This is a genomic window from Furfurilactobacillus sp. W61-4 (genome assembly GCF_057545565.1).
Map to the genome: position 1 here is coordinate 172,334 of NZ_BAAJNZ010000004.1, position 57,671 is coordinate 230,004.

At 44.5% G+C, this 57,671-nt stretch carries 53 protein-coding genes and 1 tRNA gene (1 of these 54 cut by a window edge); 13 read left to right on the forward strand and 41 right to left on the reverse strand.

What is annotated here, in order from left to right; translation table 11 throughout:
• Nucleotides 1–654: 654 nt before the first annotated feature.
• Nucleotides 655–990 (forward strand): hypothetical protein, encoded by a 336-nt coding sequence (locus AC27FN_RS06550; RefSeq protein ID WP_487167209.1) that lies wholly within the window; start codon nucleotides 655–657, stop codon nucleotides 988–990.
• Between the two features lie 310 nt (nucleotides 991–1,300).
• Here AC27FN_RS06550 and AC27FN_RS06555 read toward each other — a convergent pair whose 3' ends face one another.
• The 7 genes from AC27FN_RS06555 to murB form a co-directional block, all read right to left on the reverse strand.
• Nucleotides 1,301–2,008, reverse strand: a complete 708-nt coding sequence (locus AC27FN_RS06555) for a glucosamine-6-phosphate deaminase (protein ID WP_487167210.1) — start codon at nucleotides 2,006–2,008, stop codon at nucleotides 1,301–1,303.
• Nucleotides 2,009–2,219: 211 nt separating this feature from the next.
• Nucleotides 2,220–4,037 carry a glutamine--fructose-6-phosphate transaminase (isomerizing) gene (gene glmS / locus AC27FN_RS06560; protein WP_487167211.1) on the reverse strand — a complete coding sequence of 606 codons (1,818 nt, stop codon included), beginning with the start codon at nucleotides 4,035–4,037 and terminating at the stop codon, nucleotides 2,220–2,222.
• 263 nt (nucleotides 4,038–4,300) lie between these two features.
• A complete protein-coding gene (glmM, locus tag AC27FN_RS06565) occupies nucleotides 4,301–5,653 on the reverse strand; it encodes a phosphoglucosamine mutase (protein ID WP_487167212.1) in 1,353 nt (450 codons plus the stop codon).
• A 28-nt stretch (nucleotides 5,654–5,681) separates the two neighbouring features.
• The gene (locus tag AC27FN_RS06570) at nucleotides 5,682–6,794 is read right to left on the reverse strand and encodes a CdaR family protein (protein ID WP_487167213.1); all 1,113 of its coding nucleotides are present in this window, start codon (nucleotides 6,792–6,794) and stop codon (nucleotides 5,682–5,684) included.
• Nucleotides 6,791–7,630, reverse strand: coding sequence for a diadenylate cyclase CdaA (gene cdaA / locus AC27FN_RS06575; protein WP_487167214.1), 840 nt, complete (start codon nucleotides 7,628–7,630; stop codon nucleotides 6,791–6,793). The genes AC27FN_RS06570 and cdaA overlap by 4 nt, the downstream gene beginning before the upstream one ends.
• A gap of 101 nt (nucleotides 7,631–7,731) precedes the next feature.
• Complete coding sequence (locus AC27FN_RS06580; protein ID WP_487167215.1) at nucleotides 7,732–9,876, reverse strand: cation:proton antiporter; 2,145 nt, start codon at nucleotides 9,874–9,876, stop codon at nucleotides 7,732–7,734.
• An 88-nt stretch (nucleotides 9,877–9,964) separates the two neighbouring features.
• Nucleotides 9,965–10,891: a UDP-N-acetylmuramate dehydrogenase gene (gene murB / locus AC27FN_RS06585; protein WP_487167216.1), complete on the reverse strand. Its 927-nt coding sequence runs from the start codon at nucleotides 10,889–10,891 to the stop codon at nucleotides 9,965–9,967.
• 137 nt (nucleotides 10,892–11,028) lie between these two features.
• Here murB and AC27FN_RS06590 point away from each other — a divergent pair, with 137 nt between their 5' ends.
• Together AC27FN_RS06590 and AC27FN_RS06595 are read left to right on the forward strand one after the other, a co-directional pair.
• Nucleotides 11,029–11,790, forward strand: coding sequence for an exodeoxyribonuclease III (locus AC27FN_RS06590; protein ID WP_487167217.1), 762 nt, complete (start codon nucleotides 11,029–11,031; stop codon nucleotides 11,788–11,790).
• A 129-nt stretch (nucleotides 11,791–11,919) separates the two neighbouring features.
• A complete protein-coding gene (locus AC27FN_RS06595) occupies nucleotides 11,920–12,453 on the forward strand; it encodes a 3'-5' exonuclease (RefSeq protein ID WP_487167218.1) in 534 nt (177 codons plus the stop codon).
• A 56-nt stretch (nucleotides 12,454–12,509) separates the two neighbouring features.
• On the opposite strand, the gene AC27FN_RS06600 is transcribed toward AC27FN_RS06595, so the two are convergent.
• The 4 genes from AC27FN_RS06600 to AC27FN_RS06615 form a co-directional block, all read right to left on the reverse strand.
• The gene (locus tag AC27FN_RS06600) at nucleotides 12,510–13,034 is read right to left on the reverse strand and encodes a GNAT family N-acetyltransferase (protein ID WP_487167219.1); all 525 of its coding nucleotides are present in this window, start codon (nucleotides 13,032–13,034) and stop codon (nucleotides 12,510–12,512) included.
• Nucleotides 13,027–13,500 carry a tRNA (adenosine(37)-N6)-threonylcarbamoyltransferase complex ATPase subunit type 1 TsaE gene (gene tsaE / locus AC27FN_RS06605; RefSeq protein ID WP_487167220.1) on the reverse strand — a complete coding sequence of 158 codons (474 nt, stop codon included), beginning with the start codon at nucleotides 13,498–13,500 and terminating at the stop codon, nucleotides 13,027–13,029. The genes AC27FN_RS06600 and tsaE overlap by 8 nt, the downstream gene beginning before the upstream one ends.
• A 101-nt stretch (nucleotides 13,501–13,601) precedes the next feature.
• A complete protein-coding gene (gene pta / locus AC27FN_RS06610) occupies nucleotides 13,602–14,579 on the reverse strand; it encodes a phosphate acetyltransferase (RefSeq protein ID WP_487167221.1) in 978 nt (325 codons plus the stop codon).
• Nucleotides 14,580–14,620: 41 nt separating this feature from the next.
• Nucleotides 14,621–15,325 carry a uracil-DNA glycosylase gene (locus AC27FN_RS06615; protein WP_487167222.1) on the reverse strand — a complete coding sequence of 235 codons (705 nt, stop codon included), beginning with the start codon at nucleotides 15,323–15,325 and terminating at the stop codon, nucleotides 14,621–14,623.
• A gap of 132 nt (nucleotides 15,326–15,457) precedes the next feature.
• On the opposite strand from AC27FN_RS06615, the gene AC27FN_RS06620 reads away from it, so the two are divergent.
• The 3 genes from AC27FN_RS06620 (at nucleotide 15,458) to AC27FN_RS06630 (ending at nucleotide 18,231) form a co-directional block, all read left to right on the forward strand.
• Entirely contained in the window at nucleotides 15,458–16,039 is a 582-nt protein-coding gene (locus AC27FN_RS06620) for an LURP-one-related/scramblase family protein (protein WP_487167223.1), read from the forward strand.
• A 377-nt stretch (nucleotides 16,040–16,416) separates the two neighbouring features.
• The gene (apf, locus tag AC27FN_RS06625) at nucleotides 16,417–17,046 is read left to right on the forward strand and encodes an aggregation-promoting factor (protein WP_487167224.1); all 630 of its coding nucleotides are present in this window, start codon (nucleotides 16,417–16,419) and stop codon (nucleotides 17,044–17,046) included.
• Between the two features lie 324 nt (nucleotides 17,047–17,370).
• Nucleotides 17,371–18,231 (forward strand): SDR family oxidoreductase, encoded by an 861-nt coding sequence (locus AC27FN_RS06630; protein WP_487167225.1) that lies wholly within the window; start codon nucleotides 17,371–17,373, stop codon nucleotides 18,229–18,231.
• A gap of 39 nt (nucleotides 18,232–18,270) precedes the next feature.
• On the opposite strand, the gene AC27FN_RS06635 is transcribed toward AC27FN_RS06630, so the two are convergent.
• Together AC27FN_RS06635 and AC27FN_RS06640 are read right to left on the reverse strand one after the other, a co-directional pair.
• Nucleotides 18,271–18,912, reverse strand: a complete 642-nt coding sequence (locus AC27FN_RS06635; protein ID WP_487167226.1) for a hypothetical protein — start codon at nucleotides 18,910–18,912, stop codon at nucleotides 18,271–18,273.
• Between the two features lie 216 nt (nucleotides 18,913–19,128).
• Nucleotides 19,129–19,485 (reverse strand): hypothetical protein, encoded by a 357-nt coding sequence (locus AC27FN_RS06640; protein WP_487167227.1) that lies wholly within the window; start codon nucleotides 19,483–19,485, stop codon nucleotides 19,129–19,131.
• Between the two features lie 227 nt (nucleotides 19,486–19,712).
• Here AC27FN_RS06640 and AC27FN_RS06645 point away from each other — a divergent pair, with 227 nt between their 5' ends.
• Nucleotides 19,713–19,835: a transposase gene (locus AC27FN_RS06645; protein WP_487167228.1), complete on the forward strand. Its 123-nt coding sequence runs from the start codon at nucleotides 19,713–19,715 to the stop codon at nucleotides 19,833–19,835.
• Between the two features lie 121 nt (nucleotides 19,836–19,956).
• Here the strand turns inward: AC27FN_RS06645 and smpB are convergent, their stop codons facing one another.
• The 18 genes from smpB to AC27FN_RS06735 all read right to left on the reverse strand — a co-directional run bounded on the left by smpB (nucleotide 19,957) and on the right by AC27FN_RS06735 (nucleotide 39,821).
• Nucleotides 19,957–20,427 carry an SsrA-binding protein SmpB gene (gene smpB / locus AC27FN_RS06650; RefSeq protein ID WP_487167229.1) on the reverse strand — a complete coding sequence of 157 codons (471 nt, stop codon included), beginning with the start codon at nucleotides 20,425–20,427 and terminating at the stop codon, nucleotides 19,957–19,959.
• Between the two features lie 31 nt (nucleotides 20,428–20,458).
• The gene (rnr, locus tag AC27FN_RS06655; RefSeq protein ID WP_487167230.1) at nucleotides 20,459–22,828 is read right to left on the reverse strand and encodes a ribonuclease R; all 2,370 of its coding nucleotides are present in this window, start codon (nucleotides 22,826–22,828) and stop codon (nucleotides 20,459–20,461) included.
• 41 nt (nucleotides 22,829–22,869) lie between these two features.
• Complete coding sequence (locus AC27FN_RS06660) at nucleotides 22,870–23,634, reverse strand: alpha/beta hydrolase (RefSeq protein ID WP_487167231.1); 765 nt, start codon at nucleotides 23,632–23,634, stop codon at nucleotides 22,870–22,872.
• Nucleotides 23,635–23,779: 145 nt separating this feature from the next.
• Complete coding sequence (gene secG / locus AC27FN_RS06665; RefSeq protein ID WP_407883856.1) at nucleotides 23,780–24,022, reverse strand: preprotein translocase subunit SecG; 243 nt, start codon at nucleotides 24,020–24,022, stop codon at nucleotides 23,780–23,782.
• A gap of 266 nt (nucleotides 24,023–24,288) precedes the next feature.
• Entirely contained in the window at nucleotides 24,289–25,863 is a 1,575-nt protein-coding gene (locus tag AC27FN_RS06670) for a ClC family H(+)/Cl(-) exchange transporter (RefSeq protein ID WP_487167232.1), read from the reverse strand.
• Between the two features lie 21 nt (nucleotides 25,864–25,884).
• Entirely contained in the window at nucleotides 25,885–26,547 is a 663-nt protein-coding gene (locus AC27FN_RS06675) for a TetR/AcrR family transcriptional regulator (RefSeq protein WP_487167233.1), read from the reverse strand.
• 218 nt (nucleotides 26,548–26,765) lie between these two features.
• Nucleotides 26,766–28,085, reverse strand: a complete 1,320-nt coding sequence (gene eno / locus AC27FN_RS06680; protein ID WP_487167234.1) for a phosphopyruvate hydratase — start codon at nucleotides 28,083–28,085, stop codon at nucleotides 26,766–26,768.
• Nucleotides 28,086–28,175: 90 nt separating this feature from the next.
• Nucleotides 28,176–28,937 (reverse strand): triose-phosphate isomerase, encoded by a 762-nt coding sequence (gene tpiA, locus AC27FN_RS06685; protein WP_487167235.1) that lies wholly within the window; start codon nucleotides 28,935–28,937, stop codon nucleotides 28,176–28,178.
• 253 nt (nucleotides 28,938–29,190) lie between these two features.
• Nucleotides 29,191–30,390: a phosphoglycerate kinase gene (locus AC27FN_RS06690; RefSeq protein WP_407883866.1), complete on the reverse strand. Its 1,200-nt coding sequence runs from the start codon at nucleotides 30,388–30,390 to the stop codon at nucleotides 29,191–29,193.
• Between the two features lie 195 nt (nucleotides 30,391–30,585).
• A complete protein-coding gene (gene gap / locus AC27FN_RS06695; RefSeq protein ID WP_487167236.1) occupies nucleotides 30,586–31,602 on the reverse strand; it encodes a type I glyceraldehyde-3-phosphate dehydrogenase in 1,017 nt (338 codons plus the stop codon).
• A 163-nt stretch (nucleotides 31,603–31,765) separates the two neighbouring features.
• Nucleotides 31,766–32,266 carry a phosphatidylglycerophosphatase A family protein gene (locus tag AC27FN_RS06700; RefSeq protein WP_487167237.1) on the reverse strand — a complete coding sequence of 167 codons (501 nt, stop codon included), beginning with the start codon at nucleotides 32,264–32,266 and terminating at the stop codon, nucleotides 31,766–31,768.
• A 211-nt stretch (nucleotides 32,267–32,477) separates the two neighbouring features.
• The gene (locus tag AC27FN_RS06705; protein ID WP_487167238.1) at nucleotides 32,478–33,470 is read right to left on the reverse strand and encodes a LacI family DNA-binding transcriptional regulator; all 993 of its coding nucleotides are present in this window, start codon (nucleotides 33,468–33,470) and stop codon (nucleotides 32,478–32,480) included.
• Nucleotide 33,471: 1 nt separating this feature from the next.
• A complete protein-coding gene (locus tag AC27FN_RS06710; RefSeq protein WP_487167239.1) occupies nucleotides 33,472–34,944 on the reverse strand; it encodes a UDP-glucose--hexose-1-phosphate uridylyltransferase in 1,473 nt (490 codons plus the stop codon).
• A gap of 20 nt (nucleotides 34,945–34,964) precedes the next feature.
• Nucleotides 34,965–36,137, reverse strand: a complete 1,173-nt coding sequence (locus AC27FN_RS06715; RefSeq protein WP_487167240.1) for a galactokinase — start codon at nucleotides 36,135–36,137, stop codon at nucleotides 34,965–34,967.
• Nucleotides 36,138–36,155: 18 nt separating this feature from the next.
• A complete protein-coding gene (locus tag AC27FN_RS06720) occupies nucleotides 36,156–37,589 on the reverse strand; it encodes a glycoside-pentoside-hexuronide (GPH):cation symporter (protein ID WP_487167241.1) in 1,434 nt (477 codons plus the stop codon).
• Nucleotides 37,590–37,663: 74 nt separating this feature from the next.
• Entirely contained in the window at nucleotides 37,664–37,909 is a 246-nt protein-coding gene (locus AC27FN_RS06725; protein WP_487167242.1) for a hypothetical protein, read from the reverse strand.
• Nucleotides 37,910–38,336: 427 nt separating this feature from the next.
• On the reverse strand, nucleotides 38,337–39,392 hold the full coding sequence (locus AC27FN_RS06730; RefSeq protein ID WP_487167243.1) for an aldose epimerase family protein: 1,056 nt from the start codon (nucleotides 39,390–39,392) through the stop codon (nucleotides 38,337–38,339).
• 357 nt (nucleotides 39,393–39,749) lie between these two features.
• A tRNA-Arg gene (locus AC27FN_RS06735) sits at nucleotides 39,750–39,821 on the reverse strand.
• A 167-nt stretch (nucleotides 39,822–39,988) separates the two neighbouring features.
• Here AC27FN_RS06735 and AC27FN_RS06740 point away from each other — a divergent pair.
• Both AC27FN_RS06740 and pnuC read left to right on the forward strand, forming a co-directional pair.
• Nucleotides 39,989–40,210 (forward strand): hypothetical protein, encoded by a 222-nt coding sequence (locus AC27FN_RS06740; RefSeq protein WP_487167244.1) that lies wholly within the window; start codon nucleotides 39,989–39,991, stop codon nucleotides 40,208–40,210.
• A gap of 340 nt (nucleotides 40,211–40,550) precedes the next feature.
• Nucleotides 40,551–41,309 carry a nicotinamide riboside transporter PnuC gene (gene pnuC / locus AC27FN_RS06745; protein ID WP_487167308.1) on the forward strand — a complete coding sequence of 253 codons (759 nt, stop codon included), beginning with the start codon at nucleotides 40,551–40,553 and terminating at the stop codon, nucleotides 41,307–41,309.
• Between the two features lie 117 nt (nucleotides 41,310–41,426).
• On the opposite strand, the gene AC27FN_RS06750 is transcribed toward pnuC, so the two are convergent.
• Nucleotides 41,427–43,742, reverse strand: coding sequence for a glycoside hydrolase family 65 protein (locus tag AC27FN_RS06750; protein WP_487167245.1), 2,316 nt, complete (start codon nucleotides 43,740–43,742; stop codon nucleotides 41,427–41,429).
• 292 nt (nucleotides 43,743–44,034) lie between these two features.
• Here AC27FN_RS06750 and AC27FN_RS06755 point away from each other — a divergent pair, with 292 nt between their 5' ends.
• A complete protein-coding gene (locus tag AC27FN_RS06755; protein WP_487167246.1) occupies nucleotides 44,035–44,493 on the forward strand; it encodes a Fur family transcriptional regulator in 459 nt (152 codons plus the stop codon).
• Between the two features lie 193 nt (nucleotides 44,494–44,686).
• Here AC27FN_RS06755 and AC27FN_RS06760 read toward each other — a convergent pair whose 3' ends face one another.
• The 5 genes from AC27FN_RS06760 to AC27FN_RS06780 form a co-directional block, all read right to left on the reverse strand.
• Nucleotides 44,687–46,027: an MFS transporter gene (locus AC27FN_RS06760; RefSeq protein WP_487167309.1), complete on the reverse strand. Its 1,341-nt coding sequence runs from the start codon at nucleotides 46,025–46,027 to the stop codon at nucleotides 44,687–44,689.
• Between the two features lie 197 nt (nucleotides 46,028–46,224).
• Nucleotides 46,225–47,688 (reverse strand): multicopper oxidase family protein, encoded by a 1,464-nt coding sequence (locus AC27FN_RS06765; RefSeq protein WP_487167247.1) that lies wholly within the window; start codon nucleotides 47,686–47,688, stop codon nucleotides 46,225–46,227.
• Nucleotides 47,688–47,876 (reverse strand): hypothetical protein, encoded by a 189-nt coding sequence (locus tag AC27FN_RS06770; RefSeq protein ID WP_487167248.1) that lies wholly within the window; start codon nucleotides 47,874–47,876, stop codon nucleotides 47,688–47,690. The genes AC27FN_RS06765 and AC27FN_RS06770 overlap by 1 nt, the downstream gene beginning before the upstream one ends.
• Nucleotides 47,877–48,062: 186 nt before the next feature.
• Nucleotides 48,063–49,277, reverse strand: a complete 1,215-nt coding sequence (locus AC27FN_RS06775) for a YhgE/Pip domain-containing protein (protein ID WP_487167249.1) — start codon at nucleotides 49,275–49,277, stop codon at nucleotides 48,063–48,065.
• Nucleotides 49,278–49,540: 263 nt separating this feature from the next.
• Nucleotides 49,541–49,693, reverse strand: a complete 153-nt coding sequence (locus AC27FN_RS06780; protein ID WP_407883897.1) for a hypothetical protein — start codon at nucleotides 49,691–49,693, stop codon at nucleotides 49,541–49,543.
• A gap of 304 nt (nucleotides 49,694–49,997) precedes the next feature.
• On the opposite strand from AC27FN_RS06780, the gene AC27FN_RS06785 reads away from it, so the two are divergent.
• Nucleotides 49,998–50,951, forward strand: coding sequence for an aldo/keto reductase (locus AC27FN_RS06785; RefSeq protein WP_487167250.1), 954 nt, complete (start codon nucleotides 49,998–50,000; stop codon nucleotides 50,949–50,951).
• A gap of 89 nt (nucleotides 50,952–51,040) precedes the next feature.
• Here AC27FN_RS06785 and nhaC read toward each other — a convergent pair whose 3' ends face one another.
• Both nhaC and AC27FN_RS06795 read right to left on the reverse strand, forming a co-directional pair.
• Nucleotides 51,041–52,471 carry a Na+/H+ antiporter NhaC gene (gene nhaC / locus AC27FN_RS06790; RefSeq protein ID WP_487167251.1) on the reverse strand — a complete coding sequence of 477 codons (1,431 nt, stop codon included), beginning with the start codon at nucleotides 52,469–52,471 and terminating at the stop codon, nucleotides 51,041–51,043.
• A 730-nt stretch (nucleotides 52,472–53,201) separates the two neighbouring features.
• Entirely contained in the window at nucleotides 53,202–54,119 is a 918-nt protein-coding gene (locus AC27FN_RS06795) for a UbiA family prenyltransferase (RefSeq protein ID WP_487167252.1), read from the reverse strand.
• A 190-nt stretch (nucleotides 54,120–54,309) separates the two neighbouring features.
• On the opposite strand from AC27FN_RS06795, the gene clpP reads away from it, so the two are divergent.
• A complete protein-coding gene (gene clpP, locus AC27FN_RS06800; protein WP_487167253.1) occupies nucleotides 54,310–54,903 on the forward strand; it encodes an ATP-dependent Clp endopeptidase proteolytic subunit ClpP in 594 nt (197 codons plus the stop codon).
• Between the two features lie 214 nt (nucleotides 54,904–55,117).
• Here clpP and AC27FN_RS06805 read toward each other — a convergent pair whose 3' ends face one another.
• Nucleotides 55,118–55,693, reverse strand: a complete 576-nt coding sequence (locus AC27FN_RS06805) for a TetR/AcrR family transcriptional regulator (RefSeq protein ID WP_487167254.1) — start codon at nucleotides 55,691–55,693, stop codon at nucleotides 55,118–55,120.
• Between the two features lie 118 nt (nucleotides 55,694–55,811).
• Between AC27FN_RS06805 and AC27FN_RS06810 the strand changes: the two genes are divergently transcribed.
• Nucleotides 55,812–56,723: an SDR family oxidoreductase gene (locus AC27FN_RS06810; RefSeq protein WP_487167255.1), complete on the forward strand. Its 912-nt coding sequence runs from the start codon at nucleotides 55,812–55,814 to the stop codon at nucleotides 56,721–56,723.
• A gap of 107 nt (nucleotides 56,724–56,830) precedes the next feature.
• On the opposite strand, the gene whiA is transcribed toward AC27FN_RS06810, so the two are convergent.
• Nucleotides 56,831–57,671, reverse strand: partial view of a DNA-binding protein WhiA gene (gene whiA, locus AC27FN_RS06815; RefSeq protein WP_487167256.1) — the 3' portion only. 104 nt of this gene lie beyond the right edge of the window; only the last 841 of its 945 coding nucleotides appear in the window; its start codon lies beyond the right edge, outside the window; its stop codon occupies nucleotides 56,831–56,833.

Here is a 57,671-nt window from a genome sequence, read left to right on the forward strand (position 1 = left end):
TTGTAATCGTTTACACTCGCGAAGCGCACATTTCGATCGCACTTACACCAGCGCTGTTCATTTAAAAATTAACTAGTTAAACAAACTTTCAACCAATCGACTGTAGTTCAATAAAATTGGCATCAAGCTTAAGGTAGGTAGCGTTCAAAGAATAAAAAAGGTGTATTCCATCTAGTGATCGAACGTTAATTGGCAGAAAACAATCTAACCACACCGGGGGAATCATGCACAACTTTGAAAGATAAGTGAGTGAACCGAAAAGTAGCCCAACCTGGATGTAACTGCCATCGGTTCAGCAGGCCCACGGCGTTCCAGCCGAATGCCCGGGAAGTTCAGCATTGGTCGTCCGTGAATCACACTCTCAAGGTTTTGCCGATCACTAGGCTAAGTGACACCCCTCCTAAAAGTTGACGCCAAGCTTAATAAAATAAGCATTGACAGCGCTTACATTTTTCGCTACACTGCTGTTGTAAGGTATTTAGTAATTACCTTCTAATCAATTCTCTTTCTCTCTTATGCCGGCCACCATCGCGAGATGGTGGTTTTTGTTTTGCCCCCAATCGGCTGCCGTTTACGTTAACGATTTAAAATAAACCGCGCATCTTTACCGATTCATGGCATAATATTGGTAGGTAAAAAATGGGAGGTTTCAAAATGGCAACTACACCAACGCCGCTGGCAGAACCCGGGCACGAATCACTGGATATGATTGAAGAAATCACCCGCGTGGATGGTTCCAAATATATGGAAATTGGAAATATGGTTCATAATGGCCGAGCAGAGTTTGCAGCCGAACATCATTTCATCAAAGAAGTTCGCATTCTCAAACTAAACATCCCTGAATCAGCCAACGTTATTAAATACGAAGACTACGTTAACCATCATTTTTTAATGCAAGGCTGGGATATGGATCACTGGGAAGAATGGACCAAAACCGACGCTGCACAGGCGCTGGTGGATGCAATTCTAAAAGAGAACCAAGTCAGCTAACTCATGCCACCAAAAAAGGAACCGACGGGCATCGGTTCCCTTTAAGGGCCATTTAGGTTAGAAATATCATTGATGATATTTCATTCCAAAGCATCATTGGGGTGAATGCTTTGGAAGAGGAAGTAATAAATGGTAGTTTTAAAATATCATGAATTATAAAAAAAGTCTATTTGTTTTTTAATCATTTTTTCATATGAAGCTCATTATTCGGTCCAATCCCGTGTGATAAATGGCGCCCATAGATGTTGTTTCGAATCCAAATGGAGCGCGAGAGACCAGCTAAGGTTGGCCTCTCGCGCTCTTTCATCTATTACTTGTTTAATTTGGATGCTGCTGCTTCGTCAATGATGACAATAACATTATCATGGTTCTGCAAAGCACTGGCTGGCAAGTCCGTTGTCACTGGACCTTCAACCATGCCCTTAACGGCATCAGCTTTTTCTGCGCCATAAGCTTCTAACAAAATTTGTTTGTCTTTCAAGATGGAGCCAATGCCCATTGAGTAAGCATACTTCGGCACTTCTTCTTCATTGTCAAAGAAGCGAGCATTAGCCTCAATGGTTGATTCCGTCAATTTGACTTCATGCGTTGTTGAATCAAACGGCGTGCCTGGTTCATTAAACCCGATATGCCCATTGCGACCTAATCCTAAGATACCTAAATCAATCGGATTGTCAGCGATAACTTGGTCATAACGTTTCGTTTCAGCAGCTGCGTCTTTGTTCAGACCATCGGGCAAATACGACTGTGCAAAGGGTTTCTTATTAAAGAAATGTTCGTGCATGAAATAGTTGTAGCTCTGTGGATGATCTGGTCCTAAGCCAACATATTCATCAAGGTTAACTGAGGTCAATTGACTAAAATCTAAGTCTGAACTCGTAATTTCATCATATGTGGACACTGGCGTACTGCCCGTTGCCAAGCCAAATACTTTAGCACCATTCTCAAGTGCATCTTTAAACACTTGGAACCCTTGCTTACCGCCCTCAACTGCATCCTTCACCACAATTACTTTCATGTTGAATCTCCTTATCATTTATTGGTATAGTCCAATTATAACAGGATTCCTAACTTTTACAAGGATCAAAAACATCACGTGACAAGGCACCGTTTCGTCACATCCCAATGACAAATGATCCCATTCAGCTTTCCACCAGTGCACAAGCGCGTGAATCAAAATGTGTGCAATAAAAAAACGTTCCTGACTGACAGGAACGTTTTTATTTAGCTTATTGGACAGTCACACTTTTCGCAAGGTTACGTGGCTTATCAACGTCCAGACCCTTCAGCAAACTAGTGTAATACGAGATTAGTTGAGCTGGGATAATGGTCAACAGTGGCGCCAGTGTTTCATCCACATCCTCTAAGATAATATCATCGTGGACATTGGCCAAGGACTTAGAAACAATCGTCATAATATGACTACCACGAGCAGCGGTTTCGGCCAAATTACTACGAGTGAGACCAGCCGTCTTAGACTGCGTAATCAAGCCAATCACAGGCGTACCGGCTTCGATGAGGGCAATCGGGCCATGTTTTAATTCCCCAGCCGCGACCCCTTCTGAATGGATATAGGTAATTTCTTTCAACTTCAATGAAGCCTCAAGCGAAACGGCGTAGTCAATGCCACGGCCGATATAAAACGCATCATGTTGATCAACAAAGTTATCTTGGGCAATTTTCTCAAAAACTTCTTTTTGATCGACCAGTGCTTGAATGCCATTTGCTACTAATCCAAGTTGATTAGCTAACTCGAATTGACTAGCCGCGTTGATCCCGTTTGCTTCGCCTAATGCTTTAGCAACAATGGCTTCGACTGCGATCTGCGCCGTATAGGCCTTTGTCGATGCCACAGCAATTTCAGGACCAGCCTCCAGTAACATCGTATATGTCGCTTCTCGTGATAACGTTGAATTCTGAACATTGGTGATGGTTAAACTATGATAGCCAGCTTCACCAATATTTGTTAGAACTTCCCGTGAGTCTGCGGTCTCACCACTTTGACTGAGAAAAATAAAAAATGGGTTGGCTGATAAAATTGGTGTATTGTAGGCAAACTCGGATGCCACATGAGCCTCCGTAGGAACTTTAGCCAATCGTTCAAAGAGTCGTTCCCCGACTAACCCAGCATGATAACTAGTCCCAGCAGCGATAATATACAAACGATCCGCTGCTTTTAAATCAGCTAGTAAATCTGTATCAAGATCAATCTCACCCGCGTCATCAAAGTAAGTTTGAACTAACTTGCGCATCACTGCCGGTTGGTCATCAATTTCCTTCAACATGTAATGCGGATAAGTGCCCTTGTCTGCTTCGCTAGCATCCATATTCACGTGGAAAGGTAAGCGCGTGATATGATGCCCTTCTTCATCCTCAATATCTACTTTGTCTGGCGTCAAAATCATAATCTCGCCATCCTGCATTTCGATAAAGTCATGGGTGTAATTCAGCATGGCAATCGCATCGGAGCAGACAACGTTAAAGCCATTGCCAACGCCAACAAGTAGTGGGCTCTTGTTCTTAGCTACAAATAACGTATTCGGTTGTTCACGATCCATCAAAAGAAAACCATATGCGGAATCTCCAACCAAGTACAAAACCTTACGAAACGCTTCTAACGTGGTCAAGTTATCATGCAAAACGAAGTAATCGATCAACTGCACAACGACTTCTGTGTCTGTTTCGCTTTTAAATTCAACATCAGCCAAATATTTGGTCTTCAATTCCAAATAATTTTCAATGACCCCGTTATGGACGAGATAAAAACGGTCATCAGCCGAAATTTGTGGATGGGCATTCGCAATACTTGGTTGTCCATGGGTAGCCCAGCGGGTGTGCGCAATGCCAGTTGTACCTTGAACTTCTGGCGTCAATGCGTTGGCCAGATCCGCAACCCGGCCTTTTTCCTTGACCAAAAAGTCGTGACCGCTCTGATCGTTAACATAAATACCGGCCGAATCATAGCCACGATATTCCAAACGACGCAAGCCTTCCATCAACATTGCGACCGCATTTTCGTTTCCGGTAACTCCAACAATTCCACACATAGCGTTCTCCTACTCTCGTCAATTGGTATAGACACAAAAACAATTCTTTTTGTTTTTGAAAACAAATCAATACTACTGTTTTAACATCATCTCGTCAACAGTTATTATTATTGGTCTATACGAATAAGAGGTCATCTAGGCGCCTTATCTTGCCTGTAAAAAAGGGCCGCTCAGTTCTGAGCGGCCCTTTTTAAACGCTAATGCTTAGTTTCTACGAAAAAATGTCTTATTCTCACTAATTTCGGCGAGGCATTCTGACGATGTTATTCGATACCCTCTTGCTCGCGGACAACATCGGCAATTTCGTCAACATACCCATCCACAGCTGTCTGCGTCGGTGCTTCGGCCATGACCCGCAGCAATGGTTCTGTCCCACTTGGGCGTACCAATACACGCCCGTCGCCAGCCATTTTAGCTTCAACCTTATCGATAGCGGCCTGAATTTCAGGATTATCCAATGCTGCTTTTTTATCGCGAACTTTTACGTTAACCAGTTTTTGCGGATATTTAGTCACTTCGCTCGCCAATTCAGAAAGCTTCTTACCGGTGACTTTAACGATATACATCAACTGTAAGGCGGTTAACATACCATCGCCGGTCGTGTTGAAATCTAAGAAGACAACATGCCCAGACTGCTCGCCACCCACGTTGTAGCCATCCTTAAGCATTTCTTCAACCACGTAGCGATCGCCCACCTGCGTCTGAACACTATGCATGCCATTGGCCTCTAGTGCTTTGTACAAACCGATGTTACTCATCACCGTGGTCACAACTGTATCTTTTTTCAAACGCCCGTGCTCACTCATGTACTTACCACAGATGTACATGATTTTGTCACCATCAACCACTGCTCCATTTTCATCGACTGCGATACAACGATCTCCGTCGCCGTCAAAGGCTACCCCGAGCTCTGCGCCTTGTTCCACGACGAACTTTTGTAACGCTTCAGGGTGAGTTGAACCAACCCCATCGTTAATGTTTAAACCATTAGGTGAAGTTGCCATCGTATCAAAATCAGCATCCACGTCAGCAAATAAGCGTGACACTAATTTACTTGTTGCCCCATTGGCGGCGTCGACGGCAATGTGTAAGCCGGACAACTCGTCAGGAATCGTCTGCCCAAGAAACTGTGTATATTTAGCGACACCTTCTTGATAATCCTCGACGGTCCCTAATCCATCCGCGGACGGCCGTGGCAATTCATCCACTGGTGCATCCAACAAGGCCTCAATCTCTTCTTCCATCGCATCCGACAATTTGAAACCATCATTACCAAAGAATTTGATCCCATTATCAGCTACTGGATTATGCGAAGCAGTGATCATAACGCCTGCATCAGCCTGTTGAACACGCACAAGGTAAGCCACACCGGGGGTCGTAATAACCCCTAGTTTTAAGACCTCAATTCCCACCGACAATAAACCGGCAACCAACGCTTCTTCTAACATTTGTCCAGAGATCCGCGTGTCGTGAGCCACGAGCACTTGGGGTTGACGATCACCTTCGGCGTGTTGGGTCAAAACGTATCCGCCAGCTCGGCCCAAACGAAACGCTAGTTCAGGGCTCAAATCCTGGTTGGCAATCCCACGTACACCATCTGTTCCAAAATACTTCATCTTAAAAATTCCTCATTTCAATATTGACTTATGACCCACTTGCAGCACTGCTAGATCCACTGGTTGTTCCATCACTGGCAGATGAAGACGTCGCACTCGATTCACCAGTGGATGTCGTACTAGACGTGCCACCCTGCGCGCCCGCATCGGTGCTGACTGCCGTCACCTTAATCGTAACAGCAGCACTGGTGATTGAATAGCTACGAAGTCCAGCGGCACTCGGAGTTAAATTAACTTGTTGCTTCGACGTGCCCAAAGGTAGTCCAGACACATCAACAGGAATCGTAATCGTGTCCTTGAGTTTGTCGATTGCAGACTTGGTACCATAGACAACTAGACTGTCCACATCTCCTGACAAGTCATAATTTCGATCACCAGCACCATTAACTGCACTATACTTAACCGTTACCTTTTTCGAGCTCTCATCAGAAGTAATTGGAATCTTCACGGTAGTTGTGGCAGGCGTAATAACCACGTTAACGGTCCGCCCGTTGCTATCCTGTGCCTCCAATTGGGCGGTAACATTTAACGTAGACGTACTGTTCTTAGTCAGGTTAACTGGGGCAACGACCTGTGCCACTTGCTCAACTTGATCACTGGCACCCGTAACGGTTACTTTAGTCACAGAACTGGAAGGGGTGCCAATCTGGTAACCACTTGCTAAATTGCTGGCATCATATTTGACGTGAACCGGCAACGTTACCGTGGCACGACGCGCAATCGTCACGTTGATATTTTGTGGTTGAATTTGATAAGTTAATTCCTTATTCAAACCGGTCGCAACCAATTTCACTTTATGTTTGCCCATTGATAAACCGCGCAAATTTGCGTTAATCGTGAAATTCTGGGTATTAGTGGTGGCTGTCACTAAGGCCGCCGGACCGGTTACTTTAACCTTAACGCGTTCCGGGTACCCCGTGACAAAATACTTATTAGAATTAACATTGAGCTGAAGCGGAACCGAAATCGTTGCCGTCTTAGTTGATGTGAGTGAAGAGATCCGGCTCCCATTGGTTGGACGCGCTAAACGCGTGTCATTAGCAGCAGTATTCGTGACATAAATCACCATTAAAATCGCGAGTATCAGCGCCATCAGCCGATAAAACCAGGCGCTGTTCAAGAACCGATTAAAAGGTTTCATTGCCGGCCACCCCCTCGAAATAATCGATTAACTGCATCTAAGAACCAATTATGGCGTTCCGGTTCAGCAGGAATCAATTGTTTGCGCAGGTAATTTAAATAGTCCTCTTGTGACAAGTTGCGCATCATTTCGTTGTTTCGTGTAAACATTACTTCACCGGTCTCTTCAGAAACCACGATGGTTAACGCATCAGTCACCTCACTAATGCCGACCGCCGCTCGATGACGTGTCCCTAATTCTTTAGGAATTAGGTTGCTGTCAGACAATGGCAAGTAAGCCGTGGCAGAAGCAATCCGATTATCCTTAATAATCACCGCCCCATCATGCAGCGGCGTGTTTGGGATAAAAATATTAATAAGCAATTCACCCGTCACATCTGCATCCAAATCAATACCAGTCTCGATGTATTCCTCCAGACCGGTTTCCATTTGAATCGCAATCAACGCGCCAATTCGCCGTTTACTCATGTATTGAATGGCTTTATCTAACGATTCAATTAAATTCTCTTCATCATCGTAAACAGTTCGCCCGCGTTGAATAAACGATCCGCGGCCTAGACGTTCGAGTCCTTGCCGAATCTCAGGTTGGAAAACGATAACTAAGGCAATGACACCCCAATTAATCACTTGATCCATTACCCAAGAAACTGTCTCTAAGCCTAAATACCAACTCGCGATTTTAATGACAATAATCACTAAAATGCCACGAAATAGCATCACAGCACGAGTCCCTCGTAATAACATGATGAGTTCATAGATCACAAACCAAATCACCAATACATCAAGCAACCGGGCTGCGTTACCCCAGGTGATCCAACTAATGGGATCGAATACCATAGCGATCCTCCTATACTTAACAAATCTCAGCCATACCGCCAGAAATATAGCAGTACAACTTATTCAGGCTACATTATAGCAGATTTAGTGATTCCACACGACTAGTCTACCGGACGGTTAGCTTCCGTTTGCAGGTCTTCCCCCAGCATCAAAACATTTTCTGAATAGTTGACATACTGGCGCAAATTTGCAGCCATAATCGCGTTGATGCGACCGGCCTCCAGAAGTTCGGAAACAGCCGTTCGTTCCGCCGCCAGAGCCTTAACTCGTAACGCCTGGCGAGCTAAATCATATTGCTCTTGTTGAGCAATTTTAGTGGCCGTACTGGATTTGCGCCGTTCAATTCGGTAACGATAATGAACAATCAAGTGGTAGACACTTTGTCGTTGTTGCACATTTTTCTTATGATGATCTTGCTTAAAAAAACGCGATAGCTGACGAATAGCGGCCTTCGCCGTTTCCGTTTCAATCAAGACTTGTTGGGCACGAAAACCGGCCATATCATTACCAGTCAATAAAATTGTCAGTCGACGAATCCCGTGACGAATTAGTTGACGTGCAGTCCGCCACGCCGGGAGTGGTTCATGGCGTTGGCGCGCGTCAGCGTTCAATAGTCGCCGATTAATTTGCCGTTGATAATATCGATAAATCCAACCACCGGTACGACCAGCCTCTCGTAGCGCATTTAATTGAGCCAATTCGCCACGCAAGGCCACTCGGCGAATTTCCACCTCAAATTCAACCATTTTCGCGACTTCAGTTGACGGCTTGGTTCGTAATTCAAAGCGACGAATAATAAATTGATAATCCAGCATCAGATCATAAGCAGCGCGTTGATTTTCCGGTCGCCGTTGAACTTCAATCGCTGCGACAGCGGTCTTGGCAAGATATGTTTTTGCTTCATCCAGACTCAACAAGCTTCGCTCTGTGGCGTTGCGGTCATCAGTGCCGACCATTTCCTCTAGCAAATCCACCTGGCTCCCCCGGGTGACCAGTAAAGCACCATGCCGGCTTAGCAAAGGCAGCGTCACCGCTGCTACCACTAAACTCACCACGATAACGCCGGCAGCAACGAATAGAATAAGTGAACGTTCAGGAAACGGTGCGCCGCCAGCAACCGTTATCGGAATGGTCAGTACGCCAGCCAAGGTGATTGCACCGCGCACACCGGTCAGACCAGAAATAACAGCAGTTTTCAACGTCACCGGTGGTACGTTGCGTTCCCGCCGACTGAACCGTCGTACCCCCGCATACAGATAAATCCAAAGCACCCGCGTTAAAAATAAGATCGCCCAAGCTAATACCACGTACCCGACTGCGCCAAGGGTTCCTGTCGCCGGATCAGCAATTGTCGCCTTAGTGGCGCTCGGTAGCTCGTCACCCAAAATAATAAATACAATTCCATTTAGAACATACACGATAATATCCCAGGTTCGTTCCACTAGTAAACGCTGTTCAGGGACATCTTCAACCAATCGGCTTTCATTCAAATGAGCTAAAACACCGGCAGTTACCACTGCAATCACGCCAGACGCGTGGATCATCTCGGCACCAATGTAGACAACAAACGGACTCACGAGTTGCAAAACCGTATTAAAGACCGGATCATTAATCCCCGATCGCCGTAACGTTTCGCGTAACATTTGCAAAAGAGTCATGCCAGCAAAACCAACTAAGAAGCCGACTAAACTGGTGTATAGGAAGTCCCCAGTAGCGGTCCAGATTGAAAATGTGCCCGTCACTGCAGCTGCTAAAGCATATTTGAAGCCAATCAGACCACTGGCATCGTTAATCAAGCTTTCACCACTCACTAGGTGAATAATTGCTGGTGGCAAGCTGACTTGTTCAGCAATCGAAGTCACTGCCACGGGGTCGGTTGGTGACAAAATGGCTGCTAAAGCGAACCCCACCGCCAGTGGTAACCCAGGAATTAACAAGTGAAATAGCCAACCACCAAAAATAGTGGTCAAAAAGACGAGTAAAACGGCATTCGCCAAAATTGGTCCGCGTAATGTCCATAACTCACTTTTAGGAAACCGCCGCCCATCATTAAAGAGCAATGGCGCAATAAAGAGTAGTAAGAACCAATCTGTTTCCAAGGGGATGGTAATATGAAAGATCACCGACCACAGGAGACCTAACACGACTTGAATTAAGCTAACGGGGATGTTTTCTAAAAAATGATCTAAGACATTCGATAATAAAACCAGTAAGACTAAAACGATGACGGCTTCAATAATATTCATGTTAGCATCCCCTTCTGAACTTGCCTTTTCATGTTAAAGAAACTGGCGTGGCTCCGGTCAATTTCCCGTCATCCACGCCAGTTTCAGGCTACTTACGTCCGGCGACATCTTCACCAATAATCCGGACTTCTGTTTCTAAGTGCACACCAAATTTGGCCGCCACTGTCTCTTGAACGTGCTTAATCACCGCCAAATAATCACTGGCGGTCGCGTGACCAACATTAATAATAAACCCAGCATGTTTTTTGGAGACTTGCGCTCCACCAAAGGTATATCCACGTAAGTCCGCATCCGTGATCAATTTGCCGGCGAAATAACCCGTCGGTCGCTTAAACACCGAACCACAAGACGGATATTCTAGCGGTTGTTTGGCCGCTCGTCGTTCATTTAGATCATCCATCAGCGCACGAATCTGCGTGTCTTTGCCTGGAGCAAGTGTGAATGTCGCACTAATGACGATGTCTCCAGTCTCTTGAACCAAACTATGCCGGTAGCCAAAGTCCATCTGCTCGTTTGAATAGGTTTTGAAATCCCCATCACGGGTGATGACTTCGACTTCGCTCACGACATCCTTAACTTCGCCACCGTAAGCGCCGGCATTCATAAAGACCCCACCGCCCACACTGCCCGGAATACCAGCAGCAAATTCCAGTCCGGTTAAACTGGCTTCATAAGCTGCCTCCGTCGCATCAATGAGTCGGGCACCAGCATCTGCTTTAACTTGTTGACCAACGACACTGATCGTTTTCATGGCCGTTAAAATAACGACCAGGCCCCGAATACCACCATCCTTAACAATCAAATTGCTAGCATTGCCAATAATGGTCAGTGGTAATGCTGTGGTCCGAGCAAAGGTGACCAAAGCCGCCACTTGTTCGCGAGTTTGCGGAAAGGCCAGCCAATCTGCTGGTCCACCTGTTTTTGTATTCGTAAAATGACTCAATGATTCATTTTCCATGATGTCAAAATCTGTAAAGATTGACTGCAATTCCACTTTTTGCATGTTCTCACCCATTTAATTAACTCCTACATAAATGCCGTTCTTTTATTTTACCACGAAATTCATCAGCACCGTGATCTGGGTGATGAAAGACTTTTTCAAACCGCTTATGTTAGAATCAAGGCAATTAAATGCAAAGGACGACCATTAAAATGAAATTTATTTCGTGGAACATAAACGGTCTGCGGGCTATTTTAAAGCGCGGCTTAGAACAAACCTTACTTGATCTTGACGCGGACGCAATTTGTTTACAAGAAACCAAATTACAAGCCGGCCAAGCAACCGTCACACTGCCCGGTTACCATCAATTCTGGAATTATTCTGAACGTCCAGGGTACGCAGGCACCGCCATTTTCACTAAACATGAACCGTTGCAGGTGACTTATGGCCTAAACGAGCCCGAATTCGATCATGAAGGTCGGGTAATTACGCTCGAATACCAAAATTACTATTTAATCACTAGCTATACACCCAATTCTGGGCAAGAGCTAAAACGATTAGATTTTCGAAATGATTGGGATCAGGTCTTTCGAGAATATGTAAAACGACTCGCCACGAATAAGCCGGTCATTTTTTGCGGTGATTTAAACGTCGCCCATGAAGAAATCGATTTGAAGAACCCAAAGACTAATCATCATCGAGCCGGGTTCACAGATACAGAACGAACCAACTTCACAACGCTGCTAGCATCCGGCTTTACCGACAGCTTTCGTCATTTCTATCCAGACGCAACTGGACAATATTCCTGGTGGAGTTATCGGTTCAATGCGCGTCGGAATAATGCGGGGTGGCGAATTGACTATTTTGTCGTCTCTAATCCACTGATGCCCCAAATTCAGGATGCTAAAATTCTCAGTGATGTCCTAGGCTCTGATCATTGTCCGGTTGAATTGGATACTGATGAACTTGTCTAACCGGCTCATCACGATTCTTGTTTGGACTAATTAACGCACACCTTTTTCACTTTACTTTTTGAACTGCTCGGCCTAGACTAGGCCCATTCGTTTTCTTGAACAATCAGCCATACTATGGAGGATGCAGCCGTGAACTTTGTCGCAATGGATTTTGAAACAGCTAGCGCTCAGCGGCATAGTGCCTGTTCATTGGCGCTAACTGTTGTTCGCCACAATCAAGTGGTGGATGAATTTTATACCTTAATTAAGCCTGACACTGAATTTTCGTGGCGCAATGTTCAAATTCATGGGATACACGAGCGTGACGTCGCCGATGCACCAACTTTTCCGGAGGTTTGGCCACATATCAATCAGTTTTACACGAATAATCAACTGGTTGTGGCACACAATGCCCCTTTTGATAATGGTGTTTTGAAAAGTACGCTGGCTCATTATGAACTCGCGCCGACCCACTATTTAACACTAGATACCGTCAAAACAAGTCGCCGCTTTTTCCCCGACTTTCCTAACCACCGACTCAACACTGTTAGCGAGCGACTCAACATTGAACTGGATCACCATCACAATGCCTTAGACGATAGCCTAGCTTGTGCTAATATTCTAATCTACCAAGATCAACACTTTGGTGCCTCGGCCATCAAACCCTTTATGAAACTACTTTAAGCCGCATCAAAAAACCACCCGCAATTGCTGGGTGGTTTTTTGATTTAATCGCTTCGTCATTCCTTAGGTTGATGGACATGATGGATCGTTAAGCGCATTGTCTGTGCCGGAACAGCTTTCCCAATCGCATTTTGCACGCTGACTGATTCGCTTACTTGAAAGCCTAAGTTGCGATAAAGCCGCTTAGCATAAGTGTTTTCCAGTTGCACGGTGAGCACAATTTCAGCTAGTTGACTAGCCGTTTTGGCCCAATACAGCATTTCTTCCATTAACGCGGAACCGAGGCCTTCATTCCAAAAGGCTTTTAATACAGCCACGCCGATTTCTCCCCGCTCATCGTCAATGGCAACAATGCTACCGATCCCGATCAGCTGGCCGCCATAATCGGCAACCATGAGATGGTTTTTGGGCGAGGCCATCATGAGCGCAATTTGTTGCGCCTCTTCGGTCACATTCAAATGACCTAATTGTGGATCGGCGGTAAACGTTGTTGATTCATGCTGTAGTGTAGTCAACAAAGCTAAAAGTGCAGCAGCATCACTTTCAGTTGCGGGGCGAATATCAACGGTTGCTTCACTCATGATTTAAATCCTCCAACTGTTCAACAAGTTTTTGATAATGGTCACCCTGTGAAATGAAATTCAGTCGCCGAGTGTCTTCGTTGGCCGCTACCCGACGTAACTGAATCATTAGATAATTAGCTGGGAGCTGATCTTCCACAAATTGAGACCATTCAATGACACTTACACCGTCACCGGTAAAATACTCCTCCAGACCTAATTCACCACCACCACCGGCTTCAAGTCGATAGACATCCATATGATAAAGAGGCAAGCGGCCTTCCTGATACTCACGAATAATGGTAAATGTGGGACTTTTGATTGGTCGCTTGATCCCTAATCCCAAGGCTAGTCCCTTGGTGAAGGTCGTCTTTCCCGTGCCAAGATCACCATCTAGCAAGATGACATCCCCACTAGTCACCAATGAACCAACTTCGCGACCGAGGTCTTGGGTTTGTTCTGCTGTTGTTGTCGTTAATGAAAACATCTTACGCTCTCCTACTACCTAAATATTAAACCCTCTAAAAACAAACAGACAACCGTCCGCCACTGGGTGGAACAAGGTCGTCTGCCTCTGTTTACCTAAATTTATTTAACCGATTGAGCGGCTGTGATAATGGCAACTTTGTAAACATCCTCTTCGTTAGCGCCTCGAGATAAGTCAGAAACTGGCTTATTCAAGCCTTGTAGAATAGGTCCAATCGCCTCAAATCCACCAAAGCGTTGCGCAATCTTATAGCCGATATTCCCGGATTGCAACTCTGGGAAGACAAACACTGTTGCGTGGCCAGCCACCTTGGAACCAGGTGCCTTAGCTGCACCAACGCTGGGGACAAAGGCCGCGTCAAATTGCAGCTCACCGTCAAGGGCCAAGTCCGGTTGTTGTTCATTGGCTAGCTTCGTGGCTTCTTGAACCTTCGTCACCATCTCCCCTTTAGCGGAGCCTTTAGTGGAGAAACTCAGCATAGCAACTTTAGGATCAATATCAAACACTTGCGCCGTTTGAGCAGATTCTAACGCAACTTCGGCCATCCCGGCAGCATCTAATTCAATGTTGATGGCACAGTCAGCGAATAGGTAACGTTCGTCGCCCTTTTGCATCACAAAAGCACCGGAAATTCGTTTGACCCCTGGTTTAGTCTTGATGATTTGTAAAGCTGGGCGAACCGTATCTCCCGTTGGATGAACTGCCCCAGAAACCATCCCATCGGCTTGATCCATGTAAACGAGCATTGTGCCAAAGTAGTTGACGTCTTTCAACCACTCAGCTAATTGATCACGGGTATTCTTGCCAGCCCGGCGCTCTTCCAATGCATCCAGCATTAAGCTTAACTTATCACTTGGATATGTCTCTGGATCAATGATCAAAACATCATTCGTGCTTAAACCTGCCGTTGCGGCTGCTTGTTCAATAGCATCTGCATGTCCCAATAGAATCGGCTTTAAAAGACCATCCTTAGCTAGGCGAACTGCAGCACCTAAGATGCGGGGATCTTCCCCTTCAGGAAAAACAATCGTCTTATCTTGACCACTAATTTTGTTCTTCAAACTATCAAATAAATCCATCGTGCGTTCCTCCAATATAATAAGTGTGAGTTTTCTCTAGCTTATGCCTCATTGAGATCCGCCATTGAAACCGAAGTTGGTAATTGCCAATCAATGGGTTGTTCACCCATCGCAATTAACGCTTCATTGGTTTTCGAAAACGGCTTCGAACCGAAAAAGCCACGGTGAGCTGACAATGGGCTAGGATGTGGTGATTGCAAGACAATGTTACGACTTGTATCAATCAGCTTGATCTTATCACGTGCTGCCCGTCCCCAAAGAATAAAGACCACTGGACGCTCACGCTCTGATAATTTTTTGATCGCCGCATCGGACAATTGCTCCCACCCCTTACCGGCATGAGAGAAGGCAACACCGTCTCGAACCGTCAAAACAGAGTTCAGTAACAAAACACCTTGTTGGGCCCAGGCTTTCAGAAAGCCGTGATTCACCGGTTTGATGCCCAAATCACTGTCGAGCTCTTTATAAATATTTTGCAGCGATGGCGGTACTTGCACACCCGGCATCACAGCAAAGCTCAAACCAAAAGCTTGTTTTGGCCCATGATAGGGATCCTGGCCTAAAATAACGACTTTAACTTCATTAAAAGGCGTCCATTCAAAGGCAGTAAAGATATGATTCATATCAGGGTAAATTGTTTGGGTCTGGTATTCGTGTTTTAAAAAGCGATGGAGCTCTTGATAGTAGGCTTGTTCAAATTCTGGCTGCAAGACCTGCCACCAATCGTTATGAATAAACGGTTTCATACTTGGCACCTCGGGTTTCATTGTAGCAGACTCATCCAACAAAATAAATTGGATCGTTACCTTTTTGAAAGCGAATTCATTGAACCACGTGGTACAATACAGCTATGCTCACGTAACTGGTCAAAGGAGGCTATGATGCGCCAATTATTTATTCGTCAAACACCGGGCTTACTTAATGGCGTACGACCGGTCTTAGATCATCAACATCAGCCAGTTTACCTCTTGTCTGGTCAGTTTGGCTGGTCACGGGCTCAAATGATCGCCTCAACGCCGGCCGGAAAAATCTTGGCCGAAGCAAAACAGCTTTCACTAGGTGTGATGCCCAAGTTTGCGTTACTTTATAACAACAAGGAAGTTGGCGCTGTTAGTCGATCGCTTGGTTTTTGGCGAGAAGTCGTCTATATTCGCGGCCTCAACTGGGTGGTAATGGGCAATTTGGTAGCTGGCAAGTACAAGATCTATCATGGCACCCATGTCGTCGCAACGATGAGTACTCTCACAGGTACCGATGGCGACTACCAACAGGTCAGTGTTACAAATCATTCTGCGGAACCTGTCTGTTTATTAATCGCTGCCATTATGGATCGCTGGGCCAAACAAAAGTCACGTCGGCTTAACCATCAGCGCGCGAATCGGTTAGCTAGGGAACCAAAATTATTGGGACCCGAATGTCACAAATTACCGACTTCGTTAAGAAAAAATCAATCATTATGATTCGATCGTTCAGCGGGTTAAATCGCCTTTTACCCCTGGATGGTCGTTTTTTTTATGTCCAAATGCCTTTGTAGCAAGCTTTAGCCCACTTCATTTGCTGTTGAAAGCCCCTCCATTGCCGTCAGCGTCGAATTAATTGAGCATTGAAACTATTTTCGTCCCAACAATATTACGAAATGTTGCAAAAACTGAATTTTATGACAAACCAACCCGTTTTTGTAATGTCCACGGTATTGGTATGTTATTTACACCCTGTATAGTAAGCATCGTTGTTTAGAGGAAGACAACAGCTCAACTCATTAGTATGACGTCGAGTTCCCTTAGCCCGCTGCTTTGAGCAACGGTGCCACACAGAAAATAGGAGTGAAAATTTCTACATGACATTCAAACAAATCTTAGTTTCAACTTTAAGTGCCGGTGCTTTATTGGCTGCTGGCACAATTGCTGCCAACGCGGACACTAACGTAACGGTTCAAAGCGGTGACACGGTTTCTGAATTGGCAACAGCTAATGGCTCAACGATCGATGCGATCGTGAACGCTAACCAATTGACTAATGGTGGTAATTTAATCTACGTTGGCCAAACATTGGTTATCCCTGATGGCAACACAACTGCAACTGCTGCGCCAGCAACGACAAGTGCGTCAACGACAGCCGCGCCGGTTGCTCAGGCAACAACGCCGGCTGCACCTGCTGCTACCAGTCAAGCTCAAACTCAGCCAACTGCCACAGTAACTCCCGCACCAGCTACAACTGCATCAACAACGACCCCTGCCGCTAGTTCTTCTGATGAAGCAGCCAAGGCCTACATTGCAGCCGGTGAATCAGGCGGTTCCTACACGGCAACAAATGGTCAATACATTGGTAAATACCAATTAACTTCTAGTTACTTGCACGGTGACTACTCCGCTGCTAACCAAGAAGCAGTCGCCACCCAATATGCTATCTCACGTTACGGCTCTTGGACGGCCGCCGCTGCCTACTGGTCAGCACACCATTCATGGTAAGGTAAACTTTAATCGGTGACGATTAATTTTAAAATAGGTACAAAAAAAGAGAGCGGGACATAAGTCACTTTGCACAGTGACTTATGTCCCGCTCTCTTTTTGGCGAGTTAGATTAGAAAGAGAATTTAGATTTTGAGTTTATCCGAGCTTTTAATAGTCACTACCCTCTTTATTTTTTTGATTATTCACAAAAAAAGGGGCAGTTGTTTACTTTAACTAAAGTACACTTACTTTTAGTAAACCGCGATTAATTCACCCAGCAATTTACAAAGTTGAATATTATATGATTAAGCCAAAATGAAATTAACTTGGAGGATATTGTATATGAAATATTTTATTACTGGAGCAACAGGACACTTAGGTCGCGTAATTACTAATGAGTTGAGTCAATATGTTGACAATGAAAGCATACGTTTAGGAGTCCATACGGAGAGCAAAGCCCAATCTTTAAAGGATCAGGGTTGCGAAGTAGTACCAATCGATTTCTTCAAGCAGGACACTCTTTTATCAGCTTTTAGAGATGTTGATTTTCTGATTTACGTTGCTAGCAAGAGTCTTGATAGTTTTAGTCGGGTACAAGAACTGGAAAATGTTATTAAGGCTGCTGAAAGCAGTAAGGTAAAACATATTCTGTCGATGGGTTTTATTGCTGATCAGGCTAACAATCCGTTTGATTTAAGCGCATTTTATGGGTATTTACCGCGCCGCTTAGCTAGTTCATCGATATCATACAACATTTTACGGAATGCTTTATACGCAGATCCGTTGATTCCATACTTGCCAGAGCTGATTGAACGAAAGAATGTGATATATCCGGTCGGGGATCAGGCAATTAGTTTTGTGAGTTTGCAAGATAGTGCAGAAGCATTTGTGAGGGTAGCAACAACACCTGAATTACAAGTATCCGGTCGGATTTATACTTTAACGCAGGATCAGAACTATACAATGAAGCAGTTAGCCAATATTTTAAGTGAAGTTTCTGGTAAACCAATTGGTTATCGTCCAGTTAGTTTGGAAGAATTTGAAAACATTTACAACGAAGGTAATGCGGGGCATATGCTAAGTTCATTATATGCTGGTGGTTCATTGGGATTGTTGAATGAGATAAGTCTGGACTTTAAGCTAATTATGGGACATAGCGCAACAAACATGCATGATTTTTTGACAGATCATTGGAATAAATAATTTAAAGCGAAAAAGGTTTTGAGCAGACGAATTATCATGTCATGTTTCAAAACCTTTTTTCTTATACTTGAAGACCGGCCGATTATTTTCTTTCCATGCGATTTCTAAGTTAAATACTCGTCGAAATATAACTTGATATCCCTTCCAAATACCAAAAGCCGTCAAGAAAATTACGGCAAAAATGATCAATGATAAAAAATCATTGACTGAGTTAAGTGTCGTAAATAAACTTAGTGAACTAATTATAAAAACACTCAAGATTGCTGCACATGTCATTGAAAATATTAAACGAAGACTTTTTTCTTTTCTTGTAAGATTTCTTCTTCGAATGAGATACTCTTGATCATTCTTTACAAATTCAGGAAATTGCATCCGCCCTCCACGACCATCTGACACTGTTTTCCCTTCTGGTGTCGAATGATAACCTAATTTAAACGCAAGATAATACCCTACCTCAGTTAAAATCTGCCAAATAATAAAAGCAAACAGAAAACAGACTGTATATGTGCAAGAAACAGCAACATACACCCACCACAGGATAAACTGAAAAAGACACCATAAAAATACTACAAACTTAAATTTCCGCTGACTCATTACATAGTCATCATTCGAATGATTTTTAAATTCACGCTGATTACGTTTCTGAATTCCACCTAGCTTTCCGCTCTTCATCTTCTTCATTGCTGCGCTCATCATTCTCATAATTAACCGCCTTTCTTGGCACGTGAGTTCAGGTACCTTCCAAGTAAGGGTGTGCGCTGTCTGTGGAAACTTGTAGTTGGCTTGGGCAACTTCCCCTAGGCAAGAAAAAAAGGCGTCTCCGTCTTTTTCATTCTTGTCAGCAGGACTGCCTACTCGGCAAGAGCAAGCGTGGCACGCTTGACCGAATTAAAAATATTAATCAAAATATATTTTTAAAATGCTTTTAAGGTTTTCTTTTTGGCCTTTATAACCAATCACGAATGGTGAAATAAAAAAATTTAATGCATCCGAATCTATAGGCTTAATACTTAACTTATATCCGAAAAATTTCTTTTTCATATCCAATGTTTCTATATGCTCTTTTTCTAGCTGGTAAATTTCTTCACTTAAGTCCCCCCAAAATGCTACAGGCAATAGGAAAATACCTTTATCACAAAAGGAAATAATAAAGTATGAGTTTTCAACGGTCCCCCATACAAAGTAAGTGTTACTATCAAGTAAATTATTAGTATTCAAAAAATCTCTAATGTCATTCTGTTTTAATAGCTTCATTTATATCTTCCCTCAGTTGTTCTACAACTACTAAACAACTTTTACCTGAAGCATTGCCCTCAAATTAAAGCGCCTTACGACATAATCTTGAGGGTACTAGTTGGTAGGGGATCTTAGTCCGTATAAAGATTGTCGAAAAATATGATTTTTAAACGAAATAATAATTTAGGCCCATAGTATTCTACAAATATAATATCGAGAAAGTATAGTTACCCCTTCACATTTTTATGCTCGTTTATTTTAAGGGGGGTCAGGGAATTAACCGCAAAATTAAATCATTAAAGAATCACTGTTATGGTTTTAGAAACTTGAGTCACTTCTTCGTACGCATTCAACTACTTTGTGAGTAAAGAAAAAGACGCTCCGGGGAGCGTCTTTTTCTTAAATATTGAACGACCAACACGATTTGACATTGAGCCAAAATTCATCGAATCTTACCGGATCTAATCTTAGATTAGTTTTGGTACTTCGTTACTGACGACGGGCCAACTCACGATCAATTTCTCGTTGCTGATCCCGTTGTTTTAGCGTCTGGCGCTTATCATATTCCCGTTTTCCCTGAGCAACACCAATCAATACCTTCGCGTAGCCGTGTTTAATGTACACTCGTAGGGGCACAATGGTCCGCCCTTTTTGGGCCACGGCTGCGAGTAACTTTTTAATCTCTTGTTTATGCAACAATAAGCGTCGCATTCGCAGTGGATCATGGTTAAACCGGTTACCTTGAGTAAACTCGGCAATATTAACATTCATCAAGTACGCTTGCCCATTTTTGATGGATACGAAGCCATCACCAATCGTAATTCGCGCTGCACGCACTGATTTAATTTCTGTCCCAGTTAGTTCGATTCCCGCCTCGTAGGTTTCTAAAATGGTGTAGTCATGGCGGGCTTTTCGATTATTTGCCAATGCATCATTGCCAGCAGACTTTCTTTTAGCCATTTTTACACCTACCTTTCAGATTCAAAGACGCTTACTTTTTATGATCACTGTGAAAATTTGTCTTGCCGCTACGACCGGCACGATTGCGGTTGCTTTGATAGTGATTAACTTTTTTCACGCCATTTTTTTCGTCCCGTGATGAATTATTGTGGAAATTCCGATTACCGCGGTTATTGCCACCATTTCGACGGCCACCATTACCGCGATTATCATGGGGCACCCGAATATCCGTTGTCGGCGCTGTTCGTGGATCGACAATCGTGAAGTCGACTGCAGCGGCATCTTTGTCCACTTTTTCCAAATGAACTTTAATTGGTTGGCCAATTTGGAAAATATGGTGGTGTCGTTCACCGATTAAGGCAAGATGACTTTCATCAAAGCCATAGAAGTCATCTTTCATGTTAGAAATATGGACAAGTCCTTCGACTGTATTGGGCAATTCCACAAACATGCCAAATTTCAGTACGGAACTAACCACCGCATCGAAATCTTCACCCACATGATCCGCCATATATTCAGCTTTCTTCATGTCATCTGTTGCCCGCTCGGTATCAATTGAGCGCCGTTCCCGCTCAGAGGTATCTTTAGCAATCTGGAGCAATTCGTCTGCATAGTGGGCCTTGGCCTCATCAGATGTCCCCTGGGCTGCATACCAGCGAATCATCCGGTGAACCATATCATCAGGGTACCGACGAATTGGTGATGTGAAATGTGTGTAATATTCAGCGCCTAAACCAAAGTGACCCAGCGGTTCATCTGAGTACTTGGCCTGCTTCATTGAGCGCAACATCATAGTTTGCACCATCTGTTCTTCAGGCGTACCAGCAACATCTTTCAAGACACTTTGAAGCATTTTGGGCTTCAGATTGTTAGGATCTCCCTTGACGTTAATACCAAAAACATTCAGCAAGTCAAAGAAACTCTTTACTCGATCACCATCTGGCGTTTCGTGAACACGATACAAGAATGGGACATGTAGCCGATCATAGTGCTCAGCAACCGTCTCATTAGCAGCTAACATGAACGATTCGATCATCCGCTCTGCCAATCCACGGTCACGAAGTTCAATATCAATTGGATGACCACTCTCATCAACGATAATTTTGGCTTCTGGTGCATCAAAATCAATGGCTCCTCGTTGATGGCGTTTCTTCACCAGGGCCTTGTGCAACTCAGCCATGTCTTCAAACATGCCGACTAGATCATCATACCGGGCCATCGTTTTTGCGTCATGAGCCTCTAAAATTTTATTAACTGCTTTATAGGTCATCCGCGCATGGCTACGCATCAAACTAGGATAAATTTTATGATTAACAACCTTCCCAGTTGGGTCAATCTCCATATCACAGGTCATGGACAGGCGTTCAACACCTTCATTTAGCGAGCAGATCCCGTTAGATAGGCGTTTAGGCAACATTGGAATCACTCGATCCGTTAAATAGACCGATGTTCCCCGCTTATAAGCCTCTTGGTCCAAAGCCGATCCTTCTTTGACATAGTAGCTCACATCGGCGATTGAAACGCCTAGATGGTAGTTACCATTGTCCAGCTTCCAGACAACCACCGCATCGTCCAAATCCTTACTTTCGATACTATCAATTGTCACTAAAGGCTGGTCGGTAATGTCAACGCGTCCAACCTTATCTGCCTCTTGAACAGTATCTGGAATCGCATTAGCTTCATCTAATACTTGTTGTGGAAACTCTGACGGCACATCATGCGCATAAACAATTTGTAAAATGTCAATACCAGGCTCATCCGCATTCCCAATCACTTTTGTCGCTACACCAGTAAGTAATTGTGGATTCAGATCACTCGGATAGGCGGTGACGTCAGCCGTCACAACTTCACCATCAACTGGATGAATGCCACCATCAGTCACATCGAATGAAAATGATACCAGTTTTTTATCTTTTAAAAGCACTTCACCAATGACACTTGGTCGTTTGGCATCTCGCTTTGATCGAAACTCACCCACAATCTGCGTGTAGTGATGTTCGGTAATCTTTGTAACTTCCCCTTCTGGCCCACGATCAGAACCCTTGTCAGCTGGGCGTAAAATTTTAATTTCCACCGTGTCGCCAGTCATCGCGTGCTTCGTATGATCCGGATTAATGTAAGCATCGGGTAATTCTTCGCCATAGCTGACAAAGCCAAAGCCCTTGTCATTACCATGAAAGGTGCCGACCAATTGCGCTTCTGGTTTTACCAGTGCCCATTTACCATCATCTGTCACCCGTACTCGTCCCGCCCGTTCAAGACTGGCTAGGGCCTGCACAGAGAGTGTGAATTCTTTTTCTGGCTGTTTTAAAGCGGTGCCAATTTCCGCAGCAGTAAACGTCCGATCCTGATGTCGATCCAAAAACGTTAAAATCTGCTCCTGTAAATTTTGATCTGCCATAGTTACCTCATTTTTCTTATGCATCAAGCATGTGATTTGTTCTAATTAAATAAATTTTTCAAAAACGTTTCAACATCGTCTTGTAATTGGTGATGTGCTTGATTAACGGTTAAGACATGACCGGCCCCTGGGTAAACGTGGAAGGAGACTTGTTTACCCAGCTTAATCATCGCGTCATAAAATGCTGCTCCGCTACGTGCATCGATCATCTCGTCAGTATCCCCTTGACCGATAAAAAAAGGTCGCTTGATCTGATCAAGATGTGGGTCCACTTCATCACGAACAAAAGCTTCGATCTCAGCCAGCTGCTGCGGATTGTGCTGAGCTAGCCAATCCAAATTCGCTTGTTTTTTTGTCTCATCTAGCGGTTCACGATCATAAATTTTTCGACTCAATTCAATAAAACTCTGGGGTACATTCGTTTCACCAACCCGGATCACTGGTGAAGCAAATGTTCCGCCGCCCACTAATTGATCATCCATTTCCAATAGCCGGGTAGCAAATAAGCCGCCCATGGATAAACCAAATACTGCAATCTGCTGATAGCCCATTGTCCGCAATCGCTGCACGGCTGTCTTAGCATCAGCTAACCATTGCGGCACACTGCCTTGCGTCAAAATATCTTTCGGCTCTAATGTGCCATGTCCGGAGAAGATTGGTGCGTAAACCGTATAGCCGGCTCGTGCTAAGCCACGTCCCAATAGCCCCATGTCATTACTGCTGCCTGAATAGGCATGCAGTAATAAAACTGCGTGAGGCCCTGCTTCAATTAAAAGCGGTTCTGGCCGCCGAAAACGAACTGTCATGGTGAACACTCCTTTATCCATTTACAAACTACGAAAAGGCATCAAAAAAGGCTGGGGTGCGCCCAGCCTGGAGTCACATTCATTACCGTGACGAAACGTCACCCTGAATTGCGAGATTTTCCTTGTGGTCGCTAACTAGCTTAATCTAGTGCGAAGACAAATACACTAACGCCAGCGCAATCCCAAAGAAAAGAATCCCAAGAACAACAGTAACGCGTTGCATAAATCCTTCAAAGCCGCGTGACTTTTGTTGAGCAAAAAGATCGTTGGCTCCGCCACCACCGGACAAAGCGCCCAGCGCATCGTCTGTTTTTGTTGGCTGCAACATGACTGCAATAACGATGACGATAGCGATAACAATCAGTGCAGTTAATAAGAAATTATACAAAGCGGTTTCCTCCCGTGCGGCTCATGCCAGATGTCCCAACTAATTTACCATAATTTAACGATAATTACTAGTACTCAGAGCGTGAGCCAGACCCGGGTGAGACCGAGCACCAACAGACAAGCACCATTGGGCGCATTTTGCCCGGGGGTGCTTGTTGGTTGGGCACAGGGCTCAGGTCCGGTGAGCGCGTTTAAGAAAGAGCGTGAGCCACCACAGGTAATCTGAGCACCAGCAAGGCGGCAACGATTACCTGTACTTAAATCACATCAGTCCTCAGTTCGAGCGCTGGTGGTTTCCGCCATCTCGGCAATTTTTTGACGAATATAAGCTCGATTATTATGTTGTGTTTCAATGATCAGGGTATCTCCTGCGCGAAGGATCGTATCACCGTGTGGAATGATCGCCCGTTCGCCACGAGTAACCCCAATCAAAAGTGCATTAGTTGGCCAGCGAAATTCACGGACTTGATGCCCAGAAAGTGGTGAGCCAGCAAAAACTGGCACTTCAATACGATCAGGATATCCGGCGGCTTGTTCCACACGCCACGTTTGTAATGGTAAAACCATTCGATTCAATAACGACTCATAAATCGGTGCACCGCCTAAGACATCCACCGTTAAATAGGCAACTAAACAGACGACTGCCAACGGCATTAAGTGTTTCAGCGAACCAACCATTTCAGTGATTAGTAGAATCGCCGTAAATGGTGCTTTCCCAATACCGGCAAAATAGCCGGCCATTGCAAAAATAACCAAGTTAACAACGTAGACGCTAGGTAACCAGCCAACCATCACCATGAAACGCCCATACACACCACCAATTACTGCACCAATCGTTAAAATCGGCAGAAAGATCCCACCGGGTAAGCCTGACCCATACGCAATCATCGACCAGACGAAGCGGACGACCAACAACAATAATAAGCCGGTAAGTCCGGGCTGGTCACTCGCTAGTTTCAAAATCACGCTGTTGCCGCCACCTAAAGCATCTAACCACCACCAACCAATTGGAATCGTCGCGATTAGGGCCACAATGCCATCTAAATGGCGTGGCAATTTAAGTTTTGCATACCATTGTGGCAATCTAAGTAATACGGCTTGATAAACTCGGCCCAACAGTCCCAAGACCAAGCCTAAGCCTATTAGTTGGCCATAGTAGGTCAGTGGTAATGATGTCGAATAAGGAATATGTAACACCGGCGTTTGCCCAAAAAATGCCAGCGAAACAAAATTGGCCACGACAGCACTCGTCAGCGACGTCAACCACACTAGCGGCGAAAAATTATGATAAACCTCTTCTAAAACAAACAACGTACTGGCAATTGGGGCATTAAACGCCGCTGACAGACCCGCCGCTGCACCACTCGCAATGGCGACCCGGCGCTTGGTTCCCTGCTGATGGCTTAACTGCGCATATCCTTGTCCGACTGATGCTCCTAACTGAATCGAAGGCCCCTCGCGACCGAGCATTAATCCAGACCCAATTGCGATGACCCCGCCAAGCCATTTTTTCCACAAGGTTGGCCACCAAGGCTCGTCAAACTCTCCAGCTAATTGTCCTTCAACCTGAGGAATCCCAGAGCCACTAATTTGCGGGCTTGTTTTGACCAATTGACCGACGAACCAGCCGATTGCAATCATGCCAGGGATCCACACGAATAGCCACCAAGGATTAGTATGTAGTGATCCATAAACGCCCTTAACGATGAGCAATAATTGCTCGATCGTTAGCCTGAACAAGCTAACGATTATCCCGGCAAGGATGCCGACCCCAATACCAGTGATAACAGTGCCAACACGGGTAAAGTCTACATTAAGCCACCGCTGATCCTTTTTAATCAATCTCATCACTCCTGTTTTATATTATAAAAAGGTCCGCTGATATTCGTTGACAAAATATTCGATAATAAGCCGAACTGGTTGATCATTCAGCAACGTGGCCTTGTCTGGCAATAATAGTTGATGTTTTTTAAGACGATAGTAATCCGTTAACACTGCGGTTAAATCAATGCTGTGGCGCATTAAAAAATCGTGATCAATCAATCCGCGAATCATCAATTGATCTTGTAATAATAAGATTTCCCAATCATAGCGTTGAAATAATCCGCGGCCAACCCCTGCTTCAAAGTAATCAATCGCTTGTAGCTGTTGCTGATTCAACGCATCTTGTAAATTACTATAGTCTGCGTCATTGCTAATTCGTAAATCTTGTAAAAAAAGATCTGAAATCGTTCGCGCCAGTGTTAATGATTGATCAAAAAGTTTTTGCCACTCTTTGAGAAAACTGCGATCGTCACCACTTAGTTGCGGCCGTGGTAATGCCTCGACGTAATCCAAATAATCGCGAACAATCGCGTGAAAGACCGCCCCTTTAGAATCAAAATACTTATATGCCGTCCGTCGAGAAACACCCATAATCTTAATTAAATCATTCATCGTCAACCGTTGAAACCCACTTCGAGTCACAACCGCCATCACGCGATTCAATAATTCTTGCCGTTTGGCAGCCTCATGTTCCGCAGTCATTTTTATCCTCCCCCCAGAATACAACGAAACCTAGTATACGATACCAAAGTAGACGTTTTTGCGCGCTATTGTTTAACTTTATATTTTCTTTGAGAGCTTTATTTTTTCATAACTACTTGGCCAAAGCTCAATTTTGTCCATCCGCGAAATCAACATGATGCCAAAACACAAAAAAGCGTGACCTCCAATTGGAAGTCACGCCCAATCCTGAATGTAAATTACTTGTTTAAAATCGTGTTACGGGCTTGTTCACTTAAGTTGTAGAAAGAGTGAACCCCTTTGTATTCTGCGGTCGTACCTAATTGATCTTCAATCCGCATCAACTGATTGTACTTAGCGATCCGTTCAGTCCGACTCATGGAACCTGTCTTAATTTGACCGGCGTTAGTTGCCACAACCAAGTCAGCGATCGTTGTATCTTCAGTTTCACCAGAACGGTGAGATACAATTGCTGTGTAGCCAGCTTCCTTAGCCATTTCAATCGCTGCAACTGTTTCAGTCAAAGTCCCAATTTGGTTAAGTTTGATCAAAATTGAGTTCGCAACCCCCATCTTAATCCCCTTAGCCAAGTAATCCGTGTTCGTCACGAATAAATCATCACCAACAAGTTGAACTTTCTTGCCTAACTTAGCAGTTAAGGCTGCCCAGTCGTCCCATTCATTTTCATCTAATGGATCTTCGATGGATACGATTGGGTACTTGTCAACAATCCCTTCTAGTAAATCAGTAAATTCATCAGCGGTGTAACTCTTGCCATCACCGACCAAGTCATACTTCTTTGTTTCTGCATTGTAGAACTCAGAAGCTGCACAGTCAAAAGCAATCGCAATATCCTTACCAGGCACGTAGCCGGCCTTGGTGATTGCTTCCACCAAAATTTCAAATGGTTCTTCGTTATTCTTCAAGTCTGGCGCAAAACCACCTTCATCGCCGACCGCCGTCGAATAACCACGGTCGTTTAGGATGCCCTTTAAGGTATGGAATGTCTCTGAACCATAACGAATGGCTTCCTTAACCGTTGGTGCACCAACAGGCATAATCATAAATTCTTGGAAGTCAACTTTGTTATTGGCGTGCTTCCCACCGTTGATAACGTTCATCATTGGGGTTGGCAACAAGTGCGCATTGAAGCCACCGAGGTAGTTGTAAAGCGGTACTTCTAATTCGTCGGCAGCAGCCCGCGCAGCAGCCAAGGAAACACCTAAAATTGCGTTGGCGCCTAATTTACCTTTGTTTGGTGTACCGTCCAACTTGATCATTGCTTGGTCAATCGCGATTTGGTCTGTTACATCATAACCAACGATTTCCTTTGCGATAATATTGTTAACATTGTCAACAGCCTTCGTTACGCCCTTACCTTGGAACCGGCTCTTGTCACCGTCACGCAACTCAACGGCTTCGTGTTCACCAGTTGAGGCACCTGAAGGAACAATTCCACGGCCCATTGCGCCACTTTCCGTGTACAATTCAACTTCAACAGTTGGGTTACCGCGTGAATCTAAAACTTCACGTGCATAAATATCTGTAATAATAGACATCTTATTCTCTCCTTATATAGGCAAATGTAGTCGTAACGACTCCAACACCATTATATGTGTTGATCGCTTCACTATCAAGAAACAACGGTATTATTTTCCGGGATCGTTGCTGATTAATTCAAGAAATGATTGAGCCTCTAAACTAGCATTGCCGACCAAGACACCGTCCACGTCTGCTTTCTGCATAATTTCGTTAATGTTAGCCGGTTTGACGGAGCCACCATACAACACCCGGACTTCATCAGCAATCGCATCGTCATACACGTCAGCCACCGTTTGCCGGATTAAATAACAACCTTCTTCAATCTGATCCGGCGTTGCCGGGGTTCCTACACCAATCGCCCAACTTGGCTCGTAAGCGATGATTGCGGTCCTAGCGTTTTCCTCACTAACACCCTTTAAAGCCTCAATAACTTGTGCCACCACCCAGTGCACTGTGTCATTATTCTCACGTTGGCCCATCGTCTCGTCGCAACAGATGATTGGGCGCATGTGATTACGGAACACCGCTTGCACCTTCAAATTTACCATTTCATCTGTTTCTCGAAAAATCTTACGCCGCTCTGAATGGCCCAAAATAACAAAATCAACACCGGCCTGGCTCAATGCCATGGGACTCGTTTCGCCAGTAAACGCACCGCTATCCTCGAAGTAACAATTTTCAGCACCAATCTCTAACGGCATATCAGCAGTGTGCGCCACCATGCGTTCTAAAAACAACGCTGGCGCACAAATCGCCGTCTCAATCGTACGACTATCGGGTAGGTTCCCCCGGACACCATCCATAAATTCGGCGACTGTCGCTGCTGTTTTATTCATTTTCCAATTCCCAACGATCATTGGAATTCGCATGTGCATCCTCCTATAAAATCATGGTCATCTAGCAAATAAACAATTAACCAGCCTAACTGACAGTATTCTATCTGTCCTCCATTGATTTACAGTTTCCGCGAGATGACGGACGGCCAGTTTTCGCGCGCCGCCTTGCTTGGCACGCGCCATAATCACTGTCAAAAACATTGTAGTGAACTTACTGATTCAACGCAACTACCAACGAGCCCATAAAAAAACGCGCTAGTCATTAGACCAACACGCTTCACTGAAACTATTTATCACTAATTGCTGCAATGCCAGGTAATGTCTTACCTTCAAGGTACTCCAAGGAAGCACCACCACCAGTGGAAATATGGGTAAGCTTGTCCGCAACTCCAAGCTGTTGAACAGCAGCGGTTGAGTCCCCACCACCAACAATTGTTGTCGCATCTAAATCACCGAGGAATTTACCAATTGCCAACGTGCCTTTCGCAAAGTTAGGCATTTCGAACACACCCATCGGGCCGTTCCAAACCACCGTCTTAGCATCACGTAATGTGTTTTCAAACAATTCAATTGATTTAGGACCGATATCTAACCCCATGTAGCCATCAGGAATGGCGCCATCAACGATTTCAGATGGTGAATCATTCTTGAACTCTTTGGCAATCACGGTGTCAATCGGCAAGACTAACTTGTCGCCAGCCTTTTCAATAATTGCCTTGGCGGTGTCAATCTTGTCAGCCTCTAACAATGAATTACCGACCGTTAAACCTTGTGCGGCAAAGAATGTGTAAGCCATCCCACCACCGACAATCACTTTATCGGCCTTACTTAGCAAGTTATCGATAACCCCAATCTTGTCAGAAACTTTTGCGCCACCCAGAATCGCAACAAATGGGTGAACCGGATTGTCGACAGCCTCACCTAAGAACTTGATTTCTTTTTCCATCAAGAAGCCAGCGGCCACTGGTTTACCAGCCGCTTTCATTGCCGTTGCAATACCTACATTAGAGGCATGAGACCGATGGGCCGTTCCAAAAGCATCATTGATAAACACATCACCTAATGAAGCCCAGTATTGGCCTAATTCAGGATCATTACCAGATTCTTTTTTGCCATCTAAATCTTCAAAACGGGTGTTTTCAAATAACAAAACTTCGCCGTCTTTCAAGTTATTGACGGCTGTTTCCAGCTGTGGACCACGCGTTGCTGGGACAAATGTAACTGGTTTGCCCAACAGATTGCTCAGTCGTTCTGCTACCGGGCGCATGGAGAGTTCCTGCTTGTCAGCTTCAGTCTTAATCCGGCCCAAATGGCTGAATAAGATTGCTCGACCGCCATGATCAATCACATAATTAATCGTTGGTAATGCGGCGACAATCCGATTATCATTGCCAATCACACCATCTTTAATGGGCACATTGAAGTCGACCCGCATCAGTACTTTTTTACCACTCAGTTCTACATCTGATACTGTTAATTTTGCCAAAGTTTTTTCCTCCCAACGAGTTGAGTGTACATCAGTAGTTTAACGATTTTACATCGCAAAAGCCACCTGTAAGTCCATTTTCAGAAAATTCATTACCTCATTTGTGAATAAAATTACTATTCAATTAACAAAAAAGCGCGCGGGAAAATTCCCGCCCGCCTTTTTTAGAGTTTATCCAAACTCGTCACGTTTAAATTAAGCTTCTAATGTCGCAAACTTTAATAGTGTCCGGATCATGTTGCAAGTGAAGCCCCATTCGTTATCATACCAAGCAACCGTCTTAACCAATTGCGTGTCACCAGCAGTGGTTACTTCGGTTTGAGTTGGGTCGAAAACAGAACCATGTGAATCGTCAATAATGTCGCTTGAAACGATTTCATCATCATTGTAACCAAAGGCTTCGTTACCTTCAGTGTGCTTCTTGATGGCTGCGTTAACTTCATCAGCTGTTACCTTCTTGTCCAGAACAGTAACTAATTCCGTCAGAGAACCATCAACAACGGCAACCCGTTGTGCGTGACCTTGTAACTTACCATTCAATTCTGGGATAACCAAGCCAATCGCCTTGGCAGCACCAGTTGAATGTGGAATCGTGTTAACGGAAGCTGTCCGGTTACTACGTGGCTTTGAACCACGAGGGCCATCAAGAATAGATTGGGTTGAAGTAAAGGCATGAACCGTTGTCATTGTCCCAACTTTAACGCCAAATTCTTGGTTCATGAAGTAAGCCAATGGTGCAAGACAGTTAGTCGTGCATGAACCTGCCGAAACGATCTTGTCATCATTGCTCAAAACATCCAAGTTAACACCAGGCACAACCGTAGTGATGTTACCAGCAGGTGCAGAGATCAAGACACGCTTTGCGCCGGCATCCAAGTGCGCTTGTGATTTGTCAGCCGATGTGTAAAAGCCAGTACATTCAAGTACGTAGTCAACACCGTCGTTTGCAACCCAAGGAATGTTCTTTGCATCGCGTTCTGCGTATACAGGAATTTCCTTGCCATCAACGACAATGCCCTTGTCCGTTGAGCTAACTTCACCATTGAACTTGCCGTGCGTGGAGTCGTACTTAAGTAAGTAAGCCAACATTGATGGCGTAGTCAAATCATTGATCGCAACCACTTCAATGTCACTAGTGTTCAATTCATGGATCCGCTTCAAAGCCAAACGGCCGATTCGGCCAAATCCGTTGATACCAATTTTAACAGTCATTGGTGAACTTCCTCCCTTAAGGAAAATATATAATTAACAACAGGAAGAATTATATGCCAATCAACTAAATCCTGCAAATCATTAAACTGAACTTCACAAACTCAAAAGTCAGCTTTCAAGCAATTTTCATAAATAAAAGCAGTTCTTGGTTTCTAAGATTGGCTTAGGCATAGTGGTGGGCTACTTTTGCCGCAACAGCAGCGGCTAATGCACCGACAATATCATCAACAAAGGTGTTCACTTCGCCACCCTTTTCTTCGTCCAATTGTTGGATTACCCCTTCTTTAACCTTGTCCACGTATCCATAGTTAGTCACGCCAATCGTCCCATAAATATTAGCGATGTTTAAGGCCAAACCTTCATCCACGCCAAAAACACCAGCATCATTCCTGACAATACTTTGTAAAGGTTCTCTTAGCAGTCCTGCCGTGGCGAAACGGTCAAGTTCTAAGGCAACCATCACATTATTCATCACTTCTCGTTTGTGTAAGACGTCAACGGTTTCAGTTTCAAACTCTGCCAGAGGTACTTGCGGCAGATAAGGTTGTTGTAGTTTTTTAGCGATCGCCGCGATTTCATGATAAGTAATTCCTTTTTCGGCTAATTGCTCCGTTACTAATTGATAAGCTTCTTTATCTGGATATTTAAACGTTGGTTGATTCATGGTCGGACCCTCCTTCGTAATTGACTACTTACAGACTACGCTATTTATGTCAAAAATGCTGATTTGACCCCATCAAAATCGATCAATAATGGCGCTTTTAATCCGTCTCCCACAATAAAAAGCGATCAATCGGGCACGCAAAAAATGTGTGCCCCGACTGATCGCCAACTCAATTTTAATGGGCCTCATTCGTTATCCTACCGAAGCTCGTTTAGAATAAGGTGCTTTCCCGCGATACTAGCCGGGTCCCTAAAACAACTTTTTTGGCAACTTGCCGATTTTCTTTAATCGCTTCCACGGCTAAATCAACAGCCGCCATCCCCATATGGTTCATGGCCACATGAATCGCGGTCAAGCCTGGAATGGCGTAACTGGCAATTGAGGTGTCGTCAAACGTCACCAGTTGAACCCGATCTGGCACGTCAATATTAACCTCCAACAAGGCCTTTAAAGCACCGATCGCCATTGCGTCGTTACTAACCATAAATGCATCTGGGAGCTCGTCACCCAACTGACGAATCAGCCGTGCCATTTGGTTATACCCAGATTGACGCGAATAATCCCCTTCGGCGGTCAACTTAGGATCATATTGTGACCCTAGCTTTCGACGAAATGGCGCGACTCGAGGATCTTCAATGACTAACTGGTGATCAGCAGTTACCTCACGTCCAGAAAGTTGTCCAATTAGCTTAGCGCCATGTTGTTGCAACAGTGAAACGGCATGCTCGATCGCATACTCAAAATCCGTCACAACACAATCGTATCCCAGTGCTAGCGTATCAAAGTCGACAAATATCAAATGTTGACTGACGTCGGCCAATGTCCGAATCTGTGCGGGCGAATACTTCCCCAATGCGATGGTCACATCGGGATGATTATCAAAGCCGGACACTTCACCGCCATAGACGGTCGTTACCTGAAAACCTGCCTGCCGAGCCGCCCGTTCTACGCTAATTCGAATGGACATATAGTAAAGATCTTCCATCTCTTGGGTTTGTGAATACCAATCGACAATGGTGAGTTGTTTGGTTGGATGACCACCATCTTCGCGACCGCGCTTGGTATAGTTAAGTGCTTCTGCCGCTTCAAAAATCCGTTGCCGCGTGGTATCACTAACCGCCATCGTGGCATCATAATTAAGCACCCGTGACACCGTGGCCAGCGAAACATTCGCGCGTTCTGCGATATCTTTTAAAGTGGCCATCTTACTGTTCCATCAGTTGGTCAATAAAGCGTTGCTGCGCAGCACGACCGGTTTCATCCCATTTAAAGACGCCAGCATCTTCAAGTACCCGACCAAACACCTGACCAACGGCCTGGTTGAGCGTTTCCGTCACATTAGTCGTCGTAAAAGTAGTCGTCTGCTTGAGCTTTTCGGCCCACGCTCGGTGATACTCGGCCATGTCATTAGGCTCATCTAATAAAAAGCGTTCCACCTCTTGCATTTCTGTCTTCAAACGAGCCGGTAAAATGGCCCTTCCCATCACTTCAATTAATCCAATATTCTCTTTTTTGATATGTTGTACATCTTGATGCGGATGGAAGATTCCGTCAGGATAAGTCGCTGATGTTTGATTATCTCGTAACACTAAATCCAAAATATAATTATCCCCGTGACGGTAGGCAATCGGGGTCACCGTATGATGGCGAACTTCACCGTCATACGCTTTAATTGACACCATCGGATCATCATAAGTTTGCCATTTCACCCGGATTTGTTCGGCAGCATCTGCTAATGCCTGTGGATCATTACCAATCAACCGAATCGTTGACATAGCCCACTTCACAACACCGGCTTTCACCGACGGAAAATCAGGTAACGTAAACGCCGTCGCAATTGGCGCTTTCATCATCGGAAAGGTATGACGGCCGCCCTGATAGTGTTCATGGCTTAACATCGAACCACCGACAATCGGCAAATCGGCATTACTCCCCACGAAATATTGTGGAAATTGGGTAATGATCTCAAATAAATTTGTAAACGTCTGTCGGTCAATATGCATCGGGGTGTGGGTTTGATCCAAAAAGATCGCGTGTTCGCCAAAATACGCATAAGGCGAGTACTGAAAGCCCCAAGGACGGCCACCAATTGTCATCCGCACCACTCGGTGATTACTTCGCGCCGGATACCCAAGGCGCCCAAGATACCCTTCATTTTCTAAACATAATTGACACAAAGGATAGCCGTCAGCCTTTGTTGTGGCGGCCGCTGCAATCGCCTTGGGATCTTTTTCAGGTTTCGACAAGTTAATTGTGATTTCAAGGTCGCCAAATGTCGTCTCAGTATTAAAAACAATATTTTTGGCAATTGCACTGGTTTTAATATAATTGTTGGCCTGACTCAATTGATAAAAATATTTTGTCGCGGCTTCCGGTCCATTTTGATAGGCCTGCCAAAAACGCTCGTTAACCTGGCTGGGTTTCGGTGTGATAAGATCCATCAATTGCCCATCTAGTAATTCCCGGGCGGTCTGCGAATCTTCAATTTTCTGATGATCAACTGCCGTTTGCACCAAAGCGGCACTGATGGCTTCCACCCCAGTGCCGCTCTGATCGACATGCAGTTGATCTCCAATCAGACTGTACACACGATTCCGTAAGTACACCCGATCAAGCGGTTCAATGGCCCCGGTTGCGACTGCCATTGAAACCAAGTTCTCTACTGCATCTTCTGCCATTTGATTGTTCTCCTAAATCGTTATTCGATTACTTCGTGAGCGCCATCAGCAATTTCCGCAATGTAAAAGTCTGCGGCATAGCCAAACTTCTCTTGATAGGTTTTGCCAACAACTTCTTGGACATGTGCTGCCTGATCACGATTAACGATCGCAATCGCACAACCACCAAAACCACCGCCGATAATTCGAGCACCCAAGACACCTGCTTGATCCCATGCCGTGTCAACCAGCGTATCCAGCTCTGGAACGCTGACTTCATAATCATACTGAAGTGAAATATGGGAGGCACTAATTAAATGACCAAATTTAGTGAGATCATGGTCATCCAGTGCTTGTTTAGCATCGATTGTCCGTTGATTTTCAAATACGGCATGGCGGGCGCGACGAATTAACGTGTCATCATTGATTAGATATGTCGCTAAATCAAATGCGGATTTCGACAATGCTCCTAGACTAGCCACATCGACCTGTGTTTGAATCCGGCGTAAGGCCTCTTCACATTGAGCGCGGCGTTCATTATATTTTGAGCTTGCTAGATCATGTGGCTTGTTGCTGTTCATAATCAAGACGACATTATCGCCTAATTCGACTGGATAGTATTCATACTTCATCGTATTGGTATCTAAGAACATCGCTTGATCTTTTTTACCCATACCGATAGCAAATTGATCCATGATTCCAGAATTCAAACCAATATAATCATTTTCCACTTGCTGTCCAGCATAAACTAAATCTAGTTGGGTAACATCTAATTCAAAGAACTTCTTCAACATAACACCGGCCAGTAGTTCCAGTGAGGCAGACGATGACATCCCGGCTCCATCAGGCAAGTTGCCATGCACGTACATATCGAAGCCATGCGTAAAGCTGGCACCTTTCTTGCCCAGCTCATACATCATCCCTTTTACATAATTGCCCCAACCAAAGGCCTTATCAAAGGACAAGTCAGCACTGACGTCAAATGTAAGCACACCAGCATCGGCTAAGTTAGCTGAGTAAAGGCGCACCGTGTTGTCGGTTCTTGGCGTCGCGGCTCCGTAAGTACCTAAACTGATTGCTGCGGGAAATACATGACCGCCATTATAGTCCGTATGCTCACCAATTAAATTAATTCGACCTGGTGAGAAAAACACGGCAGTTGGTTCAACACCAAATTGCGTTTGATATTCTTGTTTAATACTTGCAGTATCCATTGCTTTAGCCACCTCAAATTAATTAATGTTATCGATATCTTCTTTGCTAGCGCCTAATTTTCTTTCTAGTTCCTTAACGACCTCCGCGTGCTTAGCTTCGGTTAACGTAACTTTAGCAAAGTACACGATGGCAGCTAGAACCATTAAGACCATTGGTGCGTAGAAAATGTACGTCTTGAAATTCAATAATTGACTAGCAGAAATCTCACTTGGCTTCGTATTTCCAATCATTCCGGCATGAATCGCGGCTAAACCAACAATTCCGTTAGCAAAGGCACCGGCCAATTTGTCAAGTAATGGTCGAACAGCTAATGTCACTGATTCGTTCCGACTACCTAAACGTAATTGCCCATACTCCACGCTATCCGTAATTGTCATCAAGGCGGCCAAGAAAATCATTGGGTACGGGAAGAAGATCAAGGAAATAGCCAATAAAACAGCGAATAAGTTAGTACCAGCAAAGTTAAAGACCACATACCCAACCAACATCAGACAAATACCACCAACATAAATTGCCTTACGTTTGATCAAGTTTTCTAAGAATGGGAATAAGACAACCGAGATAATCCCTAAAATTGCTGTTACGGCACCCACTAGACTGAATTCACCTGGTTTACCCATCACGTACTTAAAGTAGTACAAGAATAAGGAGCTGGTAATCACATAACCAAAAGCAAACATGAAGTAGGAGAGCGCCAACCACATCAATTGGTCGTTCTTAAATAGCACCTTGAAAATACCAACGATCCCAACTTTTTCAGTATTTTCACGAATAATATTATCTTCTTCTTTAGTCCCAAGAGCCGTTGATAAAGCACCCAAGAACGAAACAGCCCCAATTAAAATCGCGAAGCCAAGCCAACCAACTTGTGTTTGTTGACCCTTAGCACCGCCGAACCAGCCAGAGACCAGTGTGATCGTTGGCATAATGATTAACGCAACCCCTTGGGCGCCCAAGGTGGAACCAAACCGAGCAATCGTCCCAAAACGCGCGCGTTTGTCAGAATCAACCGTTAATGCGGGGAGCATGGACCAAAAAGCAATATCTTTGAATGAGTAGAAGATATCCAAAATAACAAAGGCAATCCCAAATAAGATCAAATATAAGGTTGGTTTGTTAACACTCATACCGCCAAAGCTAGTAAAGATCAAGATCAGCATGATTGAACTGATTGTTGCCCCAACCATCAACCAAGGCTTAAATTTCCCCCACTTACTACGGGTATTATCCACAGCTCCACCAATCAGCGGATCAAAAATAATTTCGACAATTCGGATAACCATCATCATGACGGTGACAATGCTGATCATCTTGGCATCAGCAGCATGGTTACCAGAATCAAATAACTGACTCGTTACGAAAATAACGAAATAAGTGCTTAATGTTGCATAAAATGCATCATGTCCAAACGCCCCAAACGCGTAAGACATATACTGCTTAACCTGATTCATAAGTGCAATCTCCTTAGCTAGCGGTCCATCAAATGATTGCCGCGTGACTTGAATTAATGTTGCTCGGCGCTAATTTAGTGATAACGTCGTTCAATAACCTTCTCTAAAATCTCATTCCGCTGTTGCGCTTTTGCCATGTCAAATGAGGTTTCTTCCAAATCATTGAAATCCTGAACCAACAAAACCGTTTCTAGGTATAAGGTCAGCTGGCGCTTGATGTATAACTTGTTTTCTTCACCATCGCGCTGTGCATTACCACCTAAGACTGCCATCGCAAATTTTTCCGGATTAATTTGGATCTTCTGATCCTTTTTCGCCATTTTTGTTGCCTCCTCGTGAACTTAGTGTAAGCGCTTCCGGAATCTACTATACGAAGTTTTACTAAAATTATCAAATAAAACTTCCTGTTAAAAAATCGTGCAACCGGTTGTATCATGGCATTCAAGGCGATATCTACCGATAAATGTTTTTACTAAAAATCATAAAAACAACCACTAGGAACAAAAATGGTCACTAAGTTTTAGAATTGGCCTACATAGCTCAAAAAGCCTGGTGACATAAATATATGCAAGACGGCTATCGCCTCAATAACGTGTGCCAAACTCTTGCCAATTCCGTCCGACATAAATAGCACCGCTTCCCAAAAAGTTTGGGGAAACAGTGCTATTTTCGTTGGTACTCATTGGCAAAGCGGAGTTATGTCACAGTTCCCCTTGCTTTTGCCACTATTCGATTAATGTCACAACATTAATTAGCCGATTTCAACTGCCGGTATTGGTAACTAATTTCATACGTCTGCTCGGCTTTGGCAGGCAAGACAATATCGCCAAAACCGTCATGATGAATCGCATCAGGTAACCACTGCGCCTCCATCGCTAATGCCGTAAACGGATGACTTGCCTGGTAGGCTTCATCTTGATCGTAACCAAGTGGATCTGCAGTAAAGATGACCAGACCATCGCGGTTCGAAAATACATCCAATGCTCGTCCACTAACAGGATCGCTGACCGTGGCGATTGGCTGCTTTTGATCACCATTAACCCGATAGGCATCATCGAATTCACGGCCGCCATTTTCTGTCGCTAATTTTGCCAATTGATCTGTGATCGTTGCCGTCTTAGTGAAGTCATAAGCGGTATCAGTGACTTCTACCAAAGCACCAGTTGGCACTTTATCACTGCCTAAACGGACGCGCTGATGGCCATTAATCCACAGCTGTTGCGTACTTAACGCAGCCTGATCGGTCACATTGAAGTAAGTGTGGAGCGTCGGGTTAAACAACGTCGCCGCTGTACTATTACCAGTAATTGACCAAGTAACCCGATCCTCATTGGTTAACGTATAAGTAACTTTAACCTGCATATCGCCGGGAAAATGATCGACGTCCCCGTCGACGGCCAACGACAATGTCACCGAAATCTGATCATCCTTGGTTTGATGACCAGCAATGTCCCAAACCCGGTCAGAAAAGCCATGATATCCGCCGTGAAGCGTATTTTGATTTTCATTTTGATCACTGTGATAGGTTGTTCCATCAATCTCGTAGGCTGCGCCACCAATACGACCGGCGACACGCCCCACCGTCTTGCAAACGTAAAATGGCGTCGCTTCATAGTCACTCAATTGGTCGTACCCAACCAACAAATTCGCCTGTCCACCGTGACCAGTAGGGACATCGAAGCCCTGCCATGTGGCACCTAAAGTTAAAACCCGAATTGAAACACCATGATCATTAGTTAACGTCAGTTGATCAACCGTTTCACCATTCTTCAATGTGCCCATTGTCTTCTGTTCAAAATTCATTTGTCTTCGGCCTCCACTTTTTTAGTAAAGTTTACCAAAATCAGTATAAAGGTTTATGAAAACGTTTACAACATTCTGCCTGCATCCCGACCAAATTGTTAAGCAAACCTTGGTTAACATGCTAGACTTTGAGCGAGCCAGCCGAGTTGATGCTGAACATCAACCTAGCGCAAGACTTTACCGGCGGAAGTAGCTTCCGAACTTTGCGAAAGCGTAAAGCCCACCTTTCGATGTCGTCTAGTTGGTAACCAAAAGGCCACGAAATCAACAAAGATAAAAATAACATAAAAACAGGCTAAACCCCTACACAACAGGAATTTAGCCAGGTAAACAACATATAAACAAAGGTGTTAATAATGCGCCTGGAGGGAATCGAACCCCCATTTCAAGAACCGGAATCTTACGTGCGATCCATTACACTACAGGCGCAAATCCATCTAACTCAAAGAGTACCTTACTATATTAGCGAACTACTTTTGAAAACACAACCCGTTATAACGACTTTTCTCAAGAAAAATTGGTCATTTAGAAGCACATAATTATCATTCACATTTATTTCTTGTTATGGTGAATCACATAGTAAGGAGGACAAACCTATGATTACAATCTTTCATAACGAACTAGGTCATCATCGCGTTCACTTTCCCAAAGGGAAGTACATTACATTTAACTTAGTCCATCCCAGTCCGACCTCCGCTTACCGGATTGAAATTTTAGACACAAATCTGATCGGTCTAAGGAAGCTTCAAGTGCGCTTTAGCCATTTGGGCCAAATTTTACAAATGCGCGAACCACAACTCAGCTTTCAGCTGATCTAGTTCTAATCAAGCCTGGTTTCTCAGCCCCTCAATCGCCCCCCAGTTGAGGGGTTTTTATGTGCACCAAATGAGACTATCAATTTATTTGACCACAAGATATAGATTTTTTAAATTTATTTTTACAATATCTTGTGTTCAACTCATAATTGGTTCAGTTCATGTCAGGACATCGTTTATCGCCTCATTTAGTCAATAAAATGCTATATACAATAAGCAGTTTAATCGCATTTTTATTTTATAATCAGGGATGCTAAGATACTTCTCGTGCGTTTTTGATTTCATGATTTTTTTCATGTCATCACCACAATATAAAGCAAGGGGAGATCTTTCTATGCATCAAGTGACAAATTATTTCAAGTTTCTCGCACATCAATTAACAGGCTGGCACACTGCTTCATATTGGCTATTCGGTTTTTCGCTAGGGGCTCAAATCATGACCCTCGTTTCTAACCCATTTAGTTGGGTTAGCTTAGTTACTTTTATCGGAACAACGCTTGGTGTGCTATGCATCTTAGCAATCAATCAGGCCAAAAGTGTCAATGGCCTGTTGGGTATCTTGTCCGCTCTATGTTTTGTCTACGTTGGCTTTGCCGCCAAGAATTATTTGTCAATTGGTGAACAACTGGTGTACATGCTCACTTTAGATCTACCCGTCTTAATGAGTCCGTCTTGGAATCAAAATATGGTCAGTAAGATTCGCTCATTTACTTGGCAAACAACCTTCATTGCTATCCTGGCAACCTTGCTAACATACGGTTTGTCTGGCTTTCTCATCGGTACCTTTACTAATGACCCGCGGCCCTGGATTGACGCGATCTCTTTTAGCATTTCAGCTTGTGCGGGTGTCATTTGCTTTTTACGCTTTAAGCAGCAATACCTGTGGTGGGTAGCCTCAGGACTGGCACAAATGGTTCTGTGGGCCGTTTCATTCCGCCAAGGTGACGCTACATTAGCAATGTTTGTCAACAGCTCGGTTTATCTGATCAATGACTTTCTGGCCTTTACGATTTCCCCATGGTACAACAAGAAAAATCAAGCGGCTCAAGCCAAGCTCGAAACAGCTTACTTTGCCGAGCACAATGCCGTGCATAATAATTAACTTAATAGGACTCACTCATCAATCTTGATCAATAAAAAATGATCCCATCAGCGCGTTGCATACCTTTGCACCGCAGTATCTGAAAGGATCATTTTTTGATTTTATCGTTCTGTCACATTACTTATCCACTAAGTCTACAACAACTGTTGGCGTCGTTTCTTTTAGCGTCACGGTCTGGTCATCACACGTTAATGTCAGGCCATCACCATGTATTAATGTAAACTGAGCCTGACTGCGCGTGACGCGGACTTCAATCTGTTCGCCACGATATTTAATTTTAAAGCCCAGTCCCATCCATTGCGTCGGCAAATGTGGACTGAACACCAAGCCCGCCTTAGTTCGCTGCATGCCAGCAACGCCAAAGACCATTTCCATCCAACTAGCGCCCATATTGCCCACGTGAATGCCATCTTGGGAATTACCTTGACTGTTATTTAAGTCGGTTAACATCGATTCGGCAATGTACCGGTAAGCTTTATGATGGGCGCGGATTCGGTTGGCTAGGACACTGAAAATCGCGCGGGATAGAGATGAGTCGTGGGTGGTAATTGGTTCATAATAATCAAAATCTCGTTTGAGCTGTTCAATATCTTGATCCTCAGGGAAGAGAAAATCACTCATCAAAGTATCTGGCTGTTTATTAACCTGATGGCTATACAGCCGCAAAGGATGATAGTGTAACAACAGTGGATAATCATCCCGTGGCGTTTGGTCAAACGGCCAAATCGGCATGTTAAATGCACCATCGTCTTGCATTTTAACGCCTAGTTCCTTGTCGAACGGCAAGTACATTTCATCAGCGCTGTGGGAAAAATCAGCCAATTCTTTATCTGTGACGCCCAATGCCTCTAATTTCTCTGAACCAGTCGCCTGCAATTTTTTGGCAAACATTACTGCCAGTCTCAGATTATGTTGTGCAAGTCGATTAGTATAGTAGTTATTATTCACTAATGCCGTATATTCATCAGGACCGGTGACTTTATTCAAAACAAAATGGCCACCCTGAGGGCCATCGACCCCAAAACTCCCCATCCGTTGCCAAAAGCGGGCCGTTTCTAAAATTATTTCAAATCCCGCCTCTGCCAAGAAGGTTTGATCATCAGTTACCGCCACGTATTCGGCCACCGCATAAGCAATATCTGCATTAATATGCATCTGGGCTAAACCGGCTGGAAAATACGCTGAAGCCTCTGAACCATTAATGGTTCGCCACGGAAATAACGCCCCGCTATCTAATCCGTAATCACGTGCTTGTTGCCGAGCAGAATCCAGCGTCTGAAACCGATACATCAGAATCTGTTTGGCACGATCGGGATCCGTATAGATAAATGCCGGCAGCATAAACATTTCAGTATCCCAGAAATAATGTCCCTCATACCCAGCGCCGGTGAGTCCTTTAGCTGGAATGCTCGTATGACCATCATGACCAGCAGATTGATGCAAATGGAATAGATTAAAGCGAATTCCCTTTTGTGACTCTGGGTCCCCTTCAATTTGAATATCTGCATCACGCCAAAAGGCTTGCATCTGTCGCGCCGATTCCGTGAATAGTGAAGAAAAGGAATGATGTTCTAGATGATCATTAGCCTCTTTTAAATAAGCCGCATGATTCATCGCGACATCCATCAAACTATGAATGTCGCCGACGGAATAACCAAAGTCAAAGGACTCCGCTAAACCCTGTTCCAAATCGAGATCCATCACATAACGTGGCATACCGTCATTCTGGTCAAAATGAACGAGTGAATCTTCACCCAAATAACGCCACATCAAGACTAATCCTAGCTGCGAACGCTGGGTGGTAATCTGCATTGCTGGAAAATCCGCGCTTAAATACTGTCGATCTAACCCATTTTTACGCACCACCGCCCGTGGGTCACTTTCTCGATCAAAAACTTGATCAATGTAAGGATGTTGCTTATAAATCTTCACTGCGCCACTAAAATTCAGTGGCCGAACCGTATAGCTTTCACCGAAAATCGCATCATCAGCTTGTGAGGCAAACGTAGACAATGAAAGTTGCAGCATCTTGCCCCCCGGTGTCGTAATCTCAAATAACTCATTTAATAATCCGGTTTCTAAATCAAGGTTTTTATCCACTAGTCGGGTCGTAAAGGTCACTTCATCGGACCGTTGACCATCAATTTCGATCACCAGATACCGTGGATCAGGCAACTGAGCTATTGTCTGATTATTTTCTGGATAGCCAGCGTACTTTTCGCCATAAGAAATTTGGCTGAGATCATAAAACCCATTAACAAATAAACCAGGCATACCGGTGGCCAACTGCGAGTTCCCCTGTAGCGGATCACTGGCCCTGACCCCCAAGTGACCATTGGCTAGCGCATAAATTGTTTCTAAAAAGGCTGGATTGTGATCACTCAGATCCTGCAAATGTAATTGAAACGTTCGTTTTTGTTCACTAATTGCCATGATTATGTCTCCCGGACCGTTTTGATGACCCCATCATAAAGCAAATTTTCTTCAGTGCAAAACTTAATGCGACGCAATTTCATTTAACACTTTAAATGAACAGATTAACTTTCCCGGTTGACGCCGACTTACTGTGACTTAACTAACTAGGTATAGCGTAGTTACGCCTAATCCCTTCGTCAATCAACCGTTTTTATTCCTAAAAGTGTCCGTTTTAGCAGCGATCTATTGGCTTTTACCCGTTAAAGTGGTTTAATATAAGTTTAGAAATAATCTAAGAAAGGAAATCGCCATGGCAGAAATTATTGATGAAGCTGCTGTTCAGATGCTCAAACAAAACAAATTACGCGTGACGCCACAGCGGCAAATCGTCCTTCATTATTTAATGACTCATCACAACCATCCAGACGTTGGCACACTGTTTAATGAGCTTACGGCCGCTCATCAAGATCTCAGTCTCGCCACCATCTACAACACCCTTAATACCCTTGTCGAGACTGGCCTGGTGATTGAACTGGAAAATGGGGATGCTGGCACGCACTATGACTATTTTGGCCGCCCTCACTTTCATGCGGTTTGCCAAAATTGTGGCAAAATTACAGATATTTTCTACGATGACTTCAGCAATCTAGAACAAGCCGCCATCAAACAATCGGGCTACCTGATCACAGAAGATCATATTGAACTGTATGGATACTGCCCAGAATGCCAGAAAAAGTTAGGCTTGACTGCCCCAAAACCGATTAATTAACACTTTACAATTTTTTGTGACTGGGAACTAAGTCGTCATGGTCCGCCCACCTAGCTGGTCGCAATGATATGACATAAAAACTAGTCCGGCAAATTTCATTATCCAGCTACAGCGCAAACAGGCGCGGAACACCAGTCGCAATTGACTGGTGTTCCGCGCCTGTTTATTTATCACTAGCGACCCCAATTCACAATTATGCTTTCGTCGGTCGCCCATGAGGCAAGGTTAAGGCAAGTAATAACCCAATTCCACCGATGAATAAAAAAGTCGCAAAGGTCGCTTGATAACCAGCCAAACTTGCTTGATGGAATCCCAGCCTGGTTTGATTGGCCGTCGTTACCCGACTTAAAATGAGTGTAGCCCCGGCAACGCCGGCTGAGCCAAGCAGTTGGCGGGCCGTTGTTGTTACCGCGGTTCCATGAGCGATCAATGTATCTGGTAATGAATTGGCTCCCAAGGTGACCGCCGGCATCATCACAAACGCATTTCCACCCTCAGTCACTAGGGACGCCAAAATCACAGTTATTAACGTTAAATGCTGGCTTGCTAACGTTAAATAACCGAAGCCGAACATAATTAAACTCATCCCAATTAAAATCACTAACCGGGGCCCAAATCGATCCATCAATTTGCCAGTCCAAGGATTCAATAAGCTTAACCCGATCGCTGCTGGCACTAAAGCCAGCCCAGAGGCAAATGCGGAAAGCCCTAAAACATTTTGATAAAACAGCGGCAGCACAATGGTTGTCACGATCAGCGCAATATATGAAATTCCAGTCAATAAAACGCCGATCGTAAACAAACGACTTTTAAATACGCGTAATTCCAATAAAGGCTGCGTATGTCTGAATTGTCGGTAACAAAATCCAATAATCGCTAATCCACTAACAACTAGTAACCCCAATTCAAAATTGGAAACACCGTTGGTTCCGAGCTGATTTAAGCCAAATAACAACCCAATAAAACCTAATGATAATCCGATCGACCAGCCATCAATACTAGTGACGTGCTTTGGCATCACATCTTTAATAAACCAGAAGGAAGCCACGAAAACACCGCCGACTAAAATTAAAAATAACGCGAAGAGTCCCCGCCAGCTGGTCAACTGCAGCATGATCCCAGAGACAACTGGTCCAGTCGCCAAGGCAGACCCCATAATCAGACCTGCTGTCCCCATGGTCGAGCCTCGCTGGGCTTCCGGTGTAATGGTTAACAAAACCGTTTGAAAGGATGGAAAAATAATGCCCACGCCTAATGCTTCAATGAGCCGGCCGACGACCAATAACGGATACGTCGGGGCGACCAGACACAATAATGTTCCTAGTGCAAACAGTCCGGTAACCGCCCTAAATAACGTACTGAAACGAACGTTATTTAACAACCATGGACTGACTGGAATCATAATGCTCATGACGAGCATAAACCCGGTCGTCATCCACTGAACTGCTGATGCCCCAATACCAAAGGTGCGCATCAAGGTTGGATAAGCCGTCGATAATGAGGATTGACTAATCGACATACTAAAAGTTCCCATCAATAAAGTGGTTATAAAGGCTGTCCTACGATAAGGATGTCCTTGATTATCAATGGACGTGACTGTACTTACTGTCAATTTTCATTCACTTCCATTCCTTTTTTATTTATACGAAATTGTAAATTTGTGCCAAATAAAAAACGCGGTGCCGAGCACGATGCTCTGAGCGCCGCGTTTTCGTTGGCCATCATGAAGGTTTAAGCCTGATGTGGATGATTCATCTCATCCATACTTAATAAATGATACGTCTGTGGATGTTCCGGATCATAAGCTTCAATTTGAGCCATCATCCCCGTATCTTCATGTTCCAGAATATGGCAGTGATACATAAAGACACCCGGTACATCGAAAAGCACACGGATTTTCACTGTTTCACCTGCATTAACCCCAACCACATCCTTAAAACCATGCTCATTAGGGTATGGGGCTTGGCCGTTTCGTGATAAGACTAAGAAATGACAACCATGCATGTGGAAAGGATGAATCATTCCACCATCCATTTCATTGGTATTCGTGACTTCCCAGTCGACCACATCGCCGAGTCTTTGTTTACGATCAATCCGTTGCATATCAAACAACTTGCCATCCAGACGGACTTCATCGTCCATTCCAGACATAACTGTCTTTTCGATCGCTAATCCAGGCGTCGGCTGCCAATCAGCAATATCAACCAAGTGTTCCGGCAATACCGTATCATCTGGCGCAAACGCCCCGATTTCAAACGTCATCAATGGCACATCATCAGAGAATAATTGGACGCGGTCGCCAGGTTTGTACTCACCAAAGTCGACGATGACTTCGGCTCGCTCCGCGGCAGTCAACATCAATTTAGTTAATTGCACTGGGGCTGGTAAAATACCACCATCAGAACCAATCTGAGTAAATTGATGCTGGTCGCCAAAGTGAAGCCGAAATTCACGCCGATCGGCACCGTTTAAAATACGTAAGCGAACCCGTTGAGTTGTGACCTTGAAAACGCCATTGATCGTCCCATTAACCAGTGGATATTGCCCTAAGGTTCCATCGACATCGTAATCAGCATCGTAATCAAGTTGATTATCGTGATACGTACGATCTTGAAGGATCACTGGGATATCGTCCACCCCATAGTTTCGTGGAAATGGCAATTGACTTTCAATCTCATCCTGGACGACTACCGCAGCGGCCAATCCATTCCACACTTGACGCGCCGTGTTTGGACAAGGATGCGGATGAATCCAGTCAGTTTGCGCTGGTTGATCTAGCGTAAAGTCAATGTCACGGCTTTCGCCTGGATAAACCGGTGCATGGGGACCACCATCCGTGACTGGTCCAGGAACGTTTAACCCATGCCAGTGTAATGTGGTGACTTCTGGCAATTGGTTTTCAATATGCACGTGATAATGCACGCCGTCTTTCAGAACAATGGTGGTGCCCAATAAATCAGCATTGTAACCCCAAGTCTTGGTCTTAACGCCGGGCAGGATCTGGGTTTCACCGGTGCGAGCAGCCACGGTATACCACACGTCGTTGCCTTCAACACGATCTGGTTGCAAGGCCGCTGGAATTGCCAACGGCTTTTCCGGAACGTCTGGAAGTGACAGCCGCACATACCCACCATCATGTAAATCAAAAACGGGCTCATCAAAAAAATAATCGGAGTAAACCTTTTGTTCAGCCATTATGACTCCTCCTCAATATGTACTTTGGGTTTTCTAAACGCACACCAACAGTCAATCAGTGCTTGCAAAAACATGCCACCAGCCATAACTTCCATCGCTAACATATTTTGCATGGTAAAGACCAAATAAATCAAAAAACCATATACGACTAAAAAGAATAATGAAATTGACTTTGACCCAGTTCCCATCTCTTCACCCCCCTTGCTACATTGTATTCATTCTAAGTTAAAAAGTCACGGCGATTCTCAGAAAATTTAGCCATGTTTTATGGTCCGCTGGTTAAAACGGCCTAACATCATAAAACGGCTCTATGCACTCGTAACCATCCCAAATCCGCGATAATTTGAACAAAATTCACTTAGTACGGGCCAATTTTAAGCATGCTCAGGGTCGATCTGTTCAGGTTCCCCTGGTAAATACAGCAAGATCAAAAGTAAAATTCCTATTGAAACTAGGCCAATCACCAACAATTGTCGATCAAAGTCTAGCACAGGACCGGCTTGAAATAAGACATGCCTCGTCGCTTTGACCGCAGGATACAATGGCGTGATGGCATGAAACCAGCTCAATCCCGTTGGTAACATTGGCAGGGGCAATGTCCCTGTTCCAGTAATTGCCCCTGCCATCAATAACGGGATGTTGATCCACAAGCCGGCCGGCTGAAACAACATACTAGGAATGAGTGCAAAATTGGTTGCGACCAACTGTAAGAGAATCATTTGCAGATATAATTGAGCAAAAATTGGCAATGAAAACTTGAGCAACCACATTAATAATCCCACGCCAGCAATTGTCGATGTCACAGCCATCACAACTTGGCACCCCACAACAGCTGCGAAAGTTTGCCATTTCGAATAATGCACCCGAAATCCATTGAAAACATTGACAAAAGTCATCGTCGCAATCATGCCACCAAGATAAACCGCCATTGTCAGAAACATCGGTGCCATTTGCCAACTAGCTTGATTCCGGCCGCGATCAAGTCGATGCGTCTTCACCCGGACTTGCACATTTATCTGCTTAAAAATATGGTTCACCTGTTTTTTAACAATGGGTTGGGCCATTGTGACTTGTGCTGCTGTAGGTACTCCTTGTTCAGCTAATCGTTTCAAGACGATAGGAGTCACCAATTGGGTTAAGCTTCGCCGCGTCCTTTGCTTAGTTAACATCGTGGCTAAGATTTCTGGCAACGTATTCGTAATTCCACGCACCGTCCCAGCGACAATCATTTGTGTCCCTTGATTCTTGAGTTCGGTTAATTCAATAACTTTTCCCCGAGTAATCTGATTAGAAAAATGTTTCGGGATAACAATGGCCAAATCTACTTGATTATCCCGCATTTTTTGTCGAATTTTTGTCAAGCTACCTCGCGTTAACTGTGCCGATAGACGCTTAGCTAGTTCATGGCCAACTCGCTGACCCAACGGCCCAGCGTCTTGATTCACAATTTGTGTGTTAATTTGCACTGACTTTTTTGAGACTTGACTAAATCCCCACACATAACAGCCGACCATTGCCAACTGGTAAATGATCGCCATAATCACGGCGACCCAAACAAACCGATTTTGCAGCATCTTCTTTAGTAGCATTTGCCTAGTCTCCTTTTCCCAAAACAAAATGAACTACTACTATTTCATCAGCCTGTCCAATTGTAAACGTGGTTGAAACAGATCAGCACCTTTTGTACCAAATTTCTTAAATTAGCTCAAAAATACATCAACGCTTACGAAGCTTCACTCAGCTCAATCAAAAACACCAGCACAAAAAAACGCAACGCCATAACGACGTTGCGAAACTAACTGCTTCTTGATGTAAAAATGAGAGCCAATCAGAAAAGCGTTCATAACTGAACTTACTTTGCTTTTGGCGCTGCTTCGATCGTGTCCGTCTTGCCAGCAGCCCAACGTTGGATTGCGGCAATTTCTTTTTCGCGACGAATCCGCCGCTGACGCTTAGCAACGGGACGGGTACCGGCGAATGAATTTAATGGTTTCTTTTCTGCCATGGTCCTTCTCCTCTCAATACTGTGTTCATAACACGTAACACTATACCAGCTTTATCAGACGTGAGCAAGGTAAAAATCAGCGCAGCACAAGAATCACTCGTCAATAAATCAGCGTGTGAGCAAGCCCAGGTAAGCCTGGTCAGCAATAATGACTGATTATCCACACAAATCGTGTCTTTCGCGGATGTTTCCCACTAATCATCCCACCTTTAATCCAGCTACATCAAGTTTCAGAATCACGCCAAAGTCAGGTATCCTTAATTCGTGCTACACTAATGATATTAAATGAAAAGGAGTGAGCGTTGTGGATTATATTAACTTAGGACGCAGTGACATCCATGCATCGAACATCGGTCTGGGCATCATGCGCATGAACCAGTTGTCCGTTGCGAAAGCCACTAAAGTCGTGTCGACCGCTGTTGAGCTGGGCATTAATTTCTTTGATGGCGCCGACATTTATGGGGAAGGCAAGTCCGATACGATTTTCGGTCAAGCGTTAAAAGAGGCCGGCATCAAGCGAACTGATATTTATGTCCAAGGTAAAGTCGGTATTGTGGTTGACCCACAGCGCTCTCACGATGGCTTAGTATTCCCCGCCCGTTATGACTTTGATCGAGATCATTTAGTGGATGCGGCTCATCAAGAACTAAATCGAATGGGGCTTGATTACTTTGACAGTTTATTACTCCATCGACCAGATCCACTGATGGAACCAGACCAAGTTGCTGCTGCCTTAGATACCTTACAAGCAGATGGTACCGCCCGTCATTTCGGGGTTTCAAATGAAAATCCAGCCCAAATCGAACTCCTGCAGCATTCAGTTCACCAACGACTGCTTATCAATCAACTACAATTTTCCTTGATGCACACAGGCATGATTGATGCTGGGATGCATGTCAATATGGCTGACGACCGTAGCATTGACCACGATCAGGGTATTTTAGAATACACACGGCTTCACAACATGACCATTCAAGCTTGGTCACCTTACCAGTATGGCATGTTTGCTGGGGTATTTATTGATAACCCGAAGTTTCCTGAATTAAATGCGATGATGCAAAAAGTTGCGGACCGGTACCAAGTGACCAAAAATGCGATCGCGACCGCGTGGATTTTGCGGCACCCGGCTAAGATTCAAGTCATTGTAGGTTCTATGAATCCCGATCGCCTCAAAGAAATTGTTGCCGCTGAGCAAGTTAAGCTCACGGCTCAAGAATGGTACGATCTTTATTTGGCGGCCGGTAACGATTTACCGTAATGGTTCACTAAATCTACCAACTTAATTAGATAACGCCCCAGCAAACATTCAAAACTGAGTTTGCTGGGGCGTTGTATTAATCACCAAAATTAGTTGGCCGCCGAGGTTGCTTCTGCTGAGGGCTTCGTCGGTGACGGTTCGGTAACTTGATGCTTTAGTCCAATTCCGGTTATGCCGCTTAAAATAGAAAAGACCGGCGATAGCAAACTAAACAAAGTAAAAGGTAGAAAAGCCATTGTCGCTACCCCTAGGGTGTTGGCCGCGAAAACACCGGCCACCCCCCACGGAATTAAGTAATTAATCACTGTGCCGCCATCTTCAAGCGCACGGCCCAAAGCTACCGGTGCTAAACCTGCATCATCAAATGTCTTTTTAAAAGCTCGACCGGGTAAAATCACAGATAGGAACTGTTCCCCGATGAATAGGTTAACGCCTATTCCGGATAAGACAACCGCCGTAATTTGCTTACCATCCGTATTTAGATGCTTAGCAAAAGGAATCATCACTGCATCAATTAAGCCAAACTCCATGAGCATGCCCCCTAACGACAGCGTCAGGACAATTAATGAGACAGTCCCCATCATGCTAGCGATTCCACCACGAGATAACAGTAAATCGACTTCCTTATTCCCAGTGTGCGACACGAAGCCAGTCTCAATAATAGCCGCAATCTGCGTGAGTTTAGTTCCAGGATGTTCAATGAGCAACATTACTAACGAGACTCCAATATTTAAAAACAATGTTGGGATTGCTGGTACCCGGCGCCAGGCACAGATAAACATGCAAGCAATCGGGACAATGGCCCATGCAGAGATGGTAAAGTGTGCATCTAAAACATCAATAACCCGATTGATACTGGCCAAACTCGTCCCCTTTTCACCACTGCCCATAATGCCAAAAACAATCAGTGAAATCACAAATGCTGGAATCGTAGACCACATTAAATTCATAATGTGTTTGAACAAATCCGCGTCAACCACCGCAGCGGTTAGATTAGTCGATTCAGATAATGGTGATGATTTATCACCAAAAACCGCTCCAGAAATAATGGCACCGGCGACCAAAGCCGGATTAACGTGCATTGTGACTCCCATGCCGAAGAAAGCAATTCCCACTGTAGAAATGACAGTAAAGGCGCTCCCAACCGCACTCCCAACTAACGCACATACCACAAAAACCGAGGGTACAAACCACTGCACGCTAATCAGATGAAAGCCAAACACCATCAAGGATGGAATAATACCTGCTGCAATCCAGGTACTGATTAAGGCACCGACAAGAATAAAAATAAAAATCGGCACGATTCCAGTTTGAATACCATCTTTAATACCATCGTTAATATGTGACCAAGGCAAGCGATGGATTACCCCCCAAGCCATTAATAAGCCCATCACCAGCATCACCGGAACTTGTGGTGATAAACCAAAGGCAATGACCCCGGTTCCCATAATAGTTAACATGATGATCAAAACAACGAGTGCTTCGTTGCGTCCTACTTTAAAGGTTGTTTGTTCTTCCATTTGTTTAACCCCGCTTTATTGACTAAATTAGCTTTCAATCATTAGTTTCGATCATAAATTGCTAATATCGCGGATTACCCCCACAATGGCCAACATTCATTTCGACACCCACCTTTTCACAAAAAAATCGTCCCTGCTATGCAGTCGCATAACAGGGACGATTTTTTAACCGTGGTACCACCCAGCTTAGGTTTTTTAATGGCGCCATCAAAAAACCTCACTCTCACTGGGATAACGGTCCAGAGTTGCCCGTTCATTGTCGTTTTCAAGTATTTCGTAAACTAGCCCTGATCGGTTCGCAGCAACCACCGACTTCCTGACACCCAGACGAGTCCCTACTTGGAATGAAAACAAATGATTAAATGTTGATTAGAAAGATACCAGCTTTTTAATTTCTTGTCAATGTTTTTTTGTTAATCAGAGTGTGAACCAGACCGATTTGACCCTGAGCAACAACGGACAATCGTAATTGGGCGAACTTGGCCCGGTTACGGTTGTTGGTTGTGCGCAAGGGTCAGGTCTGGTGAGCACGTTTAGAAAAAGTGTGAACCAGACCGGGTAAGTCCGAGCAATAACTGGGAATCACGGACGGGTGGGTTTCACCCGGTAGTGGTTGATGGTTGTGCACAGGACTTAGGTCTGGTGAGCGCGTTTAAGAAAGAGCGTGAACCAGCCAGATTTGACTCTGAGCATCAACAGACAAGCGCAACTGCGCGCATTTCCGCTAAATTTATAACCAAACTCCGGCAGCGAACAACAATGTATAACCTAAAAAGAACAGCGATGTGCTCTTAATAACACTCATGTAAGTCTTGCGTTTATCTTGCACCGCAAAAAACGGTTGCATCCCCCGCCACATGATTGGTAATAAAAGCATACTCAATAATGTTTCCCATGGTGCCAAATGCCCGAAAAAATTAACGAGCGGCCAAATTGATCCCAGAACTAGCAGCACACGCATCAAACTAACCGCGTTGCCTCGACCAATGAAATAAGCCAACGTGTGGCGATGGTTTTTAATGTCTTCATCCAAGTCAGCCGTGTTGTTGGCGAGCTGCACCAAAAAGAAAATCAAGGTCAGTGGTAGACATAGGGTAAATGTCGTGGCGATAACGCTGAAATTGAACGGGCGCTGCCCGAAGATACTAACGTAGACACAGGTCAGTTGAATCAAATAAGAAATCGATAACGCCACCACCGCTTCACAGATTGGCATGGCATTTAGGGGCCAGGGGCCAGCTGTATAAAAAATGCCGATGGTGTAGCCAATGAGCCCAAAGATCAAGACCGGCCAACCAGTTCGCGTGACAAGAAGCAGTCCGGGAATTGCCGAGATTAAGTACAGGCTGGTTCCTAGCCACCAGACGCCTTTCAATGGCAGTTTAAGCCGACCTAGCGGATTTGTATGTAACGCATATCCTTCTCGATCTGCCGCATGAACATAATCATAATAATTATCGGAAACGTTCACTGCCAAATCAAAAATAAAGACATCAATCAAACATAGCAAAACATTAATCCAATTGACAACGCCATAATGATATTGTGCAATCGCTGCCCCCAAGACAAACCAAACAATATTCAATGGTGCGGTGTAAATTTCCGTTAGTTCAACAAATACCGACCAAGTTAACCATTTTTTCTTCATCAAATTACTCCTCAACCCTTGATGTACTAAGGCTACCATAAGTAATCGAAAAAAATTAGTCAGATTGCTCGCATTTTGTTTGACCTTTTTTGACCAAAGGTTTAAACTACAGTTACGTTGATTAGCAGAGCAGGCATTCAAGTGCTAACGCCAACTAACTCACAACGCAAATTACAAGGAGGCCTCAATCATGGCTTTAATTCCAACTGTTATTGAACAGTCCAGCCGCGGTGAACGCGCCTATGACATTTACTCCCGGTTGTTAAAGGACCGGATCATCATGGTTTCTGGGCCAATTGAAGACGACATGGCTAATGCCATTATCGCTCAGTTGTTGTTTCTAGATGCCCAAGACTCAGATAAAGATATTTACATGTACATTAACTCTCCTGGTGGTGTCATCACTTCTGGGATGGCGATCTATGACACAATGAACTTCGTTAAATCCGACGTTCAAACGATTGTCATGGGGATGGCTGCTTCAATGGCTTCCATTTTGGCTACCTCTGGGGCTAAAGGCAAGCGTTTTGCTCTGCCACACTCAGAGATCTTGATTCACCAACCTTCTGGTGGTGCTCAAGGTCAACAGACTGAAATCGAAATTGTCGCAGAAGAAATTCTGAAGACACGGAAGATGATTAACGAATTACTGGCTGAAAAGACGGGTCAGGACATTGAAACCATTAACCGTGATACAGAACGCGACAACTACATGACGGCTCAACAGGCTTTAGACTATGGCTTGATTGATCACATCATGACGAACTCCAGTGAAATGAAGTAATTCATTTAATAATTCAGAGCGAAACCTGCCGGGTGTTATCGAGCACTAGCTAAGCCTGAACAGTTGGCGATCTTTGCCAATTGATCGGGCTAGGCTAGGCACAGGTAACAGGCTAGTGTAGCCCGCCACGCGCACAAAACCCGTGTTTCCTGAAAATGGAAACACGGGTTTTGTTGTTTAGTCAGTGCTGTCAATCAGCGTTTCACAGCTGACTTCACTTCATTAAGGCAGCGATTAATAACTCGCACACTTCACTAAACGGTCGCTCGCTTTGGGTGTACACTCCGTTTAAAATATTATCGGCATGTAGCTTGATCGTCGAAAACAACAAATTGCGCACCAATGAAATATCAACCGATCTAAAAGTTCCATTATGTAAATTAGCTGCGAGTAGCTGCTGAATTGGTGTTTGACTCACCCACTCTTCAACTTGTGCAACTGTCTTTACATCAATCCACATTTCAGACTTTAGCTTTTCAATCACGGTCATGCTATCTGGGTGTTCTAACGCGAATTTAAATAAGTTCGTCAAATAATGCTGCAATAACGAAACAATTGGTTGATTCACAGCAACGTCATAATCAGCTTGATATAGTGCTTTTATTTCTCGAAGAAATAATGCGGCTAATAATGCAGCTCGATTATCAAAGTAGGTATAAATACTAGATTGAGGAATTCCCACGGCCTGCGCAATTGCGGTTGTGGAAACATCGCCAACATCTTTACTGAGGATTAATTGAGCCGTCGCATCCAAAATCGCCTCATACTTTTTCTGACTTTTCTTTTTCATGTTTTGAATATAATTAGGATTTATTTGAAAGTCAATACTTGATTATGATAGACCTATCGTTTATAATCATTGCCGATAAGATTATCATTTAAAACCAAATCAAAGAAGGTACACGAAAATGAAATTATTTGTGACTGGTGGTACAGGCTTTATCGGCTCGGCTGTTGTTAAAAAGCTCATTGAACATGGGCACGAAGTCACTGGTTTATCTCGATCAACGCACGGTGATCAAGTGTTAGCTGACTTAGGCGCGACCTCATTACGCGGAACTTTGGATGATTTAACAACCCTAGCTGAGGCCGCCAAACAGGCTGATGGCGTTCTCCACCTAGGCTACAATAATGACTTCAACCACTACGACGAAGCGGTAGCACAAGATCTTGCAGCGGTTAAGGCCATGCTTGCCGCATTAACCGGCAGCAACAAACCATTTGTGAATACCTCAGGCACCTTAATGGTCACTGATCTTGGACGCGCGGCAACAGAACAGGACACGGCACCGTTAACCGGTCGGGCCGTGTCAGAGAGCTTGGCACGTCAAGCAGCTCAAGCAGGTGTCCGCGGAATGGCTGTTCGTTTGTCACCAACGGTTCACGATGAGCACCGTCAAGGCTTTGGTACCTTACTCGCCGGGTTAGCCGTCCAACACGGTCAAGCAGCTTATGTTGGCGACGGAATGACACGATGGCCATCGGTTCATCGATTAGACGCGGCTGATTTATTTGTTGCTGCGTTAGAACATGGCGAAGCTGGCGCCGTTTACAATGCAGCCGCTGAAACTGGGATTACGGTTAAAGCGATTGCCACCACGATTGGCCAAGCCTTGAAACTTCCGGTGACCGCAGTAACACCAGCTGACGCTGAAGCCTACTTTGGGTGGTTCACCAACGGAATTCAACAAGATAATCCAACCAGTAGTGACTGGACTCAAAATGCCCTCAATTGGCATCCAACTCATCCCGGTCTCTTAGCTGATCTCGCGACATTCCTAAATAATCCGGAAAATGTCGCCCAACTGACTGCGCACTAAACAAATGTCTTAATAATCTCTCCAGATTGATTGAAACGGCACCATTTCCCCTAAAATTGGGAAATGGTGCCGTTTTTGATTGGTAACCCAATATCCACTTAGTCGATTTAAGCGGACAAGTCATCGCGATCACGTAGTTTTTGCGCATACTCATTTATTTTACGCAGTCGGTGGTTGACGCCTGATTTGGAAATTGGGCCGCCCGGAATCAAATCGCCCAATTCCTTTAAACTAACTTCTCGATTAGCCAGTCGGGTTTCGGCCATTACCTGCAATTTGTCGGGAAGCTGACTCAACCCCACCCGAGCTTGAATGTATTCAATATTCTCGATTTGTTTCGAACTAGCCGTTGCTACCTTCTCCATATTGGCCGTCTCACAGTTCACTAACCGATTAACTGAATTGCGCATATCCCGCATGATCCGAACATCTTCAAACTTCAGCATCGCATTAGTGGCCCCAATTAAAGTCAAGAAATCAGAAATTTTCTCCCCTTCTTTAAGATACGTGATGAAGCCGCTGCGGCGATTTGTCATCCGAGCATTGAGTTCATAACGATTCATAAACTCACATATTTGTTCATTTTGTTCCTCGTATAGGGAATAAATTTCTAAATGGTAACGACTAGTATCAGGATTATTGACAGAACCTCCGGCCAAAAAAGCGCCACGCAAATACGACCGAAATTCGCTATCGTCATTTAGTACCCCCGCGGGCACCACTTCTTCAATGCCCGCTGTCCCCATCACATGTAAATCATGTAAGACTTGCTGAGTTCCGGTTCGTAACCGAACGACATACATATTATTTTTCTTCAACTTGACGTTTTTCCGCACAATCAATTCTGCTTCTAAGCGATAAAATTGCTTTAAAAGCGAATAAATCCGCCGGGCGATCGCCGGATTTTCTGTCTGTACATTTAAGACAAACGCATGATTCACTAAATTA

Bases quoted from the DNA above. Each gene is read 5' to 3' on its own strand.
- AC27FN_RS06550 (WP_487167209.1), top strand. From the start codon at position 655: ATGGCAACTACACCAACGCCGCTGGCAGAACCCGGGCACGAATCACTG.
- AC27FN_RS06555 (WP_487167210.1), bottom strand. From the start codon at position 2,008: ATGAAAGTAATTGTGGTGAAGGATGCAGTTGAGGGCGGTAAGCAAGGG.
- glmS (WP_487167211.1), bottom strand. From the start codon at position 4,037: ATGTGTGGAATTGTTGGAGTTACCGGAAACGAAAATGCGGTCGCAATG.
- glmM (WP_487167212.1), bottom strand. From the start codon at position 5,653: ATGAAGTATTTTGGAACAGATGGTGTACGTGGGATTGCCAACCAGGAT.
- AC27FN_RS06570 (WP_487167213.1), bottom strand. From the start codon at position 6,794: ATGAAACCTTTTAATCGGTTCTTGAACAGCGCCTGGTTTTATCGGCTG.
- cdaA (WP_487167214.1), bottom strand. From the start codon at position 7,630: ATGGTATTCGATCCCATTAGTTGGATCACCTGGGGTAACGCAGCCCGG.
- AC27FN_RS06580 (WP_487167215.1), bottom strand. From the start codon at position 9,876: ATGAATATTATTGAAGCCGTCATCGTTTTAGTCTTACTGGTTTTATTA.
- murB (WP_487167216.1), bottom strand. From the start codon at position 10,891: ATGGGTGAGAACATGCAAAAAGTGGAATTGCAGTCAATCTTTACAGAT.
- AC27FN_RS06590 (WP_487167217.1), top strand. From the start codon at position 11,029: ATGAAATTTATTTCGTGGAACATAAACGGTCTGCGGGCTATTTTAAAG.
- AC27FN_RS06600 (WP_487167219.1), bottom strand. From the start codon at position 13,034: ATGAGTGAAGCAACCGTTGATATTCGCCCCGCAACTGAAAGTGATGCT.
- tsaE (WP_487167220.1), bottom strand. From the start codon at position 13,500: ATGTTTTCATTAACGACAACAACAGCAGAACAAACCCAAGACCTCGGT.
- pta (WP_487167221.1), bottom strand. From the start codon at position 14,579: ATGGATTTATTTGATAGTTTGAAGAACAAAATTAGTGGTCAAGATAAG.
- AC27FN_RS06615 (WP_487167222.1), bottom strand. From the start codon at position 15,325: ATGAAACCGTTTATTCATAACGATTGGTGGCAGGTCTTGCAGCCAGAA.
- AC27FN_RS06620 (WP_487167223.1), top strand. From the start codon at position 15,458: ATGATGCGCCAATTATTTATTCGTCAAACACCGGGCTTACTTAATGGC.
- apf (WP_487167224.1), top strand. From the start codon at position 16,417: ATGACATTCAAACAAATCTTAGTTTCAACTTTAAGTGCCGGTGCTTTA.
- AC27FN_RS06630 (WP_487167225.1), top strand. From the start codon at position 17,371: ATGAAATATTTTATTACTGGAGCAACAGGACACTTAGGTCGCGTAATT.
- AC27FN_RS06635 (WP_487167226.1), bottom strand. From the start codon at position 18,912: ATGAAGAAGATGAAGAGCGGAAAGCTAGGTGGAATTCAGAAACGTAAT.
- AC27FN_RS06640 (WP_487167227.1), bottom strand. From the start codon at position 19,485: ATGAAGCTATTAAAACAGAATGACATTAGAGATTTTTTGAATACTAAT.
- AC27FN_RS06645 (WP_487167228.1), top strand. From the start codon at position 19,713: ATGCTCGTTTATTTTAAGGGGGGTCAGGGAATTAACCGCAAAATTAAA.
- smpB (WP_487167229.1), bottom strand. From the start codon at position 20,427: ATGGCTAAAAGAAAGTCTGCTGGCAATGATGCATTGGCAAATAATCGA.
- rnr (WP_487167230.1), bottom strand. From the start codon at position 22,828: ATGGCAGATCAAAATTTACAGGAGCAGATTTTAACGTTTTTGGATCGA.
- AC27FN_RS06660 (WP_487167231.1), bottom strand. From the start codon at position 23,634: ATGACAGTTCGTTTTCGGCGGCCAGAACCGCTTTTAATTGAAGCAGGG.
- AC27FN_RS06675 (WP_487167233.1), bottom strand. From the start codon at position 26,547: ATGACTGCGGAACATGAGGCTGCCAAACGGCAAGAATTATTGAATCGC.
- eno (WP_487167234.1), bottom strand. From the start codon at position 28,085: ATGTCTATTATTACAGATATTTATGCACGTGAAGTTTTAGATTCACGC.
- tpiA (WP_487167235.1), bottom strand. From the start codon at position 28,937: ATGCGAATTCCAATGATCGTTGGGAATTGGAAAATGAATAAAACAGCA.
- gap (WP_487167236.1), bottom strand. From the start codon at position 31,602: ATGACTGTTAAAATTGGTATCAACGGATTTGGCCGAATCGGCCGTTTG.
- AC27FN_RS06700 (WP_487167237.1), bottom strand. From the start codon at position 32,266: ATGAATCAACCAACGTTTAAATATCCAGATAAAGAAGCTTATCAATTA.
- AC27FN_RS06705 (WP_487167238.1), bottom strand. From the start codon at position 33,470: ATGGCCACTTTAAAAGATATCGCAGAACGCGCGAATGTTTCGCTGGCC.
- AC27FN_RS06710 (WP_487167239.1), bottom strand. From the start codon at position 34,944: ATGGCAGAAGATGCAGTAGAGAACTTGGTTTCAATGGCAGTCGCAACC.
- AC27FN_RS06715 (WP_487167240.1), bottom strand. From the start codon at position 36,137: ATGGATACTGCAAGTATTAAACAAGAATATCAAACGCAATTTGGTGTT.
- AC27FN_RS06720 (WP_487167241.1), bottom strand. From the start codon at position 37,589: ATGAATCAGGTTAAGCAGTATATGTCTTACGCGTTTGGGGCGTTTGGA.
- AC27FN_RS06725 (WP_487167242.1), bottom strand. From the start codon at position 37,909: ATGGCGAAAAAGGATCAGAAGATCCAAATTAATCCGGAAAAATTTGCG.
- AC27FN_RS06730 (WP_487167243.1), bottom strand. From the start codon at position 39,392: ATGAATTTTGAACAGAAGACAATGGGCACATTGAAGAATGGTGAAACG.
- AC27FN_RS06740 (WP_487167244.1), top strand. From the start codon at position 39,989: ATGATTACAATCTTTCATAACGAACTAGGTCATCATCGCGTTCACTTT.
- AC27FN_RS06750 (WP_487167245.1), bottom strand. From the start codon at position 43,742: ATGGCAATTAGTGAACAAAAACGAACGTTTCAATTACATTTGCAGGAT.
- AC27FN_RS06755 (WP_487167246.1), top strand. From the start codon at position 44,035: ATGGCAGAAATTATTGATGAAGCTGCTGTTCAGATGCTCAAACAAAAC.
- AC27FN_RS06760 (WP_487167309.1), bottom strand. From the start codon at position 46,027: ATGGGAACTTTTAGTATGTCGATTAGTCAATCCTCATTATCGACGGCT.
- AC27FN_RS06765 (WP_487167247.1), bottom strand. From the start codon at position 47,688: ATGGCTGAACAAAAGGTTTACTCCGATTATTTTTTTGATGAGCCCGTT.
- AC27FN_RS06770 (WP_487167248.1), bottom strand. From the start codon at position 47,876: ATGGGAACTGGGTCAAAGTCAATTTCATTATTCTTTTTAGTCGTATAT.
- AC27FN_RS06775 (WP_487167249.1), bottom strand. From the start codon at position 49,277: ATGCTACTAAAGAAGATGCTGCAAAATCGGTTTGTTTGGGTCGCCGTG.
- AC27FN_RS06780 (WP_407883897.1), bottom strand. From the start codon at position 49,693: ATGGCAGAAAAGAAACCATTAAATTCATTCGCCGGTACCCGTCCCGTT.
- nhaC (WP_487167251.1), bottom strand. From the start codon at position 52,471: ATGGAAGAACAAACAACCTTTAAAGTAGGACGCAACGAAGCACTCGTT.
- AC27FN_RS06795 (WP_487167252.1), bottom strand. From the start codon at position 54,119: ATGAAGAAAAAATGGTTAACTTGGTCGGTATTTGTTGAACTAACGGAA.
- clpP (WP_487167253.1), top strand. From the start codon at position 54,310: ATGGCTTTAATTCCAACTGTTATTGAACAGTCCAGCCGCGGTGAACGC.
- AC27FN_RS06805 (WP_487167254.1), bottom strand. From the start codon at position 55,693: ATGAAAAAGAAAAGTCAGAAAAAGTATGAGGCGATTTTGGATGCGACG.
- AC27FN_RS06810 (WP_487167255.1), top strand. From the start codon at position 55,812: ATGAAATTATTTGTGACTGGTGGTACAGGCTTTATCGGCTCGGCTGTT.